The organism is Paenibacillus sp. EZ-K15 (assembly GCF_002573715.1).
Classification (GTDB): Bacteria; Bacillota; Bacilli; order Paenibacillales; family Paenibacillaceae; genus Paenibacillus_AQ.
The window spans coordinates 325-57,995 of sequence record NZ_PDHM01000008.1 but is presented as its reverse complement, the minus strand read 5'-3'; the positions used below and the strand labels follow the sequence as shown (position 1 = coordinate 57,995).

General features: G+C 50.1%; 50 protein-coding genes, 1 rRNA gene and 1 riboswitch (1 of these 52 running past the window's edge). Of the genes, 5 read left to right on the top strand and 46 right to left on the bottom strand.

What is annotated here, in order from left to right; genetic code table 11:
- Positions 1 to 125: 125 nt before the first annotated feature.
- The 13 genes from CRG97_RS04890 to purE form a co-directional block, all read right to left on the bottom strand.
- Positions 126 to 842, bottom strand: coding sequence for a response regulator transcription factor (locus CRG97_RS04890; RefSeq protein WP_098742209.1), 717 nt, complete (start codon positions 840 to 842; stop codon positions 126 to 128).
- Between the two features lie 363 nt (positions 843 to 1,205).
- The gene (purD, locus tag CRG97_RS04885) at positions 1,206 to 2,474 is read right to left on the bottom strand and encodes a phosphoribosylamine--glycine ligase (protein WP_098742019.1); all 1,269 of its coding nucleotides are present in this window, start codon (positions 2,472 to 2,474) and stop codon (positions 1,206 to 1,208) included.
- A 218-nt stretch (positions 2,475 to 2,692) separates the two neighbouring features.
- A complete protein-coding gene (purH, locus tag CRG97_RS04880; protein ID WP_098742018.1) occupies positions 2,693 to 4,240 on the bottom strand; it encodes a bifunctional phosphoribosylaminoimidazolecarboxamide formyltransferase/IMP cyclohydrolase in 1,548 nt (515 codons plus the stop codon).
- A gap of 152 nt (positions 4,241 to 4,392) precedes the next feature.
- On the bottom strand, positions 4,393 to 5,004 hold the full coding sequence (gene purN, locus CRG97_RS04875) for a phosphoribosylglycinamide formyltransferase (protein WP_098742017.1): 612 nt from the start codon (positions 5,002 to 5,004) through the stop codon (positions 4,393 to 4,395).
- Entirely contained in the window at positions 5,004 to 6,044 is a 1,041-nt protein-coding gene (gene purM / locus CRG97_RS04870; protein WP_098742016.1) for a phosphoribosylformylglycinamidine cyclo-ligase, read from the bottom strand. Before purM ends, purN begins: the two co-directional genes overlap by 1 nt.
- A 447-nt stretch (positions 6,045 to 6,491) precedes the next feature.
- A complete protein-coding gene (purF, locus tag CRG97_RS04860) occupies positions 6,492 to 7,970 on the bottom strand; it encodes an amidophosphoribosyltransferase (protein ID WP_098742014.1) in 1,479 nt (492 codons plus the stop codon).
- Complete coding sequence (gene purL, locus CRG97_RS04855; RefSeq protein ID WP_098742013.1) at positions 7,955 to 10,198, bottom strand: phosphoribosylformylglycinamidine synthase subunit PurL; 2,244 nt, start codon at positions 10,196 to 10,198, stop codon at positions 7,955 to 7,957. The genes purF and purL overlap by 16 nt, the downstream gene beginning before the upstream one ends.
- Entirely contained in the window at positions 10,176 to 10,865 is a 690-nt protein-coding gene (gene purQ / locus CRG97_RS04850) for a phosphoribosylformylglycinamidine synthase subunit PurQ (RefSeq protein ID WP_076325609.1), read from the bottom strand. Before purQ ends, purL begins: the two co-directional genes overlap by 23 nt.
- A gap of 4 nt (positions 10,866 to 10,869) precedes the next feature.
- Positions 10,870 to 11,115, bottom strand: a complete 246-nt coding sequence (gene purS / locus CRG97_RS04845; protein WP_006208285.1) for a phosphoribosylformylglycinamidine synthase subunit PurS — start codon at positions 11,113 to 11,115, stop codon at positions 10,870 to 10,872.
- A 50-nt stretch (positions 11,116 to 11,165) separates the two neighbouring features.
- Positions 11,166 to 12,056: a phosphoribosylaminoimidazolesuccinocarboxamide synthase gene (locus CRG97_RS04840; RefSeq protein WP_098742012.1), complete on the bottom strand. Its 891-nt coding sequence runs from the start codon at positions 12,054 to 12,056 to the stop codon at positions 11,166 to 11,168.
- 282 nt (positions 12,057 to 12,338) lie between these two features.
- Positions 12,339 to 13,634, bottom strand: a complete 1,296-nt coding sequence (gene purB, locus CRG97_RS04835) for an adenylosuccinate lyase (RefSeq protein WP_098742011.1) — start codon at positions 13,632 to 13,634, stop codon at positions 12,339 to 12,341.
- Between the two features lie 3 nt (positions 13,635 to 13,637).
- Positions 13,638 to 14,825, bottom strand: a complete 1,188-nt coding sequence (purK, locus tag CRG97_RS04830) for a 5-(carboxyamino)imidazole ribonucleotide synthase (RefSeq protein WP_098742010.1) — start codon at positions 14,823 to 14,825, stop codon at positions 13,638 to 13,640.
- On the bottom strand, positions 14,822 to 15,307 hold the full coding sequence (gene purE, locus CRG97_RS04825; RefSeq protein ID WP_098742009.1) for a 5-(carboxyamino)imidazole ribonucleotide mutase: 486 nt from the start codon (positions 15,305 to 15,307) through the stop codon (positions 14,822 to 14,824). Before purE ends, purK begins: the two co-directional genes overlap by 4 nt.
- 196 nt (positions 15,308 to 15,503) lie before the next feature.
- A riboswitch (purine riboswitch) is annotated at positions 15,504 to 15,605 on the bottom strand.
- Between the two features lie 575 nt (positions 15,606 to 16,180).
- Between purE and CRG97_RS04820 the strand changes: the two genes are divergently transcribed.
- Positions 16,181 to 16,792 carry a histidine phosphatase family protein gene (locus tag CRG97_RS04820; protein ID WP_098742008.1) on the top strand — a complete coding sequence of 204 codons (612 nt, stop codon included), beginning with the start codon at positions 16,181 to 16,183 and terminating at the stop codon, positions 16,790 to 16,792.
- A gap of 33 nt (positions 16,793 to 16,825) precedes the next feature.
- Here the strand turns inward: CRG97_RS04820 and CRG97_RS04815 are convergent, their stop codons facing one another.
- The 19 genes from CRG97_RS04815 to CRG97_RS04730 all read right to left on the bottom strand — a co-directional run bounded on the left by CRG97_RS04815 (position 16,826) and on the right by CRG97_RS04730 (position 36,493).
- Entirely contained in the window at positions 16,826 to 17,104 is a 279-nt protein-coding gene (locus tag CRG97_RS04815) for a hypothetical protein (RefSeq protein ID WP_098742007.1), read from the bottom strand.
- A gap of 284 nt (positions 17,105 to 17,388) precedes the next feature.
- The gene (locus CRG97_RS04810) at positions 17,389 to 17,823 is read right to left on the bottom strand and encodes a universal stress protein (protein ID WP_098742006.1); all 435 of its coding nucleotides are present in this window, start codon (positions 17,821 to 17,823) and stop codon (positions 17,389 to 17,391) included.
- A gap of 121 nt (positions 17,824 to 17,944) precedes the next feature.
- Complete coding sequence (locus CRG97_RS04805; protein ID WP_076325616.1) at positions 17,945 to 18,208, bottom strand: DUF1294 domain-containing protein; 264 nt, start codon at positions 18,206 to 18,208, stop codon at positions 17,945 to 17,947.
- Positions 18,209 to 18,442: 234 nt separating this feature from the next.
- Positions 18,443 to 18,580 (bottom strand): hypothetical protein, encoded by a 138-nt coding sequence (locus CRG97_RS33190; RefSeq protein WP_012819087.1) that lies wholly within the window; start codon positions 18,578 to 18,580, stop codon positions 18,443 to 18,445.
- A 138-nt stretch (positions 18,581 to 18,718) separates the two neighbouring features.
- Entirely contained in the window at positions 18,719 to 20,854 is a 2,136-nt protein-coding gene (locus CRG97_RS04800; RefSeq protein ID WP_098742005.1) for a DNA topoisomerase III, read from the bottom strand.
- Positions 20,855 to 20,916: 62 nt separating this feature from the next.
- The gene (locus tag CRG97_RS04795) at positions 20,917 to 22,083 is read right to left on the bottom strand and encodes a bis-aminopropyl spermidine synthase family protein (RefSeq protein ID WP_098742004.1); all 1,167 of its coding nucleotides are present in this window, start codon (positions 22,081 to 22,083) and stop codon (positions 20,917 to 20,919) included.
- Positions 22,084 to 22,441: 358 nt separating this feature from the next.
- Entirely contained in the window at positions 22,442 to 22,894 is a 453-nt protein-coding gene (locus tag CRG97_RS04790) for a GNAT family N-acetyltransferase (RefSeq protein WP_098742003.1), read from the bottom strand.
- The gene (locus CRG97_RS04785) at positions 22,894 to 23,544 is read right to left on the bottom strand and encodes a sigma-70 family RNA polymerase sigma factor (RefSeq protein ID WP_098742002.1); all 651 of its coding nucleotides are present in this window, start codon (positions 23,542 to 23,544) and stop codon (positions 22,894 to 22,896) included. Before CRG97_RS04785 ends, CRG97_RS04790 begins: the two co-directional genes overlap by 1 nt.
- A 135-nt stretch (positions 23,545 to 23,679) precedes the next feature.
- Complete coding sequence (locus CRG97_RS04780) at positions 23,680 to 24,696, bottom strand: zinc-dependent alcohol dehydrogenase family protein (protein WP_098742001.1); 1,017 nt, start codon at positions 24,694 to 24,696, stop codon at positions 23,680 to 23,682.
- Positions 24,693 to 26,123, bottom strand: a complete 1,431-nt coding sequence (locus CRG97_RS04775; protein ID WP_237566293.1) for an N-acetylmuramoyl-L-alanine amidase family protein — start codon at positions 26,121 to 26,123, stop codon at positions 24,693 to 24,695. The genes CRG97_RS04780 and CRG97_RS04775 overlap by 4 nt, the downstream gene beginning before the upstream one ends.
- Positions 26,124 to 26,320: 197 nt before the next feature.
- Complete coding sequence (locus CRG97_RS04770) at positions 26,321 to 27,409, bottom strand: hypothetical protein (RefSeq protein ID WP_098741999.1); 1,089 nt, start codon at positions 27,407 to 27,409, stop codon at positions 26,321 to 26,323.
- A 61-nt stretch (positions 27,410 to 27,470) separates the two neighbouring features.
- Positions 27,471 to 28,871 carry a sensor histidine kinase gene (locus CRG97_RS04765; RefSeq protein ID WP_098741998.1) on the bottom strand — a complete coding sequence of 467 codons (1,401 nt, stop codon included), beginning with the start codon at positions 28,869 to 28,871 and terminating at the stop codon, positions 27,471 to 27,473.
- A gap of 3 nt (positions 28,872 to 28,874) precedes the next feature.
- Positions 28,875 to 29,534: a response regulator transcription factor gene (locus CRG97_RS04760; protein WP_098741997.1), complete on the bottom strand. Its 660-nt coding sequence runs from the start codon at positions 29,532 to 29,534 to the stop codon at positions 28,875 to 28,877.
- Between the two features lie 284 nt (positions 29,535 to 29,818).
- Positions 29,819 to 30,640, bottom strand: coding sequence for an MBL fold metallo-hydrolase (locus tag CRG97_RS04755; RefSeq protein WP_098741996.1), 822 nt, complete (start codon positions 30,638 to 30,640; stop codon positions 29,819 to 29,821).
- 87 nt (positions 30,641 to 30,727) lie between these two features.
- The gene (locus CRG97_RS04750; RefSeq protein ID WP_098741995.1) at positions 30,728 to 32,653 is read right to left on the bottom strand and encodes an FtsX-like permease family protein; all 1,926 of its coding nucleotides are present in this window, start codon (positions 32,651 to 32,653) and stop codon (positions 30,728 to 30,730) included.
- The gene (locus CRG97_RS04745) at positions 32,628 to 33,398 is read right to left on the bottom strand and encodes an ABC transporter ATP-binding protein (RefSeq protein ID WP_098741994.1); all 771 of its coding nucleotides are present in this window, start codon (positions 33,396 to 33,398) and stop codon (positions 32,628 to 32,630) included. The genes CRG97_RS04750 and CRG97_RS04745 overlap by 26 nt, the downstream gene beginning before the upstream one ends.
- A 609-nt stretch (positions 33,399 to 34,007) precedes the next feature.
- Complete coding sequence (locus CRG97_RS04740) at positions 34,008 to 34,994, bottom strand: sensor histidine kinase (protein ID WP_098741993.1); 987 nt, start codon at positions 34,992 to 34,994, stop codon at positions 34,008 to 34,010.
- A 9-nt stretch (positions 34,995 to 35,003) separates the two neighbouring features.
- Positions 35,004 to 35,696 carry a response regulator transcription factor gene (locus CRG97_RS04735; protein ID WP_098741992.1) on the bottom strand — a complete coding sequence of 231 codons (693 nt, stop codon included), beginning with the start codon at positions 35,694 to 35,696 and terminating at the stop codon, positions 35,004 to 35,006.
- A 62-nt stretch (positions 35,697 to 35,758) separates the two neighbouring features.
- The gene (locus tag CRG97_RS04730) at positions 35,759 to 36,493 is read right to left on the bottom strand and encodes an acyl-[acyl-carrier-protein] thioesterase (protein WP_343225184.1); all 735 of its coding nucleotides are present in this window, start codon (positions 36,491 to 36,493) and stop codon (positions 35,759 to 35,761) included.
- Between the two features lie 196 nt (positions 36,494 to 36,689).
- Between CRG97_RS04730 and CRG97_RS04725 the strand changes: the two genes are divergently transcribed.
- Positions 36,690 to 36,947: a GlsB/YeaQ/YmgE family stress response membrane protein gene (locus CRG97_RS04725; RefSeq protein WP_076325633.1), complete on the top strand. Its 258-nt coding sequence runs from the start codon at positions 36,690 to 36,692 to the stop codon at positions 36,945 to 36,947.
- 197 nt (positions 36,948 to 37,144) lie between these two features.
- Here CRG97_RS04725 and CRG97_RS04720 read toward each other — a convergent pair whose 3' ends face one another.
- Positions 37,145 to 38,038: an SDR family oxidoreductase gene (locus CRG97_RS04720; protein ID WP_098741990.1), complete on the bottom strand. Its 894-nt coding sequence runs from the start codon at positions 38,036 to 38,038 to the stop codon at positions 37,145 to 37,147.
- A gap of 130 nt (positions 38,039 to 38,168) precedes the next feature.
- Here CRG97_RS04720 and CRG97_RS04715 point away from each other — a divergent pair, with 130 nt between their 5' ends.
- Complete coding sequence (locus CRG97_RS04715; protein WP_098741989.1) at positions 38,169 to 39,122, top strand: helix-turn-helix transcriptional regulator; 954 nt, start codon at positions 38,169 to 38,171, stop codon at positions 39,120 to 39,122.
- Between the two features lie 191 nt (positions 39,123 to 39,313).
- Here the strand turns inward: CRG97_RS04715 and CRG97_RS04710 are convergent, their stop codons facing one another.
- The 12 genes from CRG97_RS04710 to CRG97_RS04655 all read right to left on the bottom strand — a co-directional run bounded on the left by CRG97_RS04710 (position 39,314) and on the right by CRG97_RS04655 (position 55,400).
- Positions 39,314 to 40,285 (bottom strand): ring-cleaving dioxygenase, encoded by a 972-nt coding sequence (locus CRG97_RS04710; protein ID WP_098741988.1) that lies wholly within the window; start codon positions 40,283 to 40,285, stop codon positions 39,314 to 39,316.
- A gap of 345 nt (positions 40,286 to 40,630) precedes the next feature.
- Positions 40,631 to 42,229: a response regulator transcription factor gene (locus tag CRG97_RS04705; protein ID WP_098741987.1), complete on the bottom strand. Its 1,599-nt coding sequence runs from the start codon at positions 42,227 to 42,229 to the stop codon at positions 40,631 to 40,633.
- Between the two features lie 24 nt (positions 42,230 to 42,253).
- Complete coding sequence (locus tag CRG97_RS04700) at positions 42,254 to 43,597, bottom strand: ABC transporter substrate-binding protein (RefSeq protein ID WP_098741986.1); 1,344 nt, start codon at positions 43,595 to 43,597, stop codon at positions 42,254 to 42,256.
- 16 nt (positions 43,598 to 43,613) lie between these two features.
- The gene (locus CRG97_RS04695) at positions 43,614 to 45,335 is read right to left on the bottom strand and encodes a sensor histidine kinase (RefSeq protein ID WP_098741985.1); all 1,722 of its coding nucleotides are present in this window, start codon (positions 45,333 to 45,335) and stop codon (positions 43,614 to 43,616) included.
- Positions 45,336 to 45,415: 80 nt separating this feature from the next.
- Positions 45,416 to 46,279: a carbohydrate ABC transporter permease gene (locus CRG97_RS04690; RefSeq protein WP_076325640.1), complete on the bottom strand. Its 864-nt coding sequence runs from the start codon at positions 46,277 to 46,279 to the stop codon at positions 45,416 to 45,418.
- Complete coding sequence (locus CRG97_RS04685; protein WP_098741984.1) at positions 46,276 to 47,232, bottom strand: carbohydrate ABC transporter permease; 957 nt, start codon at positions 47,230 to 47,232, stop codon at positions 46,276 to 46,278. The genes CRG97_RS04690 and CRG97_RS04685 overlap by 4 nt, the downstream gene beginning before the upstream one ends.
- A gap of 113 nt (positions 47,233 to 47,345) precedes the next feature.
- Positions 47,346 to 48,698 carry an ABC transporter substrate-binding protein gene (locus tag CRG97_RS04680; RefSeq protein ID WP_098741983.1) on the bottom strand — a complete coding sequence of 451 codons (1,353 nt, stop codon included), beginning with the start codon at positions 48,696 to 48,698 and terminating at the stop codon, positions 47,346 to 47,348.
- 187 nt (positions 48,699 to 48,885) lie between these two features.
- Positions 48,886 to 49,866 (bottom strand): ketoacyl-ACP synthase III, encoded by a 981-nt coding sequence (locus tag CRG97_RS04675; protein ID WP_202618875.1) that lies wholly within the window; start codon positions 49,864 to 49,866, stop codon positions 48,886 to 48,888.
- Between the two features lie 176 nt (positions 49,867 to 50,042).
- Complete coding sequence (locus CRG97_RS04670; protein WP_098741981.1) at positions 50,043 to 51,359, bottom strand: MBL fold metallo-hydrolase; 1,317 nt, start codon at positions 51,357 to 51,359, stop codon at positions 50,043 to 50,045.
- Complete coding sequence (locus CRG97_RS04665) at positions 51,356 to 52,999, bottom strand: ABC transporter permease (protein WP_481856183.1); 1,644 nt, start codon at positions 52,997 to 52,999, stop codon at positions 51,356 to 51,358. The genes CRG97_RS04670 and CRG97_RS04665 overlap by 4 nt, the downstream gene beginning before the upstream one ends.
- Before the next feature lie 273 nt (positions 53,000 to 53,272).
- Entirely contained in the window at positions 53,273 to 54,340 is a 1,068-nt protein-coding gene (locus CRG97_RS04660; protein ID WP_098741980.1) for an ABC transporter substrate-binding protein, read from the bottom strand.
- A gap of 22 nt (positions 54,341 to 54,362) precedes the next feature.
- Positions 54,363 to 55,400, bottom strand: coding sequence for an ABC transporter ATP-binding protein (locus CRG97_RS04655; RefSeq protein WP_098742207.1), 1,038 nt, complete (start codon positions 55,398 to 55,400; stop codon positions 54,363 to 54,365).
- 173 nt (positions 55,401 to 55,573) lie between these two features.
- Between CRG97_RS04655 and CRG97_RS04650 the strand changes: the two genes are divergently transcribed.
- Entirely contained in the window at positions 55,574 to 56,479 is a 906-nt protein-coding gene (locus CRG97_RS04650) for a LysR family transcriptional regulator (protein WP_202618869.1), read from the top strand.
- A 157-nt stretch (positions 56,480 to 56,636) separates the two neighbouring features.
- On the top strand, positions 56,637 to 57,512 hold the full coding sequence (locus CRG97_RS04645; RefSeq protein WP_481856182.1) for a hypothetical protein: 876 nt from the start codon (positions 56,637 to 56,639) through the stop codon (positions 57,510 to 57,512).
- A gap of 152 nt (positions 57,513 to 57,664) precedes the next feature.
- Here CRG97_RS04645 and rrf read toward each other — a convergent pair.
- A 5S ribosomal RNA gene (gene rrf / locus CRG97_RS04640) occupies positions 57,665 to 57,671 on the bottom strand (it continues 111 nt past the right edge of the window).

Sequence of the window (57,671 nt, the reverse complement as noted above, 5' to 3'; positions counted from 1 at the left end):
CCGGGGATTCAACCACTCCTGAAGATATATAAATATAACTGCGCATATAATAAATATGAAGACAAAAGTCATCACCCAAAGGATGGTTAACTTCATAAAGCGAAAAGCCATTTTGACCATTGGATTCATTGCTGCTCCTTCCTTGGAGCCAACATTTTGTAGCCAAGTCCTCTTACATTAACAAGAAACCGGGGATTTCCAGGGTCGGGCTCCATCCTTTTTCGCAATCTGAAAATATGGATTACAACCGTCTTCTCATCCCCAAGGTATGACTCGTTCCAAACTGATTCGTATAATTGGCGTGTACTAAAAATACGATTTGGGTTTCGGCATAGGAATACAAGCAGCTCCCATTCGCGTGCCGGGCACTCCACGTGGTTTCCATTTACGATCAACTCCCCCGCTGCGAGGTCTACCCGAAAGTAACCAAAATCCAGTTCGGTTAACCGTGACAGGGCCAATTTTTCCCGCTGTACTTTATATTTCACGCGAGCTTTAATGCGGGCAACAACTTCCAATGGATTGAATGGTTTTGTGATATAATCGTCCCCCCCAATCCCAAACCCCATGAGCTTGTCCAAGTCAGCATCCCTTGCGGTTAAAAAAAGAATTGGCGTTTCAGAAATCTTGCGAATTTTTCGGCACACCTCGAACCCGTCTTCATCCGGAAGCATGACATCCAGTATGATCACGTCCGGATCAAAATCTGTTAGCATTCGCACCGCTTCCCGCCCAGTGGCTACACTTCGGATATGCCAAAAACCTTCTTTCTTCAAAACGGTGGTCAACATATCGCATAATCCTTGTTCATCATCTACAAGCAGAACAGAAATGATATCCATAGCACTTTTCTCCATTATTTCATATTTTAACAAACAGCTGATTTTATTATATAACAGAGTCATCTCCCAAAAGCTCAGATTATCTCCTAAGAGGTGCTGGAAATGGATCGACTTTATCCTTTCTTAATCATCCTATCGATGCAAAGTTAACATTAGGTAAACAGAAACTGAACAAAGTATAAATTAATACAAGGCATCATTATGCAGAGACGGTTATCTGCTCCTCTCACGGCACAGATGAATAATACAAGAAGTCGGACAGACGTTGGGCTCGTGAATCTGATTATGATTACAAACAAAAGGAGTCTTCTCGACGAAGACTCCTTTTGTTTTCAAGTATATTTTATTAGCCAGAAAATGACGCTAAACAAGCGCCTTCAGCGCAATATCCGTCCGGTTTTGCTTACCTTCAAATGCAATCGCTTCTGCCCGTTCATAGGCTTTTGCACGTGCTGAAGCGATATCAGTTCCTAAACCGACAACGCCTAGGACACGTCCCCCACTCGTTCTCCACGTTCCGTCAGCATCGCGAGAAGTGCCCGCATGAAATACAATCGTCCCGTCCTGCTCGTTGTCCAGCCCATTGATCGCAATTCCTTTCGGATACGATGCAGGATAGCCTCCAGAAGCCAGGATGACGCATACGGCTGCTTCGTCACTCCACTCCAGCTCAAGATCAGCCAGGTTTCCATTTACGGCAGCAAGGAAGACGTCAAGCAGATCGGTCTTCAGACGCGGCAATACAACCTGCGTTTCCGGGTCGCCAAATCTGGCGTTGAATTCGATGGTTTTCGGTTTACCGTCCGGCGTAATCATCAATCCGGCAAACAGAACGCCCCGGAACGGACGCCCTTCGGCTACCATCGCTTTTGCCGTAGGCTTGATGATCGTCTCAATCGCCTCTTCAATGATGGTTGGCTGAATATGAGGCAATGGTGAATACGTTCCCATTCCACCCGTATTCGGTCCCTGATCTCCATCATAAGCTGGTTTATGATCCTGTGCCGCCGACATCGGTTTCACGGTTTCACCATCCACAAAGGCCAGGATCGACATTTCCTGGCCTTCCAGGAACTCCTCGATGACCACCCGGCTTCCGGCATCGCCAAACACCTTCGATTGCATAATGTCGCTGAGCGCCTGCTCGGCTTCCTCGATCGTCCGCGCAACGGTAACGCCTTTGCCGGCTGCGAGCCCGTCCGCTTTCACGACGATCGGAGCGCCTTGCTCACGCAAGTAAGCAAGCGCCTCCTCATAATTGTTGAACTTCGCGTAAGCAGCCGTCGGAATACCGTATTTATGGAGCAAATCCTTCATGAAGGTTTTGCTGCCCTCAATTTCGGCTGCATTTTTACGCGGACCGAATACCGGGATGCCTGTAGCGTCAAAAGCATCTACGATGCCATCAGCCAGCGGATCATCTGGACCGACGACAATGAGACCTACTTGCTTCTCCACAGCGAATGCCGCCAGCTTATCAAACTCCGATACCGCAATCGGCACGCACTCTGCCAGCTGTCCGATGCCAGCATTGCCGGGTGCACAGTAGATCTTATCCGCTTTCGGGCTCTTCGCCAGTGCCCATACGATGGCATGCTCTCTTCCGCCGCCTCCGATAACCAAAATATCCATGGGTTTCCCTCCCGCTTCTTTTCAATTTGCTGATAGAATTTCATAACATGAATGATTTACAGGGCGAAGCGTGAGGTCATCTTCACCTTCTGGTCCCCTTAAACTTAAAGGCGGCGCGCTCGAAAGAGCGGCGTCGCCTCTATATGCTGCTGAATGAAAGGTGATCCTTCAGCTGCAGCCTGACGGATGCAGCGAAGCTACCTTTTTAGGCTTATGAATTAGTGCTTAAAATGTCTCACGCCGGTAAAGACCATGGCGATCCCATATTCGTTGGCAGCCTTGATGGATTCCTCATCCTTAATGGAGCCGCCCGGCTGAATGATGGCGGTAATGCCGGCTTTCGCTGCAAGCTCCACGGTATCTCCCATCGGGAAGAACGCGTCGGAAGCGAGAACGGCCCCCTTGGCTTTCTCTCCTGCCTGTTCCACCGCAATGCGCGCCGAGCCGACACGGTTCATCTGGCCTGCGCCAACGCCAACGGTCATGTCGTCTGCCGCCAATACGATTGCATTGGATTTCACGTGCTTTACAACCTTCCAGCCAAAGAGCAGCTGCTTCAGTTCCTCTTCCGTTGGTTTGCGATCTGTTGCAACTTGCAGGTCAGCGGCATCCAGGGAATGCACATCGCTTTCCTGCACGATCATGCCGCCTTCGATGGTTGTCACGGCAAGCGTGCTTTGGCGCTCCTTGGCCGAGCCGAACTCGCCCATCTTCAGAAGACGGATGTTCTTCTTCTTCGTCAAAATCTCCAGTGCCTCCGGCGTGAAGTCCGGTGCCAGAATAATTTCAAGGAAGATATCCTTCAGCAGATCTGCAGTCGGAGCATCAATCGTCCGGTTCGCTGCCACGATGCCGCCAAAGATGGATGTCGGATCGGCGTTATAAGCCTTTTGATAAGCTTCCAGTACATTTGTCCCGATGCCAACGCCGCAAGGGTTCATATGCTTCACGGCCACCACAGTCGGCTCGTCGAATTCCTTCACAATCTGCAAGGCTGCATTCGCGTCATTGATATTGTTATAGGAGAGCTCTTTGCCGTGCAGCTGCTCGGCTGTCGTCAAGGTACCCTCAGGTGCCAGCGGTTTACGGTAAAATGCCGCTTTTTGATGCGGATTCTCGCCGTAACGAAGGTCCTGAATTTTCTCGTAGGTCACGCTAAAGCGCTCTGGAAGCGGATCGCCCGTCACATTCGACAAATAGTCGGAAATCAACGTATCGTAGGCTGCCGTATGACGGAATACCTTGGCTGCAAGACGTTTACGGGTTTCCAACGTCGTGTCGCCGCCGCCGCGAATTTCCTCAATCACGCTGCCATAATCCGCCGCATCGACAACCACACTCACAAAAGCATGGTTTTTCGCAGCCGAACGCAGCATCGTTGGACCGCCAATGTCGATATTTTCGATTGCATCTTCATACTCGACATCCGGCTTCGCGATCGTTTCCTGGAATGGGTACAGGTTAACCACGACCATATCGATGTAATCGAGGCCCAGCTCCTGCATCTGACGCTGATGCTCTTCGCTGTCGCGAATGGCAAGCAGGCCGCTGTGTACGGCTGGATGAAGGGTTTTGACGCGTCCGTCCAGAATCTCCGGGAATCCGGTCACATCGGAAATGCCGATGACAGGAACTCCTTCTTTGGCAAGGAGGTTCTTCGTTCCTCCTGTCGAAATGATCTCTACACCCAATGAAGACAACTCGCGGCAAAATTCCACGATGCCGGTTTTATCCGAAACGCTGACCAAAGCTCTTTTGATACCCACGTTCATACCCCCTATTTTGAATGAAAATCAACTAAGTAAGCCTGTCTTGATTCCGTAGATGCTGTCGAAGATCCATAATTGCAAATTATTTCCCGAGAAATATCGAACATGTCGATTCACCGTAAGGCCTTGTCCGCTTTTATTACAAAAGCTTATTCGGTAATCGTCACATTCCGCCCGTTCAGTGAAATCCGCCCTTGAGCAAACCAGGAAACGACTTCGGAGTATAACTTCTGCTCCACCGCATGAATACGCTGTGCCAGCAATTCCGCCGTATCGCCTTCCTTGATCTCTACAGCTTTCTGAGCAATAACCGGTCCGGTATCCATGCCGCCATCAACGAAATGAACCGTGACACCGGTCATCTTCACACCATAATCCAGCGCTTGGCCAATCGCGTCTTTACCAGGAAAAGCAGGCAGCAGCGAAGGATGAATGTTAATAATCCGGCCGCTATAGAACTCGACAAAGGACGGACTCAACAACCGCATATATCCTGCAAGGACAATTAATTCGACACCGCGCTGCTGAAGCTCTACCGCAATTTCACGTTCGTAATCTTCCTTCGTGGCATATTCCTTCGGCTGAAACGCGAATACATCCACATTCGCCGCTTGAGCCAGCTCCACGACGGGAGCCTGCGGCTTATCGCATACCAGAATGCTGATTACGCCGCCTAAAGCCCCCCTGAGCTGCGCGTCTGCCAAAGCCTGAAAGTTGCTGCCTCTGCCGGAAGCGAAAACCGCAATCCGAAACGATCTCATTACACCTCAGCTCCCGTGAAGGTTACGAGACGCTCGCCTTCGGTCACGCGGCCGATCACATAAGCCTCTTCGCCTGCGGAGCGGAGGTATTGAAGCACCCCGTCTGCATCCTGTTCCTTAACGACAAGCACCATGCCGATCCCCATATTAAATGTCGTAAACATATCCTTGTTCGAAATGTTGCCTTTTTCCTGCATCAGCTTAAAGATTGGCAGAATCGGCCAAGAGCCGTATTCGATGTCGACATTGACGCCATCCGGCAGCATGCGCGGAATATTCTCGATGAATCCGCCGCCCGTAATATGCGCCATGCCCTTTACTTCGATCTCTTTCAACAGTCCGAGCAGCGGCTTCACATAAATCTTCGTCGGTGCGAGCAGCACGTCCCCAAGACGTCCGCCCAGTTCCGGAAGCTCTTGCTGAAGGGAGTAGCCGGCGTTCTCCAGAAGCAGCTTGCGGACAAGCGAGAAGCCGTTGCTGTGCACACCGCTGGATGCTAGACCAATCACCGTGTCGCCTGCCGCGATATTCGACCCGTTGATCATTTTGCTTTTGTCGACAATACCTACGGTAAAGCCCGCGATGTCATACTCGCCTTCGCTGTACATGCCTGGCATTTCCGCCGTCTCTCCGCCGATCAGGGAACAGCCTGCTTGATTGCATCCGTCAGCGATCCCTTTGACAATGGACTCGATTTTGGCCGGAATGACCTTATCACACGCTAAATAGTCGAGAAAAAAGAGCGGTTCTGCGCCTTGCACCACAATATCGTTCACGCACATCGCTACCGCATCAATGCCGATGGTATCATGTTGGTCCATCGCGAATGCGAGCTTCAGCTTTGTGCCGACGCCATCCGTGCCTGAGACGAGTACCGGCTCTTCATATTGGTCTTTATTCAGCTTGAACAGTGCGCCAAAACCCCCGAGGTCGGTCATGACTTCCGGTCTGAAAGTCGTTTTGACATGCTTTTTCATCCGCTCTACCGCTTCGTTGCCTGCAGCGATATCCACGCCTGCTTGTTTGTAAGTATCCGACACGCGCTCAACACTCCTTTTTCGTTATGACGAAAGTATCCGTTCACACATCATTTATGGGCTTAATCAATAATCAGCTTAAAGAGGTTGTTCAAAAAGCTCTCTTTTGATAAGAAAACCAATCGAGGCCAATCAAGGATGAGCGACCGCGATTCAAAGGTAGGTTTTCTTGCGATATAGAATTTCATCAGCTCTGCTGATAACGAATAAATTTTATATCTAACACGAAGTGAATCAGGAAGCCACTCAGCATCGAATCTTGAATTCAGCCGGGCCTTCTGGTGCTCACGTACCAAACGTACGCTCCGCTCCTGACGTCCCTTGCTTCATCCAACTTAAGCGTTTTGTAAAAACGCACGTCGGAAGCATAAGCTTCGGTGCTGAAAACCGACCTTTTTGAACCCGCACTTAAAGGATAAAACCTAGAAAAAATGGCTGTCCACTGCAGAATCAGCAGCTGCAGCCCATCTTCTCTTCCCCGTTAAAATCAATTTGCGTCGGGTAATCATTGTCAAAGCATGCCATGCACAAGCCGCCTTTAGGGCTGTGCTCATCATAACCGCCAATGGCGGATATGAGTCCTTCCGGGCTCAGGAACGATAAGGAATCCGCGTTGATCTCCCGGCAGATTTCCTCGATGCTTTTCTCGGAGGCGATCAGCTCCCTGCGGTCCGGCGTATCGATGCCGTAGAAGCAAGGATTCTTGAACGGCGGCGACGTAATCCGTACATGCACTTCGGTCGCGCCCGCTTCGCGAAGCAGATTGACGATCCGACGGGACGTGGTTCCCCGTACAATGGAGTCATCAATCATGACCACCCGTTTGCCTTCGACCACACGCCGTACCGCGCTCAGCTTCATCTTCACGCCCTGCTCGCGCAGCTCCTGGCTCGGCTGAATGAACGTCCGGCCCGTGTATTTATTCTTGATCAATCCCAACTCATAAGGAATGCCCGTTTGCTCGGCATAACCGATAGCGGCCGAGATGCTGGAATCCGGTACGCCCGTAACCACATCCGCATCCACGAACGATTCCAGGGCCATCTTGCTGCCCATCCGTTTGCGGGCCGAATGCAGGTTGGAGCCGTTCAGATCGCTGTCCGGACGGGAGAAATAAATATATTCCATCGCGCACAAGGCTTTGCGTCCCGCTTCCGTATACCGCTCTTCCCGAAGCCCGTTCCGATCGAGGATCAGCAGCTCCCCGGGAGCGACATCGCGGATCGCTTCCGCCCCGATGACTTCAAGTGCACAGGTCTCAGAGGTTAAGATATACGCATCGCCCAGACGGCCCATCGTGAGCGGACGGAGTCCGTTCGGGTCCGAGGCGACGAGCAGCTTGTCATTGGTCATGAGTAGAAAGGCAAACCCGCCCACCAGACGCCGCAAGGCATCCTTGGCAGCCTCGACAAAGTCCTTCGGCGACCGTGCAATCAGATGCGCAATGACTTCCGTATCGCTGGTCGTCTGGAATATGGAACCCTCCATCTCCAGCTCGCGCCGAAGCTTCGGCTCATTGACGATGTTGCCGTTCGTTGCGATTGCCAGATTGCCCTCACGATATTTAAAGACGAGTGGCTGCGCATTTGTCAGCCCGCTGTCCCCGCTGGTTGAATAACGGACATGCCCGATCGACATGCTGCCCTGGAGCGATTCCAGCTTATCTTTATCAAACACTTCTTTTACCAGCCCCATACCGCGGTGATAATTGAAATTCTCGCCATCGGCCACGCAGATTCCTGCGCTTTCCTCGCCGCGGTGCTGGAGGGCGTGAAGCCCGTAATAGGAAAGGGAAGCGGCATCGGGATGCCCAAACACCCCGAATACACCGCACTCTTCTTTTAATGTATCGAAAATATCGCTCTGACCTGTTCCCTCATTGTAGTAATCCCCTGTCCACAGTCCTTCGGGTATCAGTTCATGAGACATGGAATGGCATCCTCCCAGACGGATTTCAAAGCCTCCACGGATTCTTCCAGCGCAGAAGCACCGTTAATGTTAATGCTAAGCTTATTCCCGCCGACTACGCCAAACGCGGTAAATGGAACGCCCGCTTCCTGCAGGAGCTTCTCCAGCGCATTCTTACGATCAGGGGACACCGACAGCACGATCCGGGATTGGCTCTCGCTGAAGAGCGCTACGTCGTTACGCAGATCGGTTGACCATTGTACGCTCGCCCCAACGTTGCCGCTGATACAGCTCTCCGCCAGCGCGGTTGCAAGTCCCCCCTCCGACACGTCATGCGCGGATTGTACCAGACCGGATTGGATGGCCTTCAGTACGCCGCCGAGCAATTTCTTCTCGGTATCCAGGTTCAGTTCAGGCGGTCTGCCTTCCGACACCCCGTGAATAATCGCTTGGAACTCGCTGCCGCCAAGTTCCGCACGGGTATCACCCAGCACATAGATGGCATCGCCTTCCGCCTTGAAGCCTTGCGTTGTAATATGATCCGTATCATGGATCAGGCCGACCATGCCGACAACCGGCGTCGGATAAATCGCGCCTTTGGCATTCTCGTTGTAGAGGCTGACATTACCGCCGATGACCGGCGTTTCAAGCTCACGACAAGCTTCCGCCATGCCGTCCACGGCTTTTTCCATCTGCCAGAAAATTTCTGGCTTCTCCGGGCTTCCGAAGTTCAGGTTATCCGTAATCGCCAGCGGCTCGGCACCGGAGCACACGATATTGCGCGCTGCTTCGCTAACGGCGATTCTGCCGCCAAGCTCAGGGTCGAGGTAGACGTAACGTCCATTACAGTCCGTTGTCATCGCCAGGGCTTTGCGCGTTCCATGCACCGTTACGACAGCTGCATCCGAACCCGGACGAACAGCCGTACTGGTGCGAACCATATAATCGTATTGGTTGTATACCCATGCTTTGCTTGCAAGGCTTGGCGAACCGAGCACCTTCTTAAGGGCACCGCCCAAATCCTTCACTTCTTCATAACGAAGCGTATCCACCGCAGCCTGCTCTTTGTAATAAGCCGGTTCCTGGGATGGTTTGTTATAGATCGGGCATTCGTCTACGAGCGCTTTAACCGGCATGTCGCCTACCACCTCATCGTGGTGGATCAGCTTCAGGCGGCCATCGTCCGTCACTTTGCCGACTTTAGCACAGATAACGCCCCAGCGTTCGAAGATTTCTCGTGCTTGCTCCTCATGCTTCGGCTCAACCACGAACAGCATCCGTTCCTGGGATTCCGATAGCATCATTTCATAAGGCGTCATGCCCTCTTCGCGCTGAGGCACTTGGTCCAGGTACAACTCAAGACCGTTGCCTGCTTTACTTGCCATTTCCGCACTGGAGCAAGTCAATCCAGCCGCGCCCATATCCTGAATGCCCAGCACGATGCCGGAATCAATCAGCTCGAGGCAGGATTCCATCACGAGTTTCTCCATGAACGGATCGCCGACCTGAACGGCCGTACGGTTCGCTTCGGATTCCTCCGTCAGCTCTACGGAAGCGAAGGTCGCCCCGTGGATGCCATCGCGGCCAGTTGGAGGGCCGACATAGAAGACCGGATTGCCTACCCCTTTTGCAACGCCGCGCTGAATCTTATCATGGTCGATAACGCCGACGCACATCGCATTGACCAGCGGATTGCCTTCATAACTTTCGTCGAATACAACCTCGCCGCCTACCGTCGGGATCCCGATGCAGTTGCCGTAACCGGCAATACCGGATACCACGTGCTCAAACAAATATTTAACGCGATCGCTCTCCAGCTTACCGAACCGAAGCGAGTTGAGAATCGCTACCGGTCTTGCCCCCATTGAGAAAATATCGCGGATAATGCCGCCAACGCCCGTGGCTGCGCCTTGATAAGGCTCTACAGCGGACGGATGGTTATGACTTTCGATTTTGAATACAACCGCCTGGTTGTCGCCGATATCGACGATCCCGGCGCCCTCGCCCGGTCCCATCAGGACGCGCGGGCCGCTTGTCGGGAAACGACGAAGCAATGGCTTGGAATTTTTATAGGCGCAATGCTCGGACCACATAACACTGAATACGCCGATTTCCGTGTAATTCGGCTTGCGTCCCATGAAGGAACAGATCAGCTCATACTCGCTGTCCGAAACTCCCATCTGTTTGTAAATCTGATGCTCTGCGATCTGTTCTGCTGTCGGTTCCTTAACGGACGTTTGCTGCCCCATGAGTATCCCTCCATGCCTGTAATATGGATGTAAACATTGCTTTACCGTCATCCGAGCCGAGCAAGCTGCTGACCGCGCGCTCCGGATGCGGCATCATGCCGATCACATTGCCGCGCTCGTTGCAGATGCCTGCGATATCCTCGATCGAGCCGTTCGGATTGTTTTGATACGTAAATACGATTTGCCGGTTGTCCCGGAGCTTTTGAAGTGTTTCTTCATCACAGTAATAGTTGCCCTCGCCATGCGCAATGGGAATGACAATCTCTTGCCCCTCCGCGTAGTCGCGCGTAAACGGCGTTGTATTATTGTTCACTTTGAGCACCGTGTCATGGCAGCGGAATTTCATCGAATCATTACGGCGCAGAGCTCCCGGAAGGAGTCCGGCTTCCGTCAAAATCTGAAATCCGTTGCAGATGCCAAGAATATACTTGCCCTCTTCTGCCGCCTTCGCCACTTCGCTCATAACCGGGGCGAATCGGGAAATCGCACCACACCGGAGATAATCTCCATAGGAGAATCCGCCGGGTACCAAAATGCAATCGTATGGGGAAAGGTCCGTAGCCGTATGCCACACATAATCCACCGGCTGCGAGATCGCCTCCTCTACCGCCTTATAACAGTCAATATCACAATTGGAGCCAGGAAAGACCAGCACTGCAAATCTCATTGGTTTAGCCCTCCAATTCATAACGGTAGTTCTCAACCACCGTATTAGCCAGAAGCTTTTCACACATTTCTTTCACTCGCTGCTCGGCTTCCTCACGGTTGTCCGTACCCAGCTCAAGTTCCATATATTTACCGATCCGCAGACTCTCCACTTCCTTGTACCCTATCGAATGAAGTGCACCTTGCACCGCTACCCCTTGAGGGTCCAATACGCTCTGCTTAATCGTGACGTAGACCTTTGCTTTCAACATTGTATCCTGTTCCTCCTCGGTATATATGAATGAAATGGTTTATAAAAGCTTTACAGACTTGCGCCCGTGATTCGGCTGTAAATGTCGGTGTAGCGGCGCGTCGTCTCCTCCACCACGGCCTGCGGCAGGGGATCCGGCTCACTGTTCTTATCCCAATCGGACGAAGCGAGATACGTGCGTACAGGCTCCTTATCCATACTGTCAATCTCAATGTCGAGCGCATAATTCTTCTCATCCCAGAAACGGGAGGAATCCGGCGTGAAGATCTCATCGATCAGAATGATCTCTCCATCGATCAAACCGAACTCAAACTTACAATCGGCCAAAATAATGCCGTGCTTGCTGCAATAATCGCGGGCAAACTTGTACAGCATCAGGCTTTTGTCCTGCAGCTGCAGCGCCAGCTCCTCGCCGACAAGCTCCTTCATGCGGGATAGCGGGATGTCCTCGTCATGACCGACATCGTTCTTGGCAGCCGGCGTGAAGATCGGCTCCGGAAAAGCCTCATTCTTGCGCAGGCCCTCCGGCAGCTTAATGCCGTTAACCTCTCCCGAGGACTGATACTGCCTCCAGCCTCCGCCGGTAATGTATCCGCGCACCACGCATTCGATATCGATACGCTCGGCCCTGCGGCACACCATGATTCGTCCATCCAGCAGCTCCTTGTCCTTGACGGCATCGCCCAGGAGGTTCACGTCCGTATGCACGACATGGTTGCTGATGAGCTGTTCCGTTTGTTCAAACCAGAAGGCGCTCAGTTTGTTCAGCACGGTTCCTTTGGCCGGCACAGGCGGCTCCAGCACATAGTCAAAAGCGGAAATACGGTCGGTTACTACAATGAGTACGTGCTCGCCCAGGTCGTACAATTCACGAACCTTGCCCTTATACAGCAGCGGTACGTTGACCAGATGAGTGGCGGTCGATAATGCCGGTAATGTCATGTGTTCCTCCCCTTGGGGCGACGTATATCTCAACCTGAGACCGTCGCTCCCTGTATTTCTGTCGGATGAATGCTTTATCTAAATAGAGCGTTTGTGGATTGTACATCACTACGAATGCGGATTATTTTTCCGATCCCTGTTGCCCCCAGATTTCCATAAATATGATTCAAAGGCTGAAATCCGGGGACAAAGGGGACCGCTAACGCTTCTCCAAAACAATTCCGCCTTCTCCGTTGTAGAGTAAGATCTTTTCTAAACCTTTTATAATCTTGGTTATCTACCCTACTCCAACCCCAGCTTGGCAAAAATCGTATCCACATGCTTCAGGTGCCAGCTTGGATTAAATGCATCTTCGATCTCCTCGGCGCTGAGCACCTCGGTGATCTCAGGCGTAGATTCCACGATCTCGCGGAATTGACGCTGCTCTTCCCATGCCTGCATGGCGCGAGGCTGAACGGTGTCGTACGCTTGCTCGCGGCTGAAGCCCTTATCGATCAGCTTCGTCATGATCCGGCCGGAGAAAGGAACGCCGTATGTGCGAGCCATGTTACGCTTCATGTTCTCCGGGAAAACCGTCAGGTTCTTCACGATGTTGCCGAAGCGGTTCAGCATGTAGTTTAGCAGCATCGTAGCGTCCGGCAGGATGATACGCTCTACCGAGGAGTGGGAAATATCCCGCTCATGCCAGAGCGACACGTTCTCGTAAGCGGAAACCATGTGGCCGCGAATGACGCGCGCCAGACCCGAGATGTTCTCCGAACCGATCGGATTCCGTTTATGCGGCATCGCGGAGGAGCCTTTTTGTCCTTTGGCGAATGCCTCTTCGACCTCGCGAACCTCACTCTTCTGGAGCGCGCGTACTTCAGTAGCGAACTTCTCAAGCGAAGTACCGATCAGCGCAAGTGTTGCCATGTATTCCGCATGACGATCACGCTGCAGCGTCTGGGTTGAGATCGGCGCCGGCTTCGTACCGAGCTTGCGGCAGACGAATTCTTCAACCGAAGGATCAATGTTGGCATACGTTCCAACTGCGCCGGAAATTTTGCCGTACTGCACGCCGTCAGCCGCATGGCGGAAACGCTCCAGGTTGCGGATCATCTCTTCATGCCACAGCGCCATTTTCAAACCGAAGGTTGTCGGCTCTGCATGCACGCCATGCGTTCTGCCCATCATCGGGGTATGCTTGTAAGCCAGTGCCTTCTCTTTCAAAATACCGATAAAACGCAGGATGTCCTGCTCCAAAATATCGTTGGCTTGTTTGAGCAGATATCCCATCGCGGTATCCACCACATCTGTTGAAGTCAATCCGTAGTGGACCCATTTGCGCTCCTCGCCAAGGCTTTCCGATACCGCGCGGGTAAAAGCGATGACATCATGGCGGGTTTCCTGCTCGATTTCATAAATCCGGTCCATATTAAAGGTCGCATTCTGGCGAAGCTTAACGGTATCTTCCTTCGGAATGACACCAAGATCGGCCCATGCCTCGCATGCGCACAATTCCACTTCCAGCCATGCTCTGAATTTGTTCTCCTCGGTCCAAATCGCCCGCATTTCCGGTCTGCTGTAACGTTCAATCATCGTTTAATCCTGCCTCCAAATATTCATTTTCTCTACCCATTCAAGCGCTGCATCAACATCCCCGCACAAGAGGTTGATATGTCCCATCTTGCGGTTAAACTTCGACTCGCTCTTGCCGTATAGATGAAGCTTAGGCACAACGCCGAGAGACTCTGCAAGCGCGTCATGCTCTCCAAAACGCCGTACCGCTTCCTCCAGATGCTGCCCCAGGAGGTTCACCATGACGACCGGGCTCAGCAGCGTTGTGTCCCCGAGTGGCAGATCGCAGATTGCTCTCACATGCTGCTCGAATTGGGAGGTTGAGCATGCCTCCATCGTGTAGTGACCCGAGTTATGCGGACGAGGTGCAAGCTCATTCACGTACAGCTCCCCATCCTCGGTCACAAACATCTCGACAGCCAGCAGGCCAACAGCTCCCATGCCTTCAGCCACTCGTTCCGCGAGCTGGCATGCTTTGCGCTTCACTTCGCTCGTCACGCGAGCAGGCACAATCGACAAGTGCAAGATATTGTTGACATGCACGTTCTCTGCCGGAGGAAAGCTCTTCACGATGCCGCTGGGCGTACGCGCCGCGATCACGGAGATCTCGCACGCAAACTTCACAAACTTCTCCAACACCAGCTCCGTGCCGCTGGCAGCCAGCTCTTTGTAGGCTGATTCCAGCTCATCTTCGCTGCGGAGAACCGCTTGCCCTTTACCATCATAACCTCCCATGGCGGTCTTAAGCACGCACGGAAGTCCAAGCTCAGAGGCGGCGGATTGTAAATCTTCCAAACTTGTTATTTCACGATACGGGGCAACCGGTACGCCGGCCGCTTCAATCGCTGCCTTCTCGCGCAGCCGGTGCTGCGTGGTGTACAGCAGCTTGCTTCCTTGCGGAACATAAGACTGCTCCTCCAGAAGCTGGGCTACGCCCGCATCGACATTTTCGAATTCGTACGTAATGACGTCCGCTTTGACGGCGAGCTGCCGGGCAGCCTCCACATCGTCATAACGAGCCGTAACCTGCTCGGCCATCTGTCCCAGCGGGGAATTCGGCGTCGGATCGAGGGTGACGAACGAATATCCCATACGGATCCCGTCCAGCGCGATCATCCGTCCGAGCTGTCCCCCGCCAAGTACGCCAATGACGGAACCAGGCAGTAGCTTTTTGCCGGATACTCGCGTCTGCTGTGCTCCGTTCTCCATCATAAGTTATCGCTGCTTTCCAGCACTTCATCACGGATACGGTCTCGGCGTGCTTGCACTTTATCGCGAATCCCTGCATCGGAAGTGCCCAGAATCTGGGCTGCGAGCAATCCTGCGTTAGTGGCCCCCGCTTTGCCGATCGCTACAGTCGCTACCGGAATGCCCCCTGGCATCTGCACGATCGACAGCAATGAATCCAACCCCTTCAGCGCTTTCGATTTAACTGGAACGCCAATGACCGGCAATACCGTCTTCGAAGCGACCATCCCGGGCAGGTGAGCAGCTCCGCCGGCTCCGGCGATTATGACGCGAAGCCCCCGGCCTTCCGCTTCCTCGGCATACCGGAACATCAAGTCCGGCGTCCGGTGAGCGGATACGACTTTTTTCTCATAAGGAATTTCAAGCTCGTCTAGCACCTGACATGCATGGGACATCGTATCCCAATCTGATTGGCTTCCCATAATGACTCCTACTTGTGCTGTCATGAGTTACCCCCGCTTTCTTCGAAATTCGACAATATCATGGTTAACTGCTGAAAAAAAAGTCCGATCCCGTAAACACAAAGTCTGTGCAGGTCTCGGACATACAAGGATTACGAACGCTGCTGCCTGCGTCAAGCAGAAGAATCTTGCGCATCCGCTCGCCTAAGAGGCAAACACGAAATCAAGCCCCGTCGTAGCCGCACCGTTTGTATTCCCTCGTAGTCCGAAAATTTACGGTTTCCGGGTAGAGACTTCCGGGCCATATCCCCGGCTTTATACGAGAAATATTAAATTTCATCAATCACGCTTCATAAGTTATTTTGAACCTCAACATCCTCAGTTTATCAATTTCTGACACCTCATGTCAACCTAAACACGAACAATCGGATTTATAGAAAATATAATGTTCGTATCTAGGGAGTAAGCATGCAGCAGCAAAAACTTCCTGGAGATTGCGGGCTTTATTGAAGGCACGGGCAACGGTCGTACATAAAAAAGGTGCAGGCAGTGATGGCAGCGCTGCGCTGACGTATCGTGATTCCGATCGCTGTTAAACACGGGAAACTGGATTGAACAATATAGGGATGTTTCCCGTGTTTAAAGGCGAACGCTTCGCTTCTCCATCCACGATTCGTCCGCTCCGCTGGAGCATATTCAATGGAGATTTTTTTGCTGCTGCATAGAGGGTAAGGGAAAAGTATTATCGCAGAATAAAATAAGACTGCATTCTGCTCTTTAATTGTAGTTACTTACAAGGAAGATGGGGGCGAGTGTCGAAATCTTATCATCCGACATGAATATTAAATGCGAAAAAACATCTAATCCGACATTTATATGTGAATTCCAAAAACAGAATCTATTTCTTAGGAGGAACCGATGGCTATTTATCTGGTAAGGCATGGTCAAGATGAAGAAGGGTTTCGCGGAGGGTGGAGCCAGCGCGGGCTCATCGACGAAGGAATCAGGCAAGCGGAGAAGCTGGGGAATTACTTATATGAATATCTTCATGATTTGAATATCCACCGGATCGTATGCAGCGATCTGCAGAGGGCTTATCAGACTGCTGCCATAATTGCCGATAAGCTTGGCCTTCCCCTTCAAGCTTTCGAGGATTGGCGGGAGATGAATAATGGTCTGCTCGCCGGCATGCCCCACGCTTTAGCTGAAGAAAAATTTCCCGGGTTGTATTTTTCCAGCTTACGGATGGACGAAAAATACCCTGGCGGTGAGAGCCCCCAGGAGAATTTTGTGCGGATTAAGGAAACCTTCACCACACTATGCCAAGATCAGGTATCGGCGAATAATCATGAGAACGTATTGGTTGTCACTCACGGTGGAGTAATCAATATCATTTATCATCTGATGAAGGATATGGCATGGAGCAATAAGAATCCGTTCTTTCCGGTGGCGAACACTGGGCTGCACAAGATCGAATACCGCGACGGACGTTGGGAGCTTACCTTGGAGAATGCAACACCTCATCTATAACTGAAAAAAACTGCGTTTCATCTCACACCCGTTCTACCGTTCGCCACGCTTGATGGCATCGACGTATTGTTTGGCTTCAACCAAAGACAATCCCAATTCTTCCCTTACGATTTTAATCGCTTTAATATCCTGCCCTTCCTCCAGCAGCCTTTTGGCTTCCTCATGTACCGGCGGCTCGGGTATGCCTAATTGGTTTGCAATTTGTTTTAACGTGTTCTGCTGCTGTTTCATTCGCTTCTCCATTGCCGTCATTCGACTGGAAACCATAAGACAGACCAGAACAACCAAGACCATAAGTAGAATAATTTCCATATGAACCTCCTCTGATAAAAAAGCACCTATCACCCTAACAGACCGCTGTTATTGCGAAGACGCAGACCCTATCGCGTACGATAAGAATGAAGCGGCACCTGCGGATGCAAAACCGAAGAACGTTTGAACCCAAGAAAAACGACATCATCGTGCTTTCTCAGAAAACTGACCGCATTTAGCGGAAGTTTATCTTGCGAGATAAGAATGGAAAGCCTCTGGCGTTTATACTGTCTTATCTTTATTAAAAAAGGGACGCCTAAGCGTCCCCGTCCCAACGTCCAACATTATTTCACTACCAGTACCGGGATCTTTGCATGCTGCACCACGTTATGGCTGACACTGCCGAGTACAAACTCGCGAATTCCGCCAAGACCGCGGCTGCCGATGATAATAAGATCACTGCCGTTCTGATTCGCGTACTCCAGAATAACTTCAGCCGGAGGACCCTGGATCATCTCCACTTGACCGGTGACGCCTGAGTTCTCAATCCGCTCGCGGATTTCCTCTGTCGTCTGCACGGCAAGATCGTAGACATCTTTATTAAGTGAAGCTGGAATCGGGGCAAGCCCTTCCCCAACGAAGAAACGCGGAAAATCGTAAGCATGAATGACATCCAGCGTAGCTCCCGGTGTTACCTTGGCAAGTTCAACCGCACGTCCGAGCGCTTTATTCGCTGCTTTGGAGCCGTCGTAAGCTAGAAGAATTTTAGTAAAAAGCATACAGGCCACCTCTTTCTATAGTTAAAAGACCTACTACTTATTATTAAACAACTTCATACCGATATGAAACGAGCTTACTGACTTGCTGCGATGTTCCTATGTAGTTCAGATTAAAAAAGACCTATCCCCAGAAGTACGTGTATAGCGCGACATTCACGACTAACAACAGCGGCACGCCTAGTTTAAATGATAAATGCCTCGTTTTATGACGTTTGCGGTACATGGCAATCCATACACCCAAGGCCCCGCCGATGGCAGCTAGCAGAAATAGTGTTCGCTCCGGAACCCGATCCCTTCCCATTCGGGCACGCCGCTTATCCTCGGACATGACCAGATAGGCTACCGCATTGATAAAAATAAACCAAACGATCAGTGCAGGTCTCACGTTGGTTCACGCACCCCCATTCCAACTGATCGATCTTGCCCAATCAGCCATTTGCTTTGCGTTCTACTGTTATTATAGAACTGCAGGCTAATGAAGACAATGCCGGCTAAACAATCTTAGCCATGGCCAAGCCATCTATGAATGCCATTATTAGGACACGGCCGACGTCATAAATCGGAGCGGACCCGTGTCCGGCATAATGACAACCAGACCATGCTCAACCACTACGAAAACTTATGATTCATTCTTGGATATTTCGTTCAGGCTCGGAACATAGTCTGCAGCCTTTTTCGGTTTGAGGGTCTTGCTCTCCTCAAGAATGCTTGATTTGTTCTGCTGGTTTTCGGTTTTTCTTGCTTTATGATTCGGCATGCAAATCACCCCCTGTCCGTAGAATGAGCCATTGCACCCGAGGTTATGCTAACACCGGCAAGAAAAACGCATTTCAAGCCTTGGGAGATGCCCATCGTGGCACTGAGCAGCCCCCCTCGGCAGACTCACCATTGCAGATTATTCCTTCCCCTTCTGCTCAAGGGCCGCCTTTAATAGGTCGCCCAGGTTCGAACCAATCGACTCCGGCTTGCTGTATTGCTGCACGAGCTTCCGCTCCTCGCGTTTGTTCACATGCTTGGCGTCCTTCTTCAGCGTTTCCGTAATGCCGCAGCCCAGGCACTGTACGAACAGCCCCGCCTTGCCTTCTTTCATCTCCATCTTCTTGTGGCACTGCGGGCAGCGGCGGTTGGACAGACGCTTCTCGCCTGAACGCTTATATCCGCAGTCGTCACTCGGGCAGACTAGCAGCTTGCCGCGCTTGGTCTTCTTCTCGAGCAGTCTTGTCCCGCAATCCGGACAGTGGCTGTTCGAGACATTATGCGGTTTATACTCCGCATCGCTTCCCTTCACATCCGTGACCAGCTTCTTGGTCATGTCCCGTATTCCGCGCAAGAATGGTTCCGGCTTGCCTTGCCCCTTCGCGATCCGTTCGAGCTCGGCCTCCCAGCGCGCCGTGAGCTCCGGTGTTCTCAGCTCTGGAGCGACAAGCTCAATCAGCTGCTTGCCTTTGCCTGTCGGATGGAGGGATTGCCCCTGCCGTTCAATCGTGTCCGAGCTAACCAGCTTCTCGATGATATCAGCCCGGGTCGCGGGGGTTCCAAGTCCGTGCTTCTCCATCTGGGAGAGCAGCGCCGCTTCGTTATAACGCTTTGGCGGCTGGGTACGTCCCTGTTTCAGCACACAGCGGACCACCTTCACCGACTCTCCTTCTCGCAGCTCCGGCAGGAGCTTGCCTGAAGACTGACCCTGAGCATCATCCTGCTCGTCGTCAGCGTCATCATCATAATCGCCGCCGTATACCTCACGCCAGCCGCTATCCTTGATCGTAGTCCCTTTCGCGTAAAGCTGCTCCCCCTCAATCTGAACGGTAACCGATACGTTATCGTAACGGGCAGGAGGATAGAACAAGCTGATGAACCGGCGTACGATAAGATCGTACAGCTTGCGTTCATCGACAGATAACTGATTCAACAGCACGGTTTGTTCGGTTGGAATGATGGCATGATGATCCGTAACCTTACTGTCATCCACGACCCGTTTGCCTGGTGATAAGTTCTTACGCAGCAGCGGACGCGCAATGGACGCATAAGGCCCGATGGCAATGCTCGACAGCCTTTCCTTCAACGTTCCGACCATATCGGATGTCAGGTAACGGCTATCCGTACGCGGATAGGTAACCAGCTTATGCTGCTCATACAGGCGCTGCAGCACATTCGAGGTCTGCTTGGCCGAGAACCCGAATCGGCGGTTGGCATCCCGCTGCAGTTCGGTCAAATCGTATGCCAGCGGATGCGGTTCGGTTTTTTCGCTCTTTTTCACGCTGACGATTTTTCCGGTGCTGCCCTCCAGCTTCTGCTTCAGCTTGGCCGCCTTATCCTTCTCGAATAGACGACCGTCTCCGCCGGCCGGACGCCACGATACCTCAAAGCTCCCCAGATCCGCCTGCAGCGTCTCATATTCCTGGGAGCGGAAATTCACAATCTCCCTCTCCCGGTCCATGATCATCCCGAGCGTTGGCGTCTGAACCCGGCCTGCCGACAGCTGTGCATTAAATTTGGTCGTCAGCGCACGCGTCACATTCAGTCCAACCATCCAATCCGCTTCCGCTCGGCAGCGTGCGGACTCATACAGCCTGTCGAACTGCTGCCCCGGCTTGAGTAATGCAAAACCTTCCTTGATCGCCTTATCCGTCTGGGAAGAAATCCACAGCCGTTTGAACGGCTTGTTCCACTTCGCCATTTTGAGGATCCAGCGCGCAAGCAGCTCCCCTTCACGGGCAGCATCGGTGGCAATAATCATCTCGCCGACATCCGGGCGCTTCATCAGATGCTGGACCGTCTTGAACTGGTGACTTGTTTCCTTCAACACCTTAAGCCTGGTGTTATCCGGCAGGATCGGCAAATCCTCCAGAACCCAGGTCTGGTACTTCTTATCATAGTCCTCGGGTTCGGCAAGTCCTACCAAATGTCCAAGCGCCCAGGTCACAATATATTTTGGTCCTTCAAAATAATTCTTCTGCTTCTCGCGGCTGCCCATTACTCTCGCAATTTCCTTCGCAACGGACGGCTTCTCAGCCAATACTAATACTTTCATAGCCCTCCCCTTCCTCTATTCCCCTATTATAACCTCCCCTCGATTGTTTCCACAAAGATAAGTCAGATCGTTTTCTTAGCCAGCCATGTGAACGTATGATTGACACATACCGGACAGCCCTGCTTCTTCAAATCCTCGATCGTGGAAAAATCACCCTGCACGCCCACCTGCAGCTCACCCTGACATTGGATGCATCTGTAGGTTCGAACCGTTCGCCTAACCTCGCCTGTGTAGAGCTCATCCTCGAAAGAATCTGTAACACGCGGCGCCGTAAATTCCGTCGTTGTTAACACGATCATCTGACCACTATTACCGATCATCTGCGCTCCAATATATTGATTGAAATGAAGCAGGGCCTGCTTTACCGATAAACCCATACGGACGAATTCACGCTGCATGGACCATGTAAAATCGGGAGATTTATGGGCGAAGGAGAGAAAGATGGGGCATCCCTTCTGGCGTTTGAGCGCGCTAATGCCTCTGGATAAGAACAGAGTCAGCCCTTGTAGCGTGTATGGCGGATCCGTGAAGAAGCAATCATATTGCCCGTTCAAGCCCTCAGGCAAAGGCTGCCTGAGATCGATATGCCTGCATGTAACTGATAAGCCTTCTTTTGCAGCCGCGCCCTGGATAAACCGCAGGAATCGCTCATCGATATCCATAACGGTAATGGCGGCTCTTTGGTCCTTCGCGTGCGGGAACAGCCGTTTAAGCAGCAGACCAAGCGAGATGCTCACCAGGTCGTCATCGCCAACGCACAGAATGTTCTTCCCGATCAGACTGTGCTCCCTCAGACACAGAATCGCCCTCCGCAGACTCGTCTCTACCGTGCATTGGGATTGGTCAATCTGTACATCGACTTGCGGGCGCATCTCCAGAATCTCCGTGATCCTCGCTAGTACATCAGAAAGCTCCTCCTGCCAATCGACTTCGCCGGCCAGAAGCTTCTGATACAGATCTATATCGATGCCTCCATACCCCAGCTCATGTTCAATATAGGACTTCCCGGATTCGGTGCAGCGCACCCCCCGGTCTTGAATGAGAGCCCCTGCTTTGATGAGCTCCTTCTTGATCGCCGCAGCAATCGGGACCGGCAGATACGTATGACGTGCCAGCTCTTTGGTTGATATGCCGGGCCGCATATAACTCGCTACCAGCAGCTGTTCGATCACTTGGACGCCTTCCTGCAGACGAACCTTGGTTTTCACTTCTTCTATATAATGGATCATATGAAATCACGCTCTTTTCCCTAAATATGAGTTTGTTATTCCCCCTGGAAAAGAACACACGTGACCCCCATACGTGCTGCGGTAATGAAAAAAAGGGACAGAAGTCCATGAACCATCGTCCATCTTCTATCCCCCAAGCGGGAAGCCGTGCCCAGAGCACGGCTGTACAGTCAATATATAAGGGATGGCTGTTATGTTCTTAACCAGGTGGACTCAGAGCCATCGCGCATGACAAATAAACCTCACATAAAGTGGGTTTTTTCGCAATGCACAAGCCAGAGTCCTATAAAATTTGGTTAGTTAAGAACACGCACCGACATCAAGACAGCTCCCTATTTTTCAATATAAATTCCGCCGACTAAAACCTGTTGGCCATAAAAATAATATCCTTCTTCACTTCAAAACCATGTTTCCGATAAAAATCTTCCGCCGGAAGATCCTTTTCCGTAAGCAGCACCATGCAATGAATGTTAACCGATTTCAAATACTCCTTTATGCCATGCATTAATGCCGAGCCTAATCCACTGCCCTGCCTACCGGTATCGATATAATATTCCTGGATATGATATTCCTTACCGCTATACCAGCTCTTCGTATGACCAAAAGAGGCGCCCAGGATCTTACCATCCTGTTCGATAACAAACCCCAGGAATACCGGATTGTCCATAAATTCCGTGAGGTATTGCTGCACATGCTGTACGGAGTCCCACTGGTCGTACCAAGGTTCGCCGCTAAAGACCTTGAGCATCAGCTCGGAGCATGCTTCAAGGTCGGATTTGTCCATCAATCTGACGTTCGGATTCGTTCCCATTAAGCCGCCGCACCCCATGATCTGTGAATGATATCGTAATCCCCGGCAAGCCTAGCTGTCCGGATCGTAATGATAGGAGCAAAGTCATCCCGACTCGACTCCTTACCTACTATCGGGTCATGGCTCACGCTCCTTTCCGTGGAGGGATCCAATCTTTCCGCCAAAATGGCGCGGGCTCGGTACAACCGGGATTTTACCGTTCCTTGCGGTATTCCTACGATCTTGGCGATATGGCTAATCGGCATATCCCAGTAATAGTGAAGCTGAATGACCCTGCGTAAATCATCTTCCAGGTGGGTCACGGCTTCGTTGAGTTCGATCGCTTCATACGGCAGTGCATCGGCACCGCCATTGGCAAATTCAACCGTGCGCAGCCGCTGTTGGGAGCGCAGTAGTTGCAGGCATTCATGAATGAGAATACGGGACAGCCATGTTTTGAAATAAGCAGGCTCCTTCAAGGTAGGCATAGCTGCGAAGGATTTATAAATCGCTTCCTGTACGGCATCCGCGCAATCCTCTTCCCGCCTCAGATACAAGCGGGCTAAGCCATACAAATTACGCTCATAAGCGTGGATCAGCCTGCTAAAGGCTTCCCGATCCCCATGCTTGGCAAGCTGAACATCGTGCTTTATATTGGATTTCTTGTTCACATTGGGAGACCTCCTTTGCAACACTTCCTTGGCCTTACATAAGTTAGATGCCTGAGAGCGTGCTCAGGTTCACGTCAGTTCATCATTTTATAAAAAACTTGCTAAGATCACCTTCATTTTCGCACAATTAGCGCGTTAGTTGAATAAAAATGGTTCCAAAATCACCTTCCCTATGTGACCACTTTGTTGAGTTTCTATCATTGCTTTCTCATATTCCCGTAGACCAAAACGCGTTCTTGGTGCTTGAATAGTCAATTCCCCATCTATCACCAATTTGAATACATCACCAAAAGTTTCATGCCACCGAACATCGGAGATACCTTCAATCCATCTTTTAAGCCAATATGGTTTCACTCTGATATTAGAATTTTTTTGGTGTATCTGAGCCCAATTCATTTGGGTTCCTGACATAAGACCAATACTTAAGACTGTGCCACCTGGACGGATACACTCAATCAGGTCGTGTCCATCTTTCCCGCCAATGCTATCAATACCCGCCGTTGCCCCCATCCCACAGGTCAATTCCAAAACTTGATGGACAAGCAATTCTTTAGACGTGTCAATTACCGCCCAAGCACCAAGCGAATGCAGTTCCTGGGTATGTCTATCATTTCTTACCACCGCAATCAATCTGTATCCAAACACCTTTGAAAACTGTGCAAAAATACGTCCTATTGCAGAACCGCAAGCATTTACAATTAACACATCATCAGACTTTAACCGCAATTCTTCTGTACAAATAAGCCACGCTGTCATAGGGTTAATGTACATTTGGCTTGCTGTTTCGTTATTAATTTCAACGGGAACTCGAATTGCAAAATTGGCTTTCGTTTTCACGTACTGCTGCCAAGTTCCCTCACCACGTAGAGGCAGTACCCGTTTACCTAAAAGGGATGTTGTTACGGATGAACCAACAGCTTCAACAACACCAACCCCTTCATATCCCGGTACTGCTGGCAGCTGAATTCGATGTTTATAGGCACCTCGAATCGGAATTAGGTCAGAAGGATTGATTGGACTAAGAATCATTCGAACCACTATTTCGTCGTGCTGAAGTTGTATATCGTCTACTCGTTGTTCTAATTCCAACACTTCAAGAGGATGTCCAAACTTCTTATACTGTAAAGAAATAAACTCCTTAATGCGTCTCACTCCTTACCGAAGCTCAGATATTCTTTGATTCCATCAACTATAGCTTGAGCAGCTTTGTATTGTACGGTATTGGATAGCATCGCTTTTTCATCGGAGATATTGCTCAGGAACCCAACTTCCAATAGAACAGCAGCCATCTTCGTTTCTCTAATGACTTGAAAACTGTTATCTTTTACACCGCGGTCTTTCAGACCTATCGCTTTAATTAAACGCTTGTGAATAGCATCAGCCAGCTCTTTACTGCTGCTTCGCTGATAATAATAAGTCTCTGTACCATTGGCTTGAGGTGACTCGAGAACACTGTTTCCATGTATAGATACAAATACGTCGGCATTTATTTTATTGGCGAGCTGCACACGTTCCGTTCGGGTAGGGTACACGTCACTATCCCGGGTCATCCATACTTCGATTTCAGGCTCCTTCAAAAGGAGTTCTTGTACTTTTAGAGATAAAGCAAGGTTAAAATCCTTCTCATGTTTATTAGAGATACTTGTCGTCCCCGGATCACTTCCTCCATGTCCCGGATCGATCACTACAATCTTTCTGCCCTGATCACCTGCCGATGGCGCTTGAATAGGAGATTCGAAATCGCCGATATCGTTTAAATCAATAACCAGTTGATCACCGATAAATTCATGCTTAACTTGAACTTCACTATCATGTTTTAATTCAATCACGATTCTGACTTGATCTGGATCACGATTAAATAGCGAATATCTCACTTCCGATACATGGGGTTGACCACTAACATCCAATTTACCCATAGAACCCGAATCCAATGGTTGAGATAATTCACCAAACGTAGTATTGGGCAAATCAAAAACAATTCGATTAGGGTCTTTTAAATTACAAATGATCGGATTAACTTTCTCATCCATGCTTACAACGAGTTGGTTATTCAAAAAATTAATTTCATTGATATGTTTTAACGATACTTTTTCATTGTTTTCTGAATTGGGAGTAGAATCTTCAGTTTGAGCGGAATTATTGGTGCTGCTTGTCAGATATACAATTTTATCTTTGTTGTCCCAACTCACAGATAGTCCCATCTGTTCACTTACGAAGCGTATAGGAACGACTACACTTTGATTCAGAATTTGAGGAGCAATATCCAGTAATACGGGCTTCCCTGCTACCTTCGCTTCTCTTTGGTCAACGTGTAAAGAGATTATCTTTGAATTTTGCTGGATTTTTACAAGATGCGATTTTTGATCCCAATTAACTCTAAACTTTAGATTCTCAGCAACAACACGAATTGGGATCATAACATGCTTATTCATCACTGTGACCTGGACATCAGAAGGTAATATCACTTCCTGACCGTCTAATATAATCTTAGATTGGTTAGCTGCTGCATGGCTTTGATCTGGTAAAATGATAAGAAAGAATAGGGATAAAAACAATATAAGAATGGCTTTTTTCATCATGCACCTCTACTATGATTTCTTTTGCTACATATTTTTAATACATTCGTTTATGGACGCAAAAATCCCACTTCAATATAGAAATGGGATTTTTGTCTGATGATACATTGTAGATGATTTAATTAGACAAACCAATTCTGAAAGAGTTCTATGTTATCACATGCAACATTTTTCTATTTTATATAAAACATATCCTATAACTATATCTTCTTTGGAGCCGGTTCATATATAAGACATCGTAACGTTTTTTCGGGATATCGCAATTCTGCTATATATGCGTTACCGTCTTCTAAGCTGATGGATATGGCTACAACACCGCGTTGATCATATTTGACATCCTCAATGAATGACGTATTTGTGATCACACGAGTTTCGCCCTGTTTCTCTCTTACTATGGTTTTAGCCGCATCGATCCAGCTTTGATCCTGTTTGATCTGCTCTTTCATAGCCGCTGTGATGGGCGTTCTCTTATAGTTAGAATTGAAAAGAGTGGTATCGATCACGTTCCCAGTCAAGGAATCTATGAATACATCATACATAAAATAAGTTTCTTCGCTTGCTTGCAGTCTCTCCACATTGTAAGGCTGAAAATGAACAAACCATTCCCCAATTTGCCCAGGGCCAAATTTATGATATGATGTGGTTATTTTCAGTTTGGAGACATCGACATCAAACAGACGAGTTACACTGTCATGAGCTTTTGCCAACGCCTCTGCTTCACTTATGTCTTTCGTATCGGGCTGGGGCCTGACGATCCGTTTGCTCAAAGCAAAATTCACTCGGGAGTGCCAATCAATATACTGCAGTAATTCCTCATCTGTCAGAAGCCGTTTGGGATATACATAAGTTGCTTTACTCAAGTCTAAATAGAAACTATAGTTTCCCTCTTTAAGGGGCAAAGTTTTTTGAGGACGAATATCTTCATAAATATATTGTTCCTTCAATACCTTCAGCCTTTTAGCCTCCTGATCGGTCATTTTACGGTTACTTGCTTCCGTTCCAACCTTGATGTTGTCATAATAATGATAAATTTGTTGAATATCTTCGTCCGTCATCGTTTGTTCCAGATATTCCTTAACAGTTGTTGCCGGCATTGGCGCTTCTACTTTTAAAATCGGTATCTTGCTGTTTGCTAAAGTTATTTCAGGTATCCCTTGCCGCTTAGATTCCCCATACAGTTCAGGTACAGGCGTGGGAACAAAATGCAGGACAGCAAACGTGCTGGCTGCAAGCAATCCGCCAGAAATGGTGATTATAGCGAGGGCCGCCAGGACATTCTTTTTGTTCACAGTTAAAACCTCCACTTTTTAAGTAGGCTTGTCCGCCTATGCATACCTTAATTTAAATATGTTATCGAGTTAGAAGGTTGTTGTTATGAAGTTGTAAATTAATTCGGATGGTTGTGCCGATATCTTCCTCGGATTCGAGAAACAACCTCGCCTGATGCGCCTCCGCAATTTGACGGCATAAAGATAAACCAAGTCCTGCTCCTCCATGTTCTCTCGAACGGGCGTTGTCCACTCGATAGAATGGCTCAAACGCATGTTCCACCTGCTTGGCGCTCATACCTTTCCCAAAGTCGCGCACCTCCAGTACAGCTGTGGAATTCTGTTCATAAGCAAGAAGTCTGATTTCGGAACCCTCGGATGAAGCGTGAATTGAATTTTCAATGCAATTGATCAGAAAAGACGCTAGCAGATCATGATCCCCCCATACGCTGTCGAGTTCAGCCTGCAGGACAAGTTTAATACCAGCCATCTCCAAATTATTGTGTTCCGTTCGCCGGACGGATTCAAACAGATCAACAACTGACACAGGTGTACGTTCTATCGGCTGGTGACTTAGGATGGAGAGATCCAGCAGCTTAAAGACCAGATTTTTCAAGCGCAATGTTTCGCTCCAGATATAACCGCTAGCCGTCATTCGTTCTTCTTCGCCGATGTTTGCGGAATTCAAATATTGGGCGAAACCCTGCATACTTGTCAGAGGGGTTCTCAATTCGTGAGCCAGGTTATCGACAATTCGTTGCTTTGCCTCAGCCATAGCAGAAAGCTCGGTTACATGACGTTCAACAGCTTCGGCCATTGAGTTAAAATTTTGCGCCAATTCACCAAATTCATCGTTGTTCTTTAAAGTCACCCGTTCACCATAATTTCCTTCTGCGATATTTTTGGTCGTATTGGATAATAACCGCAAAGGTTTCGTTAACTGTCGGATCAGGATATACAGCAACATAATAAGAATTGGACTGGCAATAAAATTGATATAAACAAAATAACGATTTAATTCGGCTTGTTTGGCATACAACTCCTCGATATCCCGCCGGTATGTTAGCAAGAGGTGATTGTAAGGAGATGGCAGCTCTTTGGATATGATAACTTCGTGTACCGTTTCTTCATCTGCTTGTTCATTTGGTATTACGGGCATGTCCTTCTTAGCAGACTCGTCACTATACACTAACTGCCCCTGATCCCATAATTGTAAAGCGATTCCCTGCTGCCGATAATAATCTGCATAAGAGCGTGCAACATCAAATAATACGGTATCATTAATGGACATCCCCCGGGATTTGATTGAATTCAAATTTTCATAGATGTTGTTTGCAATTAATGCCTGCTCACTAGAAGCCCTTTGAATCTCTCTTTCCATGTTAAGATTCCAACTTTTTTTCATAATCATAATTACGCTTACATCTAGGGTCAGAATGAACAAGATAAGCACGACCAGTAGTGTTTTCTGCCAAAATCGCATGCCTTATGCCTCCGATTCTAGACGGTAACCAAGCTTATAAATCGTTTTTATGCGTTCTTCCCACCCTAGTTTTTTGCGAAGCTGCCTAATATGTACGTCCACGGTGCGTGTATCGCCTTCAAATTCATATCCCCAGGCAAGCTCCAACAGCTTTTCCCTGGACAATGCGATATTTCTGTTCTGAATCAAAACCTCCAACAGTTCAAACTCTCTTGCAGTCAATTCGACAAGTTGTCCGTTCTTGTAAATTTTCCGTGCCGCCAAACGGACATCAACCCCTTCCGCAATAAATCCGTCATGTTCCTGTACGTTTCGACGTAAAACCACATTTATGCGTGCAAGCAGCTCTAAAATTTCAAAAGGTTTAATAATATAATCTTCCGCGCCGAGTTCAAACCCTGTAATGCGGTCATATAAAGAATCTTTAGCGGTAATAAAAATAACCGGAACATTTAGATGCCGATTGCTCCTCATGAGCTCAAAACCGTCCAAACCGGGCAGCATAACGTCGAGCAAAATGAGATCAACCTTTTCCTGTTCCAGAATTGTCTGCATCTCCACCCCATTGAAGGCTTTAAAAAACTGATGCCCCACAAGCTTTAAATTCATTGTAATCAAGTCGCTAATCGGTTTTTCATCTTCAACTACCAATATTTTTGCCATCATTAATCCTCCACTATGAATATAAGATCTTGTCGCATGCCTAGTATAAGAATTATATCCATAAAATAAAAAATACGCGATTTCCGCGAACTTTTAAGCGCATTCTTATTTATATAGAACTTTGTCGGCCTGTTCATCAACAAATGTGTATCAAGTTAATATAGACACTTCATATTACAATCTGTCTCATATTAAAAAACACCGCAAGGTCATCGCCCTCACGGTGTCTCGTTTAGCTTATAAATCGTTCATATCATGAAACGGATAATTAGATCCGTTCTCAATCAATTCATATCCTTATCCACATATCGGCCTTGGTCGGGAACGGCCAAACGATCAAAGTCCCGGGCCAGCCGTGCAAGTGAAGCCGTAAGCTCCTCACCCCGCATCGAGACCCCGTGTCCCGTGATCAGAACCTCGGGATTCAGGCTTGCCAGGCGGCGAACCGATTCCCGCGCGAGATCCCAATCCGGCGTAAAATACATCGGCGGACCATGCAGCTCCTTCTCCTGCCCGATGACGGCTAGCGCCGACTCTTGCTTCACCGTAATCACCGCGTCTCCCGCTACGAGGACTCGGTCCCGTTCGCGGAACAGAGAGATGTGGCCGGGGCTATGGCCCGGTGTCGGCAGCCATTTGAATTCAGGAAGACCCGGCACGCTGCCGTCCTCCGGCAGAGGTTGTATCCTGGAGCCTAAATCGATGGCTTTGTTGGGATACATCGGAGCCACGCGGGCCATCAATCCGCCGCCTACGCTTGGATCTCCTGGTGGATAGTCTTCTTTTCCCGTAAGGAACGGCAGTTCGTCCTGATGAGCGTAGACAGGTACGCGCAAGCGGTCTGCCAATTCCTTCACATTGCCCACATGGTCGAAATGGCCGTGCGTAAGCACGATGCAAACCGGCGGCTTTCCGAATCTTTTCTCCGCTTCTTCTACAATGGATCCTTCAAAATTTCCGATTCCCGTATCAATCAATACCCAGTCTCCCGTTCCCGGCGTACCGATCATCTGGACGTTCACCATTACAGTACGCAAAGATAGAATATCCGGCGTAATCTCTTCAGTCTCTACGGCACCCGTCTTTAACATGCTGTGATCATTCATTATGGAATCGCCCCCACTTCTCGTTGTAAGTACTTCTTGTAATAACATACCCGTTTTGGCACTTTTCAACGAAGAAACGGCGATTTTTTACTGAATGATTTTGTTAAGACGATCCAGATAACGCCAGCGAGTAATAAAGAAATAAATGATCTGTATGCTCAGGAAGAAGATGAAGATCTTCAAACTGTGTCCAACGATCGAGAAGTCTACCAGCTGCTGCAGAGCTACGAAGGCAACGCCGCTATGAATGAGTGCAATCAGCATCGGCAGAAAGAACATAATGACAAGTTGCTTGGTAATGATGGTGCCAAGCTCTTTTTTACTGAGGCCGACCTTAGCAATCATGCGATACTGCTGTTCGTCCCGAGCAAGATCCGCATACAGCCGGAAATAAACAAAGCTTGCCGCGAAGGTGAAAAATACGATGCCGACCAGGCCGCTAACCATAAGCAGAATGCCGTTCTGCTGCTGGGCGCTTTTCCAATCCAAATACAATGTTCTTAAGTAACTGTAGTCTTCCTTCTCACTGAGACGATCACGAATCGCTCTAGACACATCCCCTGTATTCTTCCAATCCTGTACGTAAAACGTATGGTATGCCACGAAACCGTACTCCTGATCTTGTTGTGCCTGGAACACATCCTCGTACAAACGGTCAGATACGACCAGTATCTCGCCGTAGGCTCCAGGTACAGCAATGAATGTTTCAGCTTTAAGTACTTTTACGGTTTCCGATTTCTTGCCGTTTAATACCTCGAACTGATCATTCAAGGGACCGTCGATTCGATAGCTGTTCTTCTCCGAGACCGTTCCCGGAGTCAAGATCCCTTCAAGGTCACCCAATGTTTCTGCCGGGTAACCTTGCGACTGAATGAGGCTGTTATATTCGCTAAGCTTAATCAGCATCACCCCGTTATCCGAGAAAATCGGGGTCACCTCCGCCTCCTTGTAATTGAATCCGCCCTTATCCAGTTCCTCCCTGATGATATCAAGATGCCGATTCCTTGTATCAGCGTTCTGATCATACATGGAGTATGCGTAGGCATAAGGGTTCTCCATGGCCGACAAGCCCGGATCTCCAATGGCGAGCGTAGTCCCGATCCCTGTAAAGGCAGATGCCGAAATGACCGAAACGAGGAAGAACATCACCGCATTGTCCTTGATTCTGTACAGCAGCTCCGATACCGTCAGCAGATTGGTTCGACGGAAGAAAAATCGCTCCTTCTTCTGCAAATACCGCATAAAATAAACGCTGAATTGGGTGAAGAGAAAATACGTACCCACGATAACGAGTACAACCCCTCCAAACAGCAGAATAAAATTAAAGATTTGGAGAATCGCAAAAGCCATAACCATGCCGTATCCGGCACCAATCAACAGAACAGCCAGCACGGCCAACCAAGGTGATGCCTTCGGCTGCGGTTTGGGACTTTCCTCCGCTTTCACCAGCGCAAGCAGTGTACCCTTCCGCAGCATGAACGACGAGCACAGGGCAATCAGCAGGAACAGGACGGCATAAGCCGCTGCCGTGATGATCAGCGCTTTGAGCGGAACATAAAACGGAAGTCCGTTCTCCACGGCCAGCAGTTTCGCGCTGATTAACAGAATCAGCTTTGAGAACAGCACACCTGTCCCGATCCCGGCTACGATTGCCGCAACGCCAATCAGTATATTTTCGATAAACAGCATCCGGTTCAGCTGCTTGCGAGACATCCCGAGAATCAGGAGAATACCGAATTCCTTCTTTCGGACTTTGATAAAGGCTCCCACCGAATACAGAAGGAAAAAGAACGAAAAGACAAACACAATGTACTGGGATACTGTCATGCCCATCGTACCCAGCAAGGACATGGTATCGCTGGAGGAGACCAGGCCGTCCTTCAGCTGCGGGTGAAACGAAAGCAACCCGTAGGTAAAGAAAATCATGACCGAGAAGGCACTGCTCAGAAAATGAGCGATATATGTCCGCTTGCTGCGCAGGACATTGTTAATGGCGAACTGGCGAAAATTCATGTCCCGAACCTCCCAGCAGCGATAACACATTGATGATTTTTTGATAAAAGGCCGACTGGCTCTCACCGTACGTGATTTCGTTGTACAACTGACCGTCCTTAATAAACACCACCCGATTGCAGTAGCTTGCGGCAACCGGATCATGCGTAACCAATAGCATCGTCACTTTGTCTTCCTTGTTTCTCCGGTCCATGATCTCCATAACGTCGCGCGCCGATTTGGAGTCCAGGTTGCCCGTCGGTTCATCGGCCAGAACCAGCTTCGGTACATGGATCATGGCCCGTGCTACGGCCGTCCGCTGCGCCTGTCCCCCTGATATTTCATAAGTCCGCTTATTCAGTATCGATGTGATGCCTAGCTTCTCGGCCAATATGCCCACCCTGCGGTTCATCTCGTCCAGATCCACGCCATCCAGTGCCAATGGCAGCAGGATGTTCTCCTTCACCGTTAGTGTATTCAGCAGGTTGAAGGACTGAAAGACAAATCCAAGCTCACGGCGGCGAAACATCGCGAGTTTATCCTGCGATAAACGGAACGGATCTTCCCCGCCAATGTGGATCTCCCCGGATGTGGGACGGTCGATGGTAGATATCATGTTCAGGAGCGTTGTTTTTCCGCTGCCGGATGGCCCCATGATGCCAACGAATTCCCCTTCGTTGATGCTCAAATTGATATTGGAAAGCGCCTCGTGGGACACCGCGGCCTTGTAGACTTTGCCCAGATTGCGCACGTTTAGTATTTCCATCTTGTAAACCTCACCTTCGTTATTTCATATCTTGTAAGGTTAGTGTATAGCATCCCCGGAGCTTCTCCTATCGATCACTCTTTCATCAATCTTACATCGGTGTAAGATTCATGCGCTGAATGACAAATCTACAGCAGGATTACGCTAAGGCGATCTGAATGCGTCTTGTACGTTTCTCTAGGACGCGTCGAGTACGTCACTTATGTGCTTCTTTAGACCGCTCCAAGTACGTAACGTTCCTGCGATCGCTGTTGCCCCCAAATTTTCTGAACGATTACACTGAGGTGAAAATTCGGGTGCAAAGGCGACCGCTTCGCTTCTTCGGAATCGTTTCGTCCTCTCCGCTGGTGCGTGCCGATACCTACACATGATTTAAAACAAAAGAAAGAACCTTATCTCAAGGCTTTATGATGAATTCGACAACCATCATTTACCCGAGATAAGGTGTTCTCATAAAGTATTTAGGTGACTACTGTACCAATCCATAAGCTAAGGATAACTTAGATATAGTCTGACTGCCCCTTACTCGGCCGCTTAAATCCATCCGGTTATCTTTATCTTAAACGGCCACCAACTACTTGAAATCATGAGCAGCCGCCAACCCGAGTCTCACCCCGAAAAAATCAACCTCACGGTCGTTCCTCTCCCAGACTCGGATTCCAACTCGATTTGGTGGTTCATTTTATGGACGACCTCCTTAACGAGATACAAGCCCATGCCGGTGGATTCCTTCAGCTTACGTCCGTTTTCCCCGGTATAGAACGGGTCGAACACCCGCTTCATATCGGATTTAGGTATGCCCATCCCCCGGTCCGTGATCTCCAGCACGACATGGCGGTGATCCTCGCTCCGATGGGCATGTATGGTCACCTTAAGCCCGGTACCGGCGGAATATTTGATGGCGTTGGACAGCAGCTGCAGCAGGATGAACCGAAGCCACTTGGCATCTGTCTGGACGGTGAGATCCGAATCAATCCGGATTTCCGGATACACATGACTGTGAATAAAGTAGCGCTTATTCTCATGCACTGCATCGACTGCCGCCTGATGCAGCTTCACGGGCTCCACGCTGAAATCCTGCTCAAAGGTTTCGAGCCTGGACATGTAGAGCACCATCTCAAGCCCGCGCCGAATCCGGTCGGACTCTTCAGATATACTCTTGAAGGAGTCGTTATCATCCTCTTGCGTGATCATCTCAATGACGGACAGCGGCGTTTTCATCTGATGCACCCATTGATTCATGAAAATCATATGCTCTTTCCGCCGGCGCTCCCATTCTTCCATGACCGTTCGGTATTGACGATATTGCTCTTCCATCAGCTCGCTAAGGGCCGTAGGCAGCGGGGCCGATTCATTATGCTTGATCGATTCCTCCAGCGACCTGATAGGCTGTGACAGCCGCTCATAGAAATCCCGGTGCGTGAAGTATCGGAATGCCAAGTATCCTCCCAGAATGGTCAGACCGAGGAAAACGGCATAAGCCGCTGTCACCGGATGATCATAACCGTCATACCAGAATACAAGCAGCACCACGAACAACTCGGCGACCGTAAATAGAATCAGGGGCAGTTGCTCACGCCAAAACAGCTTTTTCATAGCCTTCCCTTACCTCTTCCAAACCGTGTGCAGCCGATACCCGGAGCCACGGATCGTTTCCAGCGCATTCTCAATCCCTAACTCCGCAAGCCGTTTTCGTACCCGGTTAATATTCACGCTGAGCGTATTATCGTCAACGAACGTATCATCCCACAGCTTCTCCAGAATCGTCTCGCGTGTGACCAGCCGGGGGCTCCGGCTCAGCAGCGTCTCCAGGAGGATTGTTTCTTTTTTCGTGAGTAAGGATGTCCGATCCTCGAGATTCAGCTCCATCCGTTCGGGATACAGGACCAGCCCGTCCTTCTCAACCGTACGCTCGGCGGATGCTGCTGCATAATCTCCATATACGCGACGCAGCTGGCTGTGGATTTTGGCGATGACGATATCGTAAGCAAACGGCTTGGTGATATAATCATCCGCACCGTTCTCCAGTGCCCGTAACTGATCGGGTGTCCCGTTCCGAGCGGATATGAAAATAATCGGACAGGTGGATACCGACCTGATCTGGCGGCACCAATAATATCCGTCAAAGCTTGGCAGATTCACATCGAGCAGAACGATATGTGGCTTTATCTCGTGGAATTGCTCCAGCACATGATCGAAATCTTCGATGATTTTCCCTTCATTTCCGTACCGTTCGATATGCGATTGCAGCAGCCCCGCCAGCTTCGGGTCATCCTCAACAATCATGATTTTGTACATCCGTTCACCCTCCATGAAGCGTCAGGCCGCTCTTTCCCCTTCCGGAAGAATTCGCCTGATGGTTATGATTCCCTAACGATAGCCGCTTCAAAAAAGTTGGTTCCATCCGGCGATGCGCCCTGCACATACACCCGATTGTTCTCTTCGACCGAACGCTTGATCAGCATCGTATCCTTCAGTCTGGCCTCGTGATGATATGTAATCTTGAAGCCGGTCACTTGCCCTTCCCGGAGCTCCTGCTCATCCAGCACGTCAAAGCACAGGTCTGCATAACGGGCATTATTCAAATGACCATTCGTATCGATTCCGCTGTACCGGACCGTGTACGCATACGCCTCATCCAGTTGTACCCCTTCCGGCAAAACGGCTTTGCTTGGCAGGTCTCCAACCGTTTCCTGACCGATCGGCACCTCGTATGGAAACATGGATGGACGCAAAATTTTCCGTTTATGAATATCCACCAGCGCCCATACCGAGCGGCCCTCGCCCAGCAATTCTCCATCGCCGTTCTTTATCCGATAATCCCGATGCCACAGCGCCCCTTTGGCCCCGCGGCTCCAGGTGTCCACATATACGGTTTCCATATCCCTTGGCATGCGCCGCATATCAAGCTCCAGCGTAATCAGCATCCAGCCCATGCCCCGCTCGATCATCTCCTCGCGACTGATCCCGAGCGCCTCAATATGCCGGTCAGCCGCTCTTTGCAAAATACTGAGCAGTGAAGACCAACGGCAATCCCCTTTAAAATCTGCATCAACCGATTGAATCGTATATTCTTCTGTCCATTTTTCAACCATAAGTCCCATGCCAGCTCCTTTATTATTTTCAGACTATCCCTATTTCAAGCATAATCAAATGCCCGGCTTTTATCAAAGCATGATACGGTATTTCGTCTGCTGGAAAAAAGTGATTTCGTCATCATCCGGTTTAAAAATCACGTCTTTGGTTAATAGTAAGGCACAAACAACTATAACTTATACGAGGTGATAAACAATGAGTTTTCTTTGGTCATTAATCGTTGGTGGTATCATTGGTTGGATTGCAGGCTTGATTATGGGCAGAGACATTCCCGGCGGTATCATCGGTAACATCATTGCCGGTTTTGTCGGTGCTTGGCTGGGTGGACTTCTGCTCGGGTCTTGGGGACCGGAAATGGGAGGATTCTACATCCTGCCTGCTCTGATCGGTGCCGTCGTACTTGTCTTTATCGTCAGCCTGATCATGGGTTCGATGAGACGCGGCCGTTCCTAACTTGATTGAACCTGACTTTGATTGAACCTAACTTGATTGAAATGGATTTTTGGATTTCATGGTGCGACTCACAGGCAACTGCACGCTCCAGATTACGCAGCGGTATTCGCGAATGAACGAATAAAAATCCACAACAAAACAGGGTGACCTATTCGCCATCATGGCGGTAGGTCACCCTGTTTTACATCCCTTTCTTTTTAAGAAAGAGGAAGTCCTTGCTTCTTCGCATAATTGCCCCAATGCGGCCTGCGTCCATCGATGTCGCTAAACCCGTATTCATCCGATAAATCCCAGCTAGTCAGCGCTTTGCCGCTCTTGTCGGCAACATTCGGATCGGCCGCGAGCGCCGCAATGCCCTGTCCCAGGAAATACGGGGTCTCCGACTCGATGAAATGCGGCTCTTGCGCCGTGGCATCCTGCCAATTCTCTTCCGTAACACCAAAGTGATCCAGCATTTGTTCGGAACGCAGAAATCCTGGTGTAACGGACAGCGCGGCTACCTGATATGGACGTAACTCTTCCGCCATGGCTGCAGCCAGGTGGATCGCCGAAATTTTTGCCAAACTGTAATACAAGTTCCCGCGATACTGATACGTAGACCCATCCGTTACCTCAATGACCAATCCGCCGCCGCTGTCCACCATCATCGGAACACCGTAATAACTTGTGATCATGTGCGTGGTCACCGCGCGCTCCTGCATCAGCAATCCATCGGATAGAAACTGCTCCCAGAACGGGATGTTCCAGTGCGTGAGGTTCTCGCCTCCCCATATATCATTGACGAGGATGTCCAGTCGTCCTTGCTGGTCCTCGCGAATCCGTTCAAACAATGCTTTTACTTGCTCTTCCACGGTATGGTCGCATTGCACGGCGATGCCGATCCCGCCTCGTGCCGTGACCATATCCGCCGTGTCATCAATGGTCTCAGTCCGCTTGATATCGGATACCTGCCCCCGCACGCTCCGTCCTGTGCAATACACCGTTGCCCCTGCAGCACCCAGCATCACCGCAATGGCGCGGCCAGCCCCTCGGGTCGCTCCGGCAACGACGGCTACTTTTCCTTGTAATGGCTTGTGCTCATTCTTATTCATAGCGTAACCTCCAACCTGTATACTGAATTTTCTCAACATCCTTATCGTATCAGTCATATATGACATCCCTTGTCTTATATCCGTGCTACAATACAATTATCTTGTACAGATATTAAAGAGGTGACATAACTTGAGGGCGGATCGTCTATTGTCCATTATGCTGATGCTCCAGAACGGAGGTAAGAAGAACACCCGTTATTTAGCGGAGCAGCTCGAGGTATCGGAACGAACAATCATACGCGATATGGAAAGTCTAAGCTCGGCCGGTATTCCCGTCTATGCGGAAAGAGGCTCCCTCGGCGGTTGGGTGCTGGAGGAGAGCTATCGAACGAACCTGACCGGAATGACGCCTGACGAGCTTATCTCCCTGCTGGTCTCCAGTCATAGTCCGCTGATCGGAGATTTGGGAATCCGCAAACAGTTTGATGCGGCTTATCAGAAATTATTGGCCTCTTCCCCCCGCTCCATTCGGCAGGACGCCGAAATCATTCGGGAGAAAATCCATATTGATGGCGCAGGCTGGCACTCCTACCGTGAATCGCATCCGTATCTTACTATGCTTCAGGAGGCACTATGGCTGGATCGTATCACCCGTATTCAATATATGAAGGGAGAGGAGCGGGTCGAAAGAATCATTCATCCGCTCGGGCTGGTTGCCAAACGCAGCACCTGGTATGTGGTCGCAGAATCCGAAGGCGAAATGCGAACCTACCGTGTATCGAGAATCGTGGATGCCGTCATGTCCGAGGATACCTTCAAGCGCCCGGCTGATTTTAATTTATCCGAGTATTGGGAGGAGTCGCTGGCACGATTTATGCAAAATCTTCCGCAGTATCCGGCACAGGTTCGAATGACCGTCTCTCTGATCAAGCGCTTTGAGCGGGAGCGATACGTAAAAATAATCCGATGCGACATGGAAAGCCAGCATGACGGATGGATCGCAGCCGATTTGGAATTCAACACCTTGGAATCGGCCTCCGCATTTCTTCTAAGCTGCGGAGCTGAAATCGAGGTGATGGCCCCGCAGGAACTGCGTGAGCATGTCAGCACAGCCGCAAAAGCCATTTCACGGCTATATGAATAGATCCATAAGAAAAACGCCTATCGACGCACTGCCACAGATGACAGACCGCAGTTAGAAGTGGTTTTTCTTGCGATATCAGGATGTCACAAGCTTCGAAGTTTATACTTTTTGATATCTAAAAAAAGCACCAGGCAAATGCCTCAAAAGGGAGGCTTGCCCGGTGCTTTTTGCTGCGCATATATGCGCCCTCATTATTGAATGGTATGGAGAGGCTTTAGGTGGGCTTCAATCTGTTCCCGCTTCGGCTCAAGGAACGGTGGCAGCGCAAGGGATTCGCCGAGATGATCGATATGCTCATCCGTGTCAAAACCCGGGCCATCAGTAGCCACCTCGAACAAAATACCGTTAGGCTCTCTGAAATACAAGGAACGGAAGTAGAAACGATCAACAAACCCCGAATTCGAAAATCCTACATCGCCAATCCGGTTGATCCATGCCCGGAGCTCCTCCTCGTCCTCTACGCGGAATGCAACGTGATGAACGCCGCCCCGACCAAGCCGCTCCTGCGGAAGGTCCGTTCTTTCTTCAACGTGCACTTCCGCTCCCGTGCCGCCTTCTCCTGTTTCAAAAACAAGGATGTCCGCCTGCCCGTCTACTGGCGAGGCATACTGACCTTTGTAACGGAAGCCCATCAGCTCCGTCAATACCTTCACGGTCTGTACTGGATTAGGTACGGTCAGTTGCACCGGACCTAATCCGATGATGGCGTATTCCGCAGGAACCGGTCCCTTTTCCCAAGGGATGCCCCCAGGAACTCCCTCATTATGTTCATCCGAAACCAGAATGATGCGCTGGCCCTCAAAATCCCTGAAGAGAAGCGTCAATCGGCCGGCGCGTTCCTTGATCTCCTCGCGTTCTACCCCATGTCCATCCAGCCGCTGGGTCCAATATTCCAAAGCGCGGTCACTAGGTACGCGGAGGGATGTTGCCGAGATGCTGTTGTTTCCCTCGCGGGTCCGGCCTGCCATCGGAATTTCGAAGAAGGTCAGCTCCGTCCCAGGGTTTCCTTTTTCATCGCCATAAAACAGATGGTATACCGATACATCGTCCTGGTTCACCGTTTTCTTGACCAGCCGCATGCCAAGAACCTTCGTATAAAATTCGAAGTTCCGCGAAGCCGCAGCCGTTAACGCTGATACGTGATGAATTCCTTTAAACTTCATGACTTCAACCTCCATCTATATTTGATTTATTCTTCATTAACAAAACACTATCTCAGGCACCTGTCCTGTTGGATAAACGCCTTATTCAAAAAGCACCTTATTCAAAAAACACCTTCACCCTTGCTTCTTCAACTTATCTTGTGCATCTGGTGCTTAATCTCAGTTTAGTATTTAACTCAGGAATCGTCAAGTCTTAATATTAAGATATTTAAAATAAAAATAACAGAACTCCTTTTTCCCTGATCAAACCCGGAAAAAATAGATCTGTTATTCATTCCCTGCTATGCTGAAAGCTATCCTCACATGATTGGCCCATTAATACACCACGAACGGGTCATCGCCTCTTTATGTCTTGGATATCACCTCTTCGCGATACTCGGAGGGCGTTTTACCTGTTATTTTCTTAAATACCTGGGTGAAATATCGAGGATCCTGATACCCTACCAGCGGCGCTACCTGGTATACCTTCACATCCGTATTCAGCAAAATGCTTTTGGCCTTCTCGATCCGACATTCCGTCAAGTACTCCAGAAACGTATATCCCGTTGTTGCCTTAAACAGGGTGCAGAAATGGCTGATGCTCAAATCCGCCAGCTCCGAAACCTCTTCAATGCTGAGATCCTTCTGATAATTTTCCGCGATATAATCCTTGGCCTTACCCATAACGGCCTGGACATTGTCCTTGGCCTGCCCGGACCGGCTCTCGGCAATCCACTTGCTGAAATGGCTCTTGATGACATCCATCAGCTGCTGAAGGGTGCCGGAAGCATGAAGCTCCTGCAGCAATTCCTCCAGCGACCACTCAAACAGCACCTTCATATGCTCAAACTGCCGATACAGCACAACGCTCATCTCCAGCAGCACCCGCTCGGTCATCTCCCGGCTGAAGGCATGCTCCTCGATGTAAGCCTTGGTCTCGTCAAAAAGCTCCAACAGCCTCTCCTTGTGAAGCGTGCGGATGCTTTCCACCATGAGCGACTCGAGATGCTTCGGATACTTTGCTTCGCTGGCCGTTTCCATAATAGAATCGGGAGTCCCGAGGAACACCCCCTCTTCCCCGGAATAGAACCGCTGGTATAAGGCGCGAACGGCTGTCTCGTAAGCCGTCCCCAAGCGGTCAATCCCGGCCATGCTGGGACTGAAGCCGACCGAGCAGGACAGCTTCGTATTTTGCTTGATCAATTGCACCAGATCCCGGCCGATGTCCTCCTGCCGCTCCTTCGTCAGGTTCGGAAACAGCAGCACCCATTCGCCGCTACGGAAAGGGAATACCGTCAGTCCGCCATGCTGCAAGGACCATTCCTCGAGGACGTTCCGTACCGCAAAGAGCCACAGGCGCTTCTCATCCATGCTCCACAACTCGTTAAGCCGCAAGTAATGATCCAATTGAATGACAGCCATCGTGTATCCATGCTCCAGCTCGCTGTCTTCCAGCCACTGCATATGCTGCAAGGGGCTTCGGTTTCCCTCGATAAATTCCGTCAGCATTCTCTCCCGGGCCAGCAGCGATAAAACCTTGATCGAGTGCAGCATTTGATCATCCGCAATCTGCTTCTCCAGGGTTCTGGCCGCCTTGGCTATCGTTTCCGTCAGCACATCATGATCGATCGGCTTCAGCAAGTAATCGAAAGCCCCTTCGCGCAGCGCTTCCCTTGCGTATTCGAACTCTCCGTATCCGCTAATGAAAATAATGATCCGCCGTGCCTGATCCGCCTTCAGCTCCTTCATGAGCGTAATGCCATCCATTCCCGGCATCCGAATATCGCTGATGATCATATGCGGCGACACTTCACGCGCCAGCTTGAGAGCGCTGTCCCCTGTCTTGGCCTCCCCTACGACTTCCAGATCCAGCTCATCCCAGGGAATGGCTGCCCTTAGACTGCGCAGAATGATCGGCTCATCATCAACCAGAATGACTCTGAATTTACCGTCCGATCCGCCCATGACGTTCCCCCTTGTCTCTTTTGGTTACTCCGGCACCGTGTTTCGCCTTAGCTGCCAATAGCGCACCGAGGACTGCTGAATCTGTTCCAGTGCGCCGGCCGCTTGCGTCCGTCCTCCAATCATATCCTCAATCACTTTGAGGAATAAACGGTTCACCTCAGGTGACAGCTTGTTGTCATATGGCAGAAAGGTACTCGTGGATTCCTCCATCAATTCCGTGACCTGAGCAAACACCGGCCCGGTTTTCTTCGAATCATAGGTAATCTTCATCGAAGGAACACGGAGCCCTTCATACACCAACCGCGTCTGCACCTCAGGGGTATAAAACATGCCCAGCAGCCCCAAAGCCGCTTGCTTCTTCGACTCATCCATATCCGATGACAGCCCGATGCCGATGGTGTATCCGCCTGCCAAGGATCGTTCTTCACCGGGAAGAAGGGACGGAAAGGGAATGACGCCTACCTCGTTCTGAAAATCCGGATGATCCTCATTCCGGAACAGCGTGATATCCCAGCTGCCGTTCAGATACATCGCTGCCTTCCCTTCGGTAAATTGGGCTATCGCTTCTTCCGTGGATATATCATTCGCGTTCGGACTGAACGCCCCTTCATTGATCCACGACTCCAGCTGCTCAAACGCCTCCAAATATGACTCATGCACAAAGCTGACCTGATCCTCGCCTTCAACCAGCCGGTCAATCAGCTCCGGCCCCGCGTACCGATCCATGAAATAATGCGCAAAAATCCCTGCCGGCCAGCGGTCTTCGTTCCCAAGCGCAAAGGGAATGATATCGTTCTCGCGAAGCTTGCGAATCACCTCATTCAGCTCTTCCAGCGTCTTCGGAGGCTCGAGATTCAGCTTCCGGAATAAAGCCCGGTTATAATAGATCGGCTCCGCGTGCCCCTCAAAAGGCAGGCCGAAGATCCGATTGTCGAAGGTCCAATGGTGGAGATCCTTGAATTGCTCTTTCAGACCGGTATCCTGCAAAAAATCCGTTAAATCCATCAGCCGGTTGGATCTGGCATACGGCATAATCTCGGCTCCGCCGAACAGGACAAACATATCCGGTGGCGTACCCGTAACCATCTCGCTTTTCAGCTTTTGTTCCCGATGAATCGTCTGATCGATGCTCTCAAAGTTCACCTTTACATTGGGATGCGCTTTCTCATACGTGCGGACAATACTCTCGAATATGGCCAACACCGGTTTGTCATGCTCCTTGTTCCAGAAATGCCGGAACGTCAGCGTAATTTTCTCCGGCTGTTCCTCCTGGGCCGGTCCCTGACTCTGCACCGTAACCCACGCGACAGACAGCGCCAGCAGCGTGGCATATCCGACAATCCAGCCCCAATTCCAAAACCACCTCACGCTGCAGCACCCCCTGTCATGTCAGTATTTTCGGTATTCGGATTCGTATCAAAGAGCCGTAACCGGGCGAGGAACAGATCATTAGGCCGTAACGGCTGCCAAACCGGATCCGCAGCCTTTCATGCACATTCTTAAGACCGACTCCGTTCTCGCGATACTTCTTCAATTGTCCCGGGTCCGTATTCCACAGTTTGATCAGCGTCTCCGGATCAAAACCCGGACCGTTGTCCTCCACATCTATCACGATATCCTCGCCGTCTTCGGACACCCTGATCGAGATCAATCCGCTTTCCTCCATCGGCTCAATCCCGTGATATAAAGCGTTCTCAACAATCGGCTGAACAATCAGCTTTTGCGTAACGTAGTGCTTAAGCGCATTCGGAAGCTCTATGCCGTAATCGAACTTTTCTTCAAACCGGAATTTCTGTATCCGCATATAATGCTGGACATGCTCCAGCTCCATGCTAAGCGGTATAAGCTCATGATGCTCGCTGATGCTGATGCGAAGCAGCTTCCCGAGGGAAACCACCATCTTGCTGATATCCTTGTTTCCCTGAAGCACGGCCATCGAATTAATCGATTCCAGTGAATTGTATATAAAATGCGGATTGATTTGAGCGACCAGCGCCTGCAGCTCCGCTTCCTTTTTCCGTGCTTGTTCCGTCTCGACCTGTCCAATCAGCTCCTGGATCTGCGTGCTCATCCGGTTAAAGCCGTCAATTAACAGGTCCGTCTCGTCCTCCGCCACTTTATGCGATGGGATCGGGACGAAGATTCCCTGCTTGACGCGCTTCATCCCGTTTACCGCGCTGATGATGCTGCGCACCATTCTGCGCACAAAAAAACGGTCGAACAGGAACGCCGACACGAGCGAGATCAATCCCAGAATCAAGGCCAGATTACGAATCGAGACCGATTCGGCCGAGATAAGTTTGCTTGGCGTGATAGCGACCAGAAACCATTCTTTATTATGCGAAGGAGAATACGTGATCAGCGATTTTTCATTTGCATATTGATCGATATAATAGCCTTTTCCATTCGTATAGTTATCCAACAGAAACGGAAATTCCGTCCGCTCCCCGATATGTCCGCCCGACTTGCTGAACACGATCCGACCCTGCTTATTGACCAGCAAAATATCTCCCTGCTTCAGCGTTGCCGCCTCCCAGAACACCTGATCGAGCAGATCCGGCTTCACATAAATCACAACCGTCCCGATATCCTCCAGCGAGTAATAATCCTTAATGACTCTGGATTGAATCAAAACGGGAGAACCGGATGCCGCCGAGCCGTTCTCGCCGGGACCGACCCATACGGGGCGTCCTTCCGCCTTCTCCACCGCTTCATACCATTCCTGCTGTCTCAGCTCCTGAAGCTCCATTCCGCCATTCGTATGATATAGCAATTGGTCGTTCGAATAAAAGGCAAACGACGCAATCATCGGATGATTGATCAAATTGTTGATCTCCTGCCGCTGCTCATAGGTAACCGCGTATTCCGGCTGTTTCAGCATCTGCTGAACCGACTGCTGGGTGATCGCCGAGTTTGATATCGTCGTGATTTCATTCAAGGCGAACTTCAGCTTGCGATCCGTTTCCAGAAGCGAAATCCAGTAGAAATCATTCGACTTCTTCTCCATCGCTTCCGAAAAGCTGTAATAAGATACCCCGCCCAGCGCGATGACCGGAATGAAGACCAGAAGAATAATAGCCAACAATATCTTTCGGCGGAGTTTCATGGATCCTTCCTCCCTCCACTCTACTATGTCTATTATTCTTCATGACAGTCCACATTCCTTGTAAGACATCACCCCGCATGTTAACTTTTTATCGCGCCTGATGTCAGACCCGCGATGACATAGCGGCTGAACAATAGAAACACAATGAGAAGCGGCAGCGTAGCCGTGAAGGTGGCCGACATGATCATTCCGAAATCAAGGCCGTCTTTATTGGTGAACAATTGCTGCAGCGCAATTTGAATGGTGTAATTTTCTCTGTTTTTCAATACGACGAGCGGCCAGAAGAAATCATTCCACACATTCATGAAATTCAGAATCCCCAGTGTAGCCATCGCCGGTGTTACGACAGGAATGGCTATGTTCCAGAAAATCCGGAAATGTCCGCCGCCATCAATCCGCCCCGCTTCGATCAGCTCGGTATGAACCGCGGAAGCGATGTACTGCCGCATCCAGAAGATGCCGAAGGCATTGACCATGGCGGGCACGATCAGCGCTTTGTAGCTGTCGATCCAGTGCAGCTTGGCCATGATGACGTACTGTGGAAGCACGCCCAGCTGGGCAGGCACAAGCATGGTAGCAATGACAAAAACAAACAGCGTCTTCTTTAAAGGGAACTCATACTTGGCAAAAGCATAACCTGCCAGCGTACAGAGGAACACAACGGACAATGTAACGGCTGTAGACACAACGACCGAGTTCATCAATGCCCTGAAAAAATCCGTTCGCTCCAGTACGCGCGAGAAGTTATCCAGAAACTCCGTTCCGGGCGTAAGCAGCGGCGGAATATGAAATGCCGCATCCTTGTCATTCGTAGCCACGACAAACATCCAATAGAACGGGAAGATCGAGACCAGTGCGCCAAGGATCATGAAGAGGTAGAAGAAGAATTTGGCGACAACACCGGGTTCATCCGGTTTTTTCCGGCTTATGGCGACTGTGCTCATGCTTTTTTACCTCCCGTATCTTTACCTTCGCGACCCACCATCATATTCAATACCGAGAACAGAATGGTGGCGATAAACAAGAGCACCGCCGTTGCCGCAGCCGTACCGAAAAATCCGTTCTTAAATGCTTCATTGTACAGATAAGTGACCATCGTAACCCCTTCCTGTCGCGTAGAGCCCGTGCCGGACTGACCGAGGAATACATAGGGCTCCGTAAACAATTGGAGCGCGCCGATCGTCGATACCAAGGTCACGAACAGAATGAATGGCCGAAGAAGCGGCAGCGTGATATAGAGCAGCTGCTGGCCTCGGGTGGCGCCGTCGATTTTGGCTGCTTCATAAATATCGGTCGGAATGCTCTGCAGACCCGACAGAAAAATAATGGCGTTATAGCCCATCCACCGCCACATCACCATGGTCGAAATCGCGATTTTGACACCCCACCAGCCGGAGTTGAATGGTACGCTTTCCGCACCGAAGGTGTTCAGCATCCAGTTGACCATCCCGTTGTTACCAAACATCGTACTGAACACCAGTGTCACGGCAACGATGGAGGTGATGTTCGGCATGAAATAGAGAATGCGGAATGTATTCTTGAATTTGTTCAAGGCCGAGCCCAGCATAACCGCAACAAATAATGCCACAATCAGCTGCGGCACGGTTCCCATCAAAGCCATAATGAGTGTGTTACTGAAAGCGATCCAGAAGGTCGGATCGCTTGTAATAAGCTCGTAGTTCTTGAAGCCGACGTATTTCATCGGTCCGAGTGCGTCCCATTTGAAGAAGGACAAATAGATGGTAAAAAGAATCGGATACAGTCCAAAAATTGCGAACAATATGAAGAATGGCGATATGAACGTATACGCCGTAAACCGGCTTCGCACGGTCTCCGTCAACAAGCGCCGCCTCGGGGGCACCGGTTGAGGTGACTCTGCTGTAGCTGTGTCTGCCATAAATGCACCTCCAGGTAGGTAAGGATAAATCCGAATCCGAGCGAAGAGAGCTTCCTCCCTACTCGGATTCGGACGGATTACGGGATGAACGCTAGCGAGGAATGCTCCTTTTCCTAGCTGCGATCAACCAGCGTCTTGATTTGTTTCATTGCGCTTTCCCATTCTTTTTGCGGGTCGGCTTTTTTCTCCAGCACGTTTTTGAGCGCGTTCTTAATGATCGTGTCGGTCTGGTCGTGAAGCGGTCCGTAGTAAACCGGCTTGATGCGTTCCGCCGATTTGGCATATGCTTCGGAAATGACCTGACCGCCGAAGAATTCATCCTTCTCCTCCGTGAATGAAGGCTCGCTGTAAACCGCCGGGATAGATGGGAACAAGCCGCTGTCTTTGAACGATTTCAGCTGATTCTCCTTGTTAAGCACCCAGGAGATGAATTCGTAGGCTTCCTTCGAATGCTTGCCTTCCTTCGGCAGGGTCAGGAACGAACCGCCCCAGTTGCCTGCTCCTTCAGGAAGCTGGGCAATCTGCCATTTGCCTGCGGTATCCTTGGCATTGCGGATCGTGCCGGCAATCCAAGCCGGGCCGAGCATGACGCCAAAGTCTCCATCATTGATCGCTTTTTGCCATTCAGGAGACCACAGAATCCAGTTGCCGATCCAGCCTTCCTGAATTCCCTTTATCGTAAAGTCGTAAGCTTTTCTCACTTGCGGGTTCGTATCTCCGATAAAGGAGCCATCCTCTTTGTTGAAGTAGATTTGATCCGGGGACTGGTCGCGCACCCCGTTGTATACCAGGTCCGTCAAGTCGGCGAACGGTTTTCCTGTTTTGCTTGTGAACTCCTGGGCTACGCTGGCGAATTTGTCCCATGAATCAATCGCTGCGCTAAACCCGTCCGGATCCGTCGGCAGTCCGGCTTGCTCAGCCAGATCCGTACGGTAATATACAACCGTAGGACCGATGTCTGTTGGCAGGCCGAGTTGGAAGGAGCCGTCAACCGATGTGGCCTGCTTCCATTTCCACTCCAGGTAGTTGCCTTCTAAGTCTTTGGCGCCAAGATCGTACAGATTGTAGAATTTATCTTGGTTGTTGATAAAACGCTCCATAAAGGCGATTTCTAATTGGAAAATGTCAGGCGCACCCGAACCTGCGGACAACGCTGTCGTTAGATTGTTGTGATGTGCGGTTTGGTCCGACGTATTCTGGAATTTGAACGTGATGTTCGGATGCTCCTTCGTATATTCCTTCGCCAGATCCTCATAGTTGGTCGTTCCCAGCGACCAGAAGGAAAGCTCGATTTTCTCTGTGGACTCGGTTCCTTCTTTCGTATTGTCCGTCTCTTCGTTGCTGCTGCCTCCCCCCGGAGATTCAGCCGTACTGCTTCCGTTACCGCCTCCGCCTCCACATGCGGCCAGCGTGAACACCATGATGATACTCAGGAGCAGCATGCTCCATGACTTAAACCTTTTCATCGTTCTACCCCTCTTCCATGAAACGTATTTTTCTTCTTTAGTCTAATGAAAGCGGCGCCAAATTTTGAGGTGGTAAACTTTCGAATTTGAGTTGAATTTATTACGATTCAGGTTCGTTTATCCAAAAATCGCAGCACAAAAAAACCGCATATCGAATGTCGATAGCGGTCTTATAGATATTAAGGAATCATATCGTCCATTTTACGATGGAGCCGGCATAGGTCATTCCCCCGCCAAACCCATAGAGTAAGACGTGGTCTCCCGCTTTCAGCCGTCCTTCATCCACCGCCAGCTGAAGTGCAAGCGGAATGGAGGCTGCCGACGTATTCCCGCGGTACTCGACGCTGGTTAAGGTGCGGTCCATGGTAAATGGCCCCCGCTCGTTAATCGCTTCGATCATGCGAAGATTCGCGCTATGCGGCACAAACCAATCCACTTCTTCCGCGCTCATGCCTCCTTTGGACAGAAGGGTACGGACACCGTCCGGAATATTCCGAATAGCCCACTTATAAATTTCACGGCCATTTTGAACAAGGCAGCCGCTCTTTAAATCTGTACCGTCCATTTGCTCGGAGAGCGCTGTTTTATACAGATGAATGCCGCCTTCGCCAAAGGTTCCCGATACAGACTCTATGACACTTGACGAATCCTCATCTTTCTCCAACAATACGGCACCGGCGCCATCCCCAAACAATACGCATGTCGTCCGGTCGGTGTAATCCGTAATCTTCGATAAGGTTTCTGCGCCGATAACCAGGATCTTACGGTAGGTTCCCCCGGATATTAATCCGTCAGCCATCTGGAGTGCATATACAAATCCCGCACAGGCGGCATTTAGATCCAGGGCACCCGTGCTTGCAATGCCCAGCTTTGATTGCACCCGGGAGGCTGTACTGGGAAAAGAATACTCCGGCGTGCTTGTGGCCACAAGAATCATATCGGCATCCCGTACGGTAACGCCGTACCGATCAACCATATCCTCTACAGCCTTTATGGCAAGATCCGATACGTACTCATGCGGGGCAGCAATCCGGCGTTCCCTCATGCCTGTTCGCTGCACAATCCACTCATCACTCGTTTCAACCATCTTCTCTAAATCTGCATTGGTTAATATCCGTTCAGGAACATAGGTCCCGATTGCCGTAATTCTTGACTTTGATTGGCTCATCATTCACACCTCCAAGTTTATAACTATTATATCACCAAGTACTAGTACTTGGTACTAATTTATTTTTATATATGTTCATTACAGCCTTCACCAACTTCACCTACATCTAAACACACAACAGCCATTCCACACAAAAAACCTTTATCGCGAAAGCGATAAAGGTTCTCTAAACACGACTAGAAATATACTTCCTCACCAACCGACATGGAATAAATGTGAAGGTTGGAGTTCGGTGCTTCCTCTGTCAGACAGGCTCGTAACCGGTCCGTTTCTCCCTTGTCTGCATGGACGAGTACGGTATGCAGTGCCGGAACGCCGGTTATCATCTGGCGCACGTCCGTCAGGCCCTGGTGTACCTTATACCTGATTTTCGTGACAGAGCAGGCACCGTACGACGCCGGATGTTGAAGGAGACGATGTCCAAAAGTCCCCTGGGAAACATGACCCGTGAGCAGCACCAGATTCCGGGTATCGCTGGACATCTGGCTATAATACCACTGCGCAAGATTAGACTGCATCATCCCATCGGTTACGAACCATAGCGATGCCCCGTGTTTCTGGAGCAAGGACTCGCGTTCCACCTCGCTAGCGGGTATGATCCAATCGTTCCGATTCAGTAATAACTCCAGCTGATCTCTCATTCCCTGATCCGATTCCTGGCTGCGAAGCCACTCCGAACGCTCAAGCAGTCGCTTCATCCCCTCGATCAGCGGCGCTTCGATCACGATCGGCACGTTTCCCCAGTTCCTGTATGCCCATAGGATCATTTCCTGCCCTCGGCCGGCGGCCGGCACCGGTAATAATACCTTCCCGCCGGTTTGCAGCGTGCTCTCAATCTTTTGTTCCAATTGCTTCAGTTTATCGGCCTGTGAATTAGCGTCGGTCCCGTAAGCCGCATCCACTATAGCCAGATCCAGCAGCATGGAAGAAGGCTTGTCTACCAGCGCAGGGCTGTCATCCTCTAGCAGCAGCGATTCGGATGTATAGTCTCCTGAATAAAAGATCCGTTTGCCTTCAGCCTGTACCAGAAACCAGACAGACCCTACCATATGGCCGCTTCGCCCCCACATGACCTTTACGCCGGGAAGCGCCTCAAACCATGTCAACTTCTCAGCCTCTTCCTCCAGGTACCGGTAGCGGATCGCCAGCTGATCCTCCTCCATATAAGGAAGCTCTACGCCTGCCCTTGCCGTGAACTCTCTCCAAGAGGCAAAGTAGGCCGTTAACTGCGCTGTCGTCTCCCGAGTAGTCCATACCTCCCCTTGATAGCCAAGCCGGTACAGGAGCGGAATCGCCACCGAGTGATCCTCGTGGGCATGCGACAGGAACACGGCATCCAGCTTCGGCACCTGTTCTTGCTGGATCATGGGATAGTCTCCCGATCCTTCCTTCTTGACGCCGCAATCCAGGAGTAAATGAACCTGGCTGCCGCTTAGTAAATAGGCGGAACGGCCATGCTCGCCTGCACCGCCCCACACCGTCAGTTTCATCATGATGCATTCCACTTTCTTTTAGAATTCATAGCTTCGACCAGCAGTAACAGCAGCACCGTCATACCGACGGAGACGACGGCCATCGCCATCCCGAGAGACACCTGTCCCTGCTCAAACTGCGCAAAGATATACGTAGCTGATGTCTGCATCGATGGCGGCAAAATGAGCAGTGACCCGACCAGCTCCCGTGATGCAATCGTGAAGGTCATGATCCATCCTGCCAGCATGCCGGGCATAATCAGCGGCAGCAGAATCCGCCGCAATATAAGCAGAGGACCGCCTCCAAATACCTGCCCCGCCTGAAACAGGGTACCGTCAATCTGCGTAAAGCTGGCCTTTACATATTGCACCGTGTACGGGAGGAACAGCACGACGTACGTCAGCACCACCATCCCATAGGTATTGTAGAGCGTAACCGGCATCCATGGCGCATTCCAGAGCAGGATCAAGCCGACCACCATCACAATGCCGGGAACCGTATTCGGCAAAAGACTTAACAGATCGATGACCCGCTGCATCCGTGCCTGGGACTTGCCGATCGTTAGGGCAAAACCGGTACCGAGTAGAACGGCAACCGTAGATGCCGCAAGCGACAGACCCAGACTGTTACTAATCGCTTTCTGGCTGACCGATCCCCAGGACAGCAATTCCTTGTAATGATCAAGCGTCAGATTATCTAAGGACAATCCGACTCCGCGGAGCTTCATCAGGGAAGCCGCAATGATTGAAAAATAAGGAATGCCAACAGACAATATCAGCAGCAAACCGATGTATAAAGCGCAGACGGCGCCTTTGCTGCCGCGCAGCGAATATCTTTTGGAGCGCTGACCTTTGCCGCCGACAAGACGGTAGGTAAACCTCCGGCTGATCGTAGACTGCATGTACCACATCACCAGACAAACCGACAGCAGGACTGATGCCAGCGAGGTCGCTTTACCGAAATCGATGGGCCAGCTAGAAATATATTTGTGGATTTCCGAGGTCATCACATAATAGCCGATACGGCGACCGAACGTTGCCGGCGTGCCGAATTCCGCAATGGTTTTGACGAACACCAGCATCGCGCCCATGCCGTAAGAGGATAACAGCAGCGGCATTATGATTCTTCTAAACCGGTATCCTGCGCTTGCGCCATGAACCGCTCCAGCCTCCTCCAGATTACCGCCGATCCGGATCAGAGCATCCCGCAGCAGCAGATAGAGAAACGGGAACAAATGCAGACTCATGATCAGCACCATGCCTCCGAAGCTGAAGAAGGAATCGCTCCATCTCGCTGCTCCCGGCAGCCACTGCTGTAAATATCCGCCCTTTTGCATAAATAGAATCCAGCCCATCGAACCGATATACGGCGGGGTCATGAACGGAATCATCAAAATCACGTCCACCCACCGATGCTGTCCCAACCGGGTTTTGGCCATCATCCAAGCAAGCGGCAGCGCGAACAGTGTCGATCCTGCCACCACGCATACCCCTAGCCAGATGGTTTGCAGCAAAATACCGGACAGCTCATGGCCGGCTATCGTTCGTATCGGCGCCAGCCAATCGAAGTGCTGATCCGGGTATACACTCTGCCAGAAAATAAGCAGCAATGGCACACCAATGCCTATAATAAGAAGAAAAAGGGCGAGAATAACGCCCATTTTCCGTAAAAATCGCTGACTGTCCATGATGACAGGTCTCACTTTTCGGTTCACCTCACATTGCCTTCCTGTGCTTCACTCCTAGAGGTTGTTCAAAAAGTCCGATTTTGATCACGAAGTGAATCAAGAAGCAACTCGGCATCGAATCTTGAATTCATCCGGGCCTTCCGGTGCTCACGTACAAACTACGTACGCTCCGCTCCTCACTCCCTAGCTTCATCCAACCTTCTCGGTGCTGAAAACCGACCTTTTTGAACACGCACTCTTATGCACTTACTTGAATACTTCGGAAAAACGTGCTGCCGTCTCATCCCCATGGTCATTCATCCAAGCCCAATCCACTTTAAACACCGGAATATCCTTCAGATTGGTCCGGCCTTCAGCCTCCACATCGACACGGCCCGGAATCAGATAGGCGTCCGCCACCAGTTTCTGTGCTTCGTCAGAAAGCAAGTAGTCGATGAAAGCCTTGGCATTATCCACGTTCGGACTGGATTTCAAAATCGCAGCCGGTCTCGGACTCACGACAGTTCCTTCCTCCGGGTATACAATGTCAAGCGGCTCGCCTTTGGCTTTAGCCGAATACGCCATATAATCAACGCCTGCGGCAACCAAACTCTTGGCACCGGTGATCACAGGGTCCAGCGCTTCCTGGTTCGCTCCTGCCATAGCAGTCCCATTGGCTTTATAATCCTCGAACAGTTTCCAGCCTGCGTCGCCCTTCACGCTCAAATAGCCCGTGATAAAATCCAGCGCCGATCCCGACAACGTCGGATCCGGAATATTGACCGCATCCTTCCACTCCGGCAAGCCTAAGTCCGCCCAGCTTTGAGGCGGCGCAGAGACCAGACTGGTGTTGTATACAATCCCGAGCGCCGATGCGCTTGTGCTGAAATAGTTTCCTTCCGCGTCGGACCAATCCTTATTCAGCTTGTCCGCATTGGCAGCTTCAGGATAAGGCAATGTCAGACCATCCGCCTTGAGCGCCTGTGCGGAAGGGAGGGATGCCAGAATGACAACATCCGCAACCGGATTCGATTTTTCCGCTTCCATCCGTGCCAAAATTTTGCCTGTTGTGCCTTGGAACATCTCTACCTTCACTCCGGTCTTGGCTTCAAAACCGCTCACGATATTGTCGGCAAGCTTTTGAGGGCCAGCGCTGTAAAGGACGAGCTTACCTCCGGCTTGCGTACTCCCCGATGCAGTTTGCTTGCCTGTATCTAGTGCCGGCTTAGTAGCTGAATCCCCATTCGGCGTACTGCCACATCCAAACAGACTTAGGCTCATGACCGATGCCAACAACAGTACCGCGCTTTTTTTCCGTAACTTCAATTGACTCATTTCTCCCCAACTCCCCTTCATCTTAGCCTGCAGCAGCAGGCGTGCGTTTTGCTATATTCTGTTGCATGCTCATGTTCTTATCATGACTTGTTCCTTCACCCATCTGGCAGATCGTATGCGGAGAAACGTACAAATTCACGCGTTCTCCGACCGGAATTCTCTTGTCCAGGTAAGCGGTCCACTTGTCCAAACCATCCACCTGTAAGCGAATTTCGTATCGCTCGCCTACATAGCTCACGCTTAGCACGGTTGCCTGGTAGCATCCATCCTCCGTGCTTGTCCTGCTCCAGGTCACATGCTCCGGCCTCACCATGGAGTGATCGACCGTCAACCAATTGGACTTGCCGATAAACGAAGCCACAAAGGGATGACTGGGTGTTTCATATATCATCTCCGGGGTTCCACGCTGCAGGACTTCCCCTTTCCGCATGACCACAATTTCATCCGACATCGACATGGCTTCCACCTGATCGTGTGTGACATAAAGGGCAGTCAACCCCATATCCTTCACAAGCGACATCATTTCGATCCGCATTTCCTCCCTAAGCACCGCATCCAGCGCACTCAGAGGCTCATCGAACAGTACTAGAGCCGGACGGATCGCTACTGCTCTGGCAAATGCAACCCGCTGCTGTTGTCCACCGGACAGCTGATGCGGATAACGGTCTTCCATTCCTTCCAAACGGACCATAGCCAACGCTTCGGTTACTTTTTGCCTGAGATCCGTCTTAAGCTTGGCCGCTTTTAATCCGAAAGCAACGTTCTCGTATACCGTCATATGCGGCCAAAGGGCAAAATCCTGAAATACCATCCCGAAGTTGCGTTTGTGCGCCGGCACGTCAATCTTCTTGTGCACGGAGTAGATACACCGGTCTTCCGCATAGATTTCTCCTCCGTCCGGCTGTTCCAGCCCGGCGATCATCCGCAGCAGTGTCGTTTTGCCGCAGCCTGACGGCCCGAGCAATGTGGTGAATTGACCATGACGCAGTTTCAAATCAGTAGGAAGTAACGCGGGTGTACCTTGAAACGATTTTTGAATGCCCCTGATTTCAATATCCACTTTCGATCCCAACCTGTCTTCTTAAGCTATTTCCAGTGTAAGGGTTACGTTTAAGCGTTGTATTAGACTAATGTAAACTCAGAATTAACTTTTTGTTTGAATTCTGTTGATACTCATAGATTAAATCTATATAGAGAGCATAAATAAGAAATCATCAAGGGAGAGATATACGAATGAATCTGATGAAGCTGCAAATTGTGGAGCTGATCGATCGCCATCATCATATGACCAGCGTGGCAGAAATACTTGGCATTAAGCAGCCAACGGTTACTTTTCATATGAAGTCACTGGAAGAAGAACTGCAAGTCCGGCTGTTTGAGTCCCGAAGCGGAAAAACATTTCTCACCGAGGCTGGACAAGCTCTGCTGCATTATGCGGTAAAAATAAATGCGCTTGCCAAGGAGTCGGAGCGGGTCGTCCGCGAATACGACAGCTTATATCGGGGAACGCTGCACATTGGAGCCAGTTATGTCCCTGCCACCTATCTGCTGCCCGCGATATTGAATACCTTTACCCGTGAGTTTCCCGGCATACGGATCTCTTTATCCGTCAAGCCTTCTCCGGTTATCCGCGATATGCTGGCGCGGCACCAGATTGATATGGGCATTATTTCATCCGAGCCCTTTACAGGTTCCAGTCTGCAGGCCGAGTCCTTGTGCAAGGATGATCTGACCCTAATATGTTCGCCTGACCATCCGCTAGCCAAAACGGATTCGCTGCAGCCCGAGCAGATCATTCGCAGTCCCTTCGCCTTGCATGGAACCGAATCCAGCACAAGGCAGCTGACCGACCTGTGGCTGGAGCAGCATGGTTTGCATATGCGGAGTCCCGTAGAGCTGGACTCGCTGGAAGCGATCAAGCAACTTGTGTTATTGGGGGACCATGTTTCCTTTATGTCACGGATGGCGGTACAACGGGAGCAGCAGCATGGTTTACTGCACGTTATGCCGATTCCTGGCCATCGGGCATCCCGGCACATATTCAGCGTCCATAATAAGGACCGTCTTCCTTCTGTCCAAATTCAGCGTTTTCAAGAGGTTTTGCGCGAAGTGGGCAAACAATTGGAGCAAGTCCTGTGATCTAGGTGAATTTATTCTGTAAGCTATGTAGATGGATTAACAAAAAATGTATGCTGCTATTCAATAATTCTATAAACATTTGATACAATCGCCCTCCCCCGTTAACAACTCACAATTATTCAGCGTTTAAAGTAAGCTGTGTACCTAAATCCAGCTTATGGGAGTGATTGTGTTGAGAAAATGGAAACAGCTGACGTTGTCTTTCATGGTAGGTTTCGCGACTCTAGGAAGTGGACTAACCGGTCTCCAGGCAGCGGAGGTTTCGGCCGCCGCCAATGCCGTGCCTTCGTATGAAGTGAAGTTCCTTGCCAAACCCGAAACCGTGCTGGAATCCGGTGGGAGCCTGCGGAGCGAAGTCATTCAAGCATTCGGAATAGCCTCTGTTCCCCAAGCGATCGGTGTAGCTTATTATGATACGGATAACCTGGAACTGGATGCCGAAGGCTGGAACGTCCGTTTTCGCAAAAAAGAGGATAAAGATAACTATGAGCTTACCTATAAGAAACGGTATCCCATCGTGAATGGAGATATTAACGCGGCGCTCAGCTTGGCAAACCAGGAAGGCTTTGATGCTTCGGATGACAATTACGAGGCCGAGATTGATTGGGGCTATGGCAAACAAACGCTTAGCTTCTCCAACACCAAGAAAGTAAACACGAATACAACCGGCACAACGCTTCCATCCGAACAAGACGCCTTGGCTTTACTGCTGGACAAACTGCCAGGAAAGCTCAAAAAATGGTCCGCCCCGAATTGGGGTCAACAAAAGCTCTCACAGTCCCGTATTCATGGACCGCTGACGTTCTACCGCTATGAAGGTTCATGGAAAGGCCAGAAAATGAGCCTCGAAGTTTGGCCGATCCGCAATGCAGACGGCACAGGAACGGAGAATCTGATCGAAATCTCTTTTAAAACATCCGATGTCTCGGTTGCTTCCCAGCTCCGATCAGAGCTAATGGACACCCTCGAGTCTAACGGTTGGCTGCTTCCTGCGGACGGCTTGAAAACACAGCTGATATTGGAAAGATACTAAGATAAAGATATTAGATATTTAAGATAAAAAAGATATTTAAGGTAAAGAAAAGAAGGGCGCCCACATAGCGGGTGCCCTTCTTCCTGATGCTCCATGATTCTTTCACGAGTTCGTGCGGAGGATAACAAAAAAGACCGCTATCGATTGCTCGATAACGGT

Coding starts and splice junctions, on each gene's coding strand:
- CRG97_RS04705 (WP_098741987.1), bottom strand. CDS start 42,229: ATGGGCGGATCGGACGGTAAATTCAGAGTCATTCTGGTTGATGATGAG.
- CRG97_RS04685 (WP_098741984.1), bottom strand. CDS start 47,232: ATGGCAGACACAGCTACAGCAGAGTCACCTCAACCGGTGCCCCCGAGG.
- CRG97_RS04710 (WP_098741988.1), bottom strand. CDS start 40,285: ATGAAGTTTAAAGGAATTCATCACGTATCAGCGTTAACGGCTGCGGCT.
- CRG97_RS04665 (WP_481856183.1), bottom strand. CDS start 52,999: ATGGGCGTTATTCTCGCCCTTTTTCTTCTTATTATAGGCATTGGTGTG.
- CRG97_RS04755 (WP_098741996.1), bottom strand. CDS start 30,640: ATGAATGATCACAGCATGTTAAAGACGGGTGCCGTAGAGACTGAAGAG.
- purL (WP_098742013.1), bottom strand. CDS start 10,198: ATGGGGCAGCAAACGTCCGTTAAGGAACCGACAGCAGAACAGATCGCA.
- purD (WP_098742019.1), bottom strand. CDS start 2,474: ATGGATATTTTGGTTATCGGAGGCGGCGGAAGAGAGCATGCCATCGTA.
- CRG97_RS04675 (WP_202618875.1), bottom strand. CDS start 49,866: ATGAGCCAATCAAAGTCAAGAATTACGGCAATCGGGACCTATGTTCCT.
- purB (WP_098742011.1), bottom strand. CDS start 13,634: ATGATTGAACGTTACAGCAGACCGGAAATGCGGGCGATTTGGACCGAG.
- CRG97_RS04795 (WP_098742004.1), bottom strand. CDS start 22,083: ATGATCCATTATATAGAAGAAGTGAAAACCAAGGTTCGTCTGCAGGAA.
- CRG97_RS04645 (WP_481856182.1), top strand. CDS start 56,637: ATGGGAGTGATTGTGTTGAGAAAATGGAAACAGCTGACGTTGTCTTTC.
- CRG97_RS04695 (WP_098741985.1), bottom strand. CDS start 45,335: ATGAAACTCCGCCGAAAGATATTGTTGGCTATTATTCTTCTGGTCTTC.
- purQ (WP_076325609.1), bottom strand. CDS start 10,865: ATGAGATTTGCAGTGCTGGTCTTTCCTGGCTCCAATTGTGATATTGAC.
- CRG97_RS04680 (WP_098741983.1), bottom strand. CDS start 48,698: ATGAAAAGGTTTAAGTCATGGAGCATGCTGCTCCTGAGTATCATCATG.
- CRG97_RS04670 (WP_098741981.1), bottom strand. CDS start 51,359: ATGATGAAACTGACGGTGTGGGGCGGTGCAGGCGAGCATGGCCGTTCC.
- CRG97_RS04820 (WP_098742008.1), top strand. CDS start 16,181: ATGGCTATTTATCTGGTAAGGCATGGTCAAGATGAAGAAGGGTTTCGC.
- CRG97_RS04725 (WP_076325633.1), top strand. CDS start 36,690: ATGAGTTTTCTTTGGTCATTAATCGTTGGTGGTATCATTGGTTGGATT.
- CRG97_RS04690 (WP_076325640.1), bottom strand. CDS start 46,279: ATGAGCACAGTCGCCATAAGCCGGAAAAAACCGGATGAACCCGGTGTT.
- CRG97_RS04810 (WP_098742006.1), bottom strand. CDS start 17,823: ATGCTTTTTACTAAAATTCTTCTAGCTTACGACGGCTCCAAAGCAGCG.
- CRG97_RS04775 (WP_237566293.1), bottom strand. CDS start 26,123: ATGATGAAAAAAGCCATTCTTATATTGTTTTTATCCCTATTCTTTCTT.
- purK (WP_098742010.1), bottom strand. CDS start 14,825: ATGATGGAGAACGGAGCACAGCAGACGCGAGTATCCGGCAAAAAGCTA.
- CRG97_RS04765 (WP_098741998.1), bottom strand. CDS start 28,871: ATGCGATTTTGGCAGAAAACACTACTGGTCGTGCTTATCTTGTTCATT.
- CRG97_RS04890 (WP_098742209.1), bottom strand. CDS start 842: ATGGATATCATTTCTGTTCTGCTTGTAGATGATGAACAAGGATTATGC.
- purE (WP_098742009.1), bottom strand. CDS start 15,307: ATGACAGCACAAGTAGGAGTCATTATGGGAAGCCAATCAGATTGGGAT.
- CRG97_RS04730 (WP_343225184.1), bottom strand. CDS start 36,493: ATGGTTGAAAAATGGACAGAAGAATATACGATTCAATCGGTTGATGCA.
- CRG97_RS04720 (WP_098741990.1), bottom strand. CDS start 38,038: ATGAATAAGAATGAGCACAAGCCATTACAAGGAAAAGTAGCCGTCGTT.
- purF (WP_098742014.1), bottom strand. CDS start 7,970: ATGTCTCATGAACTGATACCCGAAGGACTGTGGACAGGGGATTACTAC.
- CRG97_RS04650 (WP_202618869.1), top strand. CDS start 55,574: ATGAATCTGATGAAGCTGCAAATTGTGGAGCTGATCGATCGCCATCAT.
- CRG97_RS33190 (WP_012819087.1), bottom strand. CDS start 18,580: ATGCCGAATCATAAAGCAAGAAAAACCGAAAACCAGCAGAACAAATCA.
- CRG97_RS04745 (WP_098741994.1), bottom strand. CDS start 33,398: ATGGAAATACTAAACGTGCGCAATCTGGGCAAAGTCTACAAGGCCGCG.
- CRG97_RS04735 (WP_098741992.1), bottom strand. CDS start 35,696: ATGTACAAAATCATGATTGTTGAGGATGACCCGAAGCTGGCGGGGCTG.
- CRG97_RS04840 (WP_098742012.1), bottom strand. CDS start 12,056: ATGACATTACCGGCATTATCGACCGCCACTCATCTGGTCAACGTACCG.
- CRG97_RS04760 (WP_098741997.1), bottom strand. CDS start 29,534: ATGGCAAAAATATTGGTAGTTGAAGATGAAAAACCGATTAGCGACTTG.
- CRG97_RS04815 (WP_098742007.1), bottom strand. CDS start 17,104: ATGGAAATTATTCTACTTATGGTCTTGGTTGTTCTGGTCTGTCTTATG.
- CRG97_RS04800 (WP_098742005.1), bottom strand. CDS start 20,854: ATGAAAGTATTAGTATTGGCTGAGAAGCCGTCCGTTGCGAAGGAAATT.
- CRG97_RS04740 (WP_098741993.1), bottom strand. CDS start 34,994: ATGAAAAAGCTGTTTTGGCGTGAGCAACTGCCCCTGATTCTATTTACG.
- CRG97_RS04660 (WP_098741980.1), bottom strand. CDS start 54,340: ATGAGTCAATTGAAGTTACGGAAAAAAAGCGCGGTACTGTTGTTGGCA.
- CRG97_RS04750 (WP_098741995.1), bottom strand. CDS start 32,653: ATGAATTTTCGCCAGTTCGCCATTAACAATGTCCTGCGCAGCAAGCGG.
- purS (WP_006208285.1), bottom strand. CDS start 11,115: ATGTTGAAAGCAAAGGTCTACGTCACGATTAAGCAGAGCGTATTGGAC.
- purN (WP_098742017.1), bottom strand. CDS start 5,004: ATGAGATCGTTTCGGATTGCGGTTTTCGCTTCCGGCAGAGGCAGCAAC.
- CRG97_RS04790 (WP_098742003.1), bottom strand. CDS start 22,894: ATGGGAACGAATCCGAACGTCAGATTGATGGACAAATCCGACCTTGAA.